At 53.2% G+C, this 57,671-nt stretch carries 48 protein-coding genes, 1 tRNA gene and 2 pseudogenes (2 of these 51 only partly in view); 29 read left to right on the top strand and 22 right to left on the bottom strand.

The window, feature by feature from the left end; genetic code table 11:
- On the top strand, positions 1 to 619 hold the 3' portion of the coding sequence (locus tag I6L54_RS20335; RefSeq protein WP_005133605.1) for a class II glutamine amidotransferase. 149 nt of this gene lie to the left of the window's left edge; only the last 619 of its 768 coding nucleotides appear in the window; its start codon lies off the left edge, out of view; it ends in the stop codon at positions 617 to 619.
- Here I6L54_RS20335 and dpaA read toward each other — a convergent pair.
- Entirely contained in the window at positions 590 to 1,330 is a 741-nt protein-coding gene (gene dpaA / locus I6L54_RS20330; protein ID WP_003843847.1) for a peptidoglycan meso-diaminopimelic acid protein amidase, read from the bottom strand. The two genes, I6L54_RS20335 and dpaA, sit on opposite strands and share 30 nt — an antisense overlap.
- A 349-nt stretch (positions 1,331 to 1,679) precedes the next feature.
- On the opposite strand from dpaA, the gene I6L54_RS20325 reads away from it, so the two are divergent.
- Entirely contained in the window at positions 1,680 to 2,441 is a 762-nt protein-coding gene (locus I6L54_RS20325; RefSeq protein WP_052463773.1) for a C40 family peptidase, read from the top strand.
- 38 nt (positions 2,442 to 2,479) lie between these two features.
- Here I6L54_RS20325 and I6L54_RS20320 read toward each other — a convergent pair.
- Positions 2,480 to 4,198, bottom strand: a pseudogene (locus I6L54_RS20320) (flagellar biosynthesis protein FlhA); the annotation flags it as partial.
- On the opposite strand from I6L54_RS20320, the gene lafU reads away from it, so the two are divergent.
- From lafU to dinB, 3 genes are all read left to right on the top strand, one after another.
- Positions 4,110 to 5,024, top strand: a complete 915-nt coding sequence (gene lafU / locus I6L54_RS20315; RefSeq protein WP_209442487.1) for a putative lateral flagellar export/assembly protein LafU — start codon at positions 4,110 to 4,112, stop codon at positions 5,022 to 5,024. The pseudogene I6L54_RS20320 and the gene lafU overlap by 89 nt on opposite strands.
- 56 nt (positions 5,025 to 5,080) lie before the next feature.
- Positions 5,081 to 5,728 (top strand): hypothetical protein, encoded by a 648-nt coding sequence (locus tag I6L54_RS20310; protein WP_040232857.1) that lies wholly within the window; start codon positions 5,081 to 5,083, stop codon positions 5,726 to 5,728.
- Between the two features lie 66 nt (positions 5,729 to 5,794).
- Entirely contained in the window at positions 5,795 to 6,850 is a 1,056-nt protein-coding gene (gene dinB / locus I6L54_RS20305; protein WP_040232856.1) for a DNA polymerase IV, read from the top strand.
- 101 nt (positions 6,851 to 6,951) lie between these two features.
- Here the strand turns inward: dinB and pepD are convergent, their stop codons facing one another.
- Complete coding sequence (gene pepD, locus I6L54_RS20300) at positions 6,952 to 8,409, bottom strand: cytosol nonspecific dipeptidase (protein ID WP_040232853.1); 1,458 nt, start codon at positions 8,407 to 8,409, stop codon at positions 6,952 to 6,954.
- Between the two features lie 261 nt (positions 8,410 to 8,670).
- Here pepD and gpt point away from each other — a divergent pair, with 261 nt between their 5' ends.
- The 3 genes from gpt (at position 8,671) to crl (ending at position 10,931) form a co-directional block, all read left to right on the top strand.
- Positions 8,671 to 9,129 carry a xanthine phosphoribosyltransferase gene (gene gpt, locus I6L54_RS20295; RefSeq protein ID WP_005133597.1) on the top strand — a complete coding sequence of 153 codons (459 nt, stop codon included), beginning with the start codon at positions 8,671 to 8,673 and terminating at the stop codon, positions 9,127 to 9,129.
- 98 nt (positions 9,130 to 9,227) lie between these two features.
- The gene (frsA, locus tag I6L54_RS20290) at positions 9,228 to 10,472 is read left to right on the top strand and encodes an esterase FrsA (protein ID WP_040232852.1); all 1,245 of its coding nucleotides are present in this window, start codon (positions 9,228 to 9,230) and stop codon (positions 10,470 to 10,472) included.
- 57 nt (positions 10,473 to 10,529) lie between these two features.
- Entirely contained in the window at positions 10,530 to 10,931 is a 402-nt protein-coding gene (gene crl, locus I6L54_RS20285) for a sigma factor-binding protein Crl (RefSeq protein ID WP_005133595.1), read from the top strand.
- Positions 10,932 to 10,987: 56 nt separating this feature from the next.
- On the opposite strand, the gene phoE is transcribed toward crl, so the two are convergent.
- A complete protein-coding gene (phoE, locus tag I6L54_RS20280; RefSeq protein WP_040232850.1) occupies positions 10,988 to 12,043 on the bottom strand; it encodes a phosphoporin PhoE in 1,056 nt (351 codons plus the stop codon).
- A gap of 290 nt (positions 12,044 to 12,333) precedes the next feature.
- On the opposite strand from phoE, the gene proB reads away from it, so the two are divergent.
- The 3 genes from proB to I6L54_RS20265 all read left to right on the top strand — a co-directional run bounded on the left by proB (position 12,334) and on the right by I6L54_RS20265 (position 14,892).
- Positions 12,334 to 13,437: a glutamate 5-kinase gene (proB, locus tag I6L54_RS20275; RefSeq protein WP_005133587.1), complete on the top strand. Its 1,104-nt coding sequence runs from the start codon at positions 12,334 to 12,336 to the stop codon at positions 13,435 to 13,437.
- 11 nt (positions 13,438 to 13,448) lie between these two features.
- Positions 13,449 to 14,702, top strand: coding sequence for a glutamate-5-semialdehyde dehydrogenase (gene proA / locus I6L54_RS20270; RefSeq protein WP_040232848.1), 1,254 nt, complete (start codon positions 13,449 to 13,451; stop codon positions 14,700 to 14,702).
- A gap of 114 nt (positions 14,703 to 14,816) precedes the next feature.
- Positions 14,817 to 14,892: transfer RNA gene (locus I6L54_RS20265), tRNA-Thr, on the top strand.
- A gap of 172 nt (positions 14,893 to 15,064) precedes the next feature.
- On the opposite strand, the gene I6L54_RS20260 is transcribed toward I6L54_RS20265, so the two are convergent.
- The 6 genes from I6L54_RS20260 to I6L54_RS20235 form a co-directional block, all read right to left on the bottom strand.
- Positions 15,065 to 16,135 carry an ABC transporter ATP-binding protein gene (locus tag I6L54_RS20260; protein WP_005133552.1) on the bottom strand — a complete coding sequence of 357 codons (1,071 nt, stop codon included), beginning with the start codon at positions 16,133 to 16,135 and terminating at the stop codon, positions 15,065 to 15,067.
- Entirely contained in the window at positions 16,128 to 17,897 is a 1,770-nt protein-coding gene (locus I6L54_RS20255) for an ABC transporter permease (protein WP_040232845.1), read from the bottom strand. The genes I6L54_RS20260 and I6L54_RS20255 overlap by 8 nt, the downstream gene beginning before the upstream one ends.
- 75 nt (positions 17,898 to 17,972) lie before the next feature.
- Positions 17,973 to 19,061: an ABC transporter substrate-binding protein gene (locus I6L54_RS20250; RefSeq protein ID WP_040232844.1), complete on the bottom strand. Its 1,089-nt coding sequence runs from the start codon at positions 19,059 to 19,061 to the stop codon at positions 17,973 to 17,975.
- A gap of 260 nt (positions 19,062 to 19,321) precedes the next feature.
- Positions 19,322 to 20,017 (bottom strand): response regulator, encoded by a 696-nt coding sequence (locus I6L54_RS20245; RefSeq protein WP_040232843.1) that lies wholly within the window; start codon positions 20,015 to 20,017, stop codon positions 19,322 to 19,324.
- Positions 20,010 to 21,662: an ATP-binding protein gene (locus I6L54_RS20240; RefSeq protein ID WP_040232904.1), complete on the bottom strand. Its 1,653-nt coding sequence runs from the start codon at positions 21,660 to 21,662 to the stop codon at positions 20,010 to 20,012. The genes I6L54_RS20245 and I6L54_RS20240 overlap by 8 nt, the downstream gene beginning before the upstream one ends.
- Positions 21,663 to 21,870: 208 nt before the next feature.
- The gene (locus I6L54_RS20235) at positions 21,871 to 22,407 is read right to left on the bottom strand and encodes a tetratricopeptide repeat protein (protein ID WP_040232840.1); all 537 of its coding nucleotides are present in this window, start codon (positions 22,405 to 22,407) and stop codon (positions 21,871 to 21,873) included.
- 708 nt (positions 22,408 to 23,115) lie between these two features.
- On the opposite strand from I6L54_RS20235, the gene I6L54_RS20230 reads away from it, so the two are divergent.
- A complete protein-coding gene (locus tag I6L54_RS20230) occupies positions 23,116 to 23,685 on the top strand; it encodes a DJ-1/PfpI family protein (protein ID WP_040232839.1) in 570 nt (189 codons plus the stop codon).
- A gap of 66 nt (positions 23,686 to 23,751) precedes the next feature.
- On the opposite strand, the pseudogene I6L54_RS24400 reads toward I6L54_RS20230, so the two are convergent.
- Positions 23,752 to 23,877 (bottom strand): annotated as a pseudogene (locus I6L54_RS24400) (YjhX family toxin); the annotation flags it as partial.
- A gap of 200 nt (positions 23,878 to 24,077) precedes the next feature.
- Positions 24,078 to 24,704, bottom strand: coding sequence for a LysE family translocator (locus I6L54_RS20220; protein ID WP_040232838.1), 627 nt, complete (start codon positions 24,702 to 24,704; stop codon positions 24,078 to 24,080).
- 109 nt (positions 24,705 to 24,813) lie between these two features.
- On the opposite strand from I6L54_RS20220, the gene I6L54_RS20215 reads away from it, so the two are divergent.
- From I6L54_RS20215 to foxA, 3 genes are all read left to right on the top strand, one after another.
- Positions 24,814 to 25,719, top strand: coding sequence for a LysR substrate-binding domain-containing protein (locus tag I6L54_RS20215; protein WP_040232836.1), 906 nt, complete (start codon positions 24,814 to 24,816; stop codon positions 25,717 to 25,719).
- A 115-nt stretch (positions 25,720 to 25,834) separates the two neighbouring features.
- Positions 25,835 to 26,818 (top strand): AraC family transcriptional regulator, encoded by a 984-nt coding sequence (locus I6L54_RS20210; RefSeq protein WP_005127915.1) that lies wholly within the window; start codon positions 25,835 to 25,837, stop codon positions 26,816 to 26,818.
- 121 nt (positions 26,819 to 26,939) lie between these two features.
- A complete protein-coding gene (foxA, locus tag I6L54_RS20205; protein WP_137378456.1) occupies positions 26,940 to 29,048 on the top strand; it encodes a ferrioxamine B receptor FoxA in 2,109 nt (702 codons plus the stop codon).
- Positions 29,049 to 29,147: 99 nt separating this feature from the next.
- Here foxA and I6L54_RS20200 read toward each other — a convergent pair whose 3' ends face one another.
- Together I6L54_RS20200 and I6L54_RS20195 are read right to left on the bottom strand one after the other, a co-directional pair.
- Positions 29,148 to 29,657, bottom strand: coding sequence for a hypothetical protein (locus tag I6L54_RS20200; protein WP_040232832.1), 510 nt, complete (start codon positions 29,655 to 29,657; stop codon positions 29,148 to 29,150).
- Positions 29,658 to 29,838: 181 nt separating this feature from the next.
- On the bottom strand, positions 29,839 to 32,001 hold the full coding sequence (locus tag I6L54_RS20195) for a TonB-dependent siderophore receptor (protein ID WP_040232831.1): 2,163 nt from the start codon (positions 31,999 to 32,001) through the stop codon (positions 29,839 to 29,841).
- A 445-nt stretch (positions 32,002 to 32,446) separates the two neighbouring features.
- On the opposite strand from I6L54_RS20195, the gene I6L54_RS20190 reads away from it, so the two are divergent.
- From I6L54_RS20190 to I6L54_RS20170, 5 genes are read left to right on the top strand one after another with little or no spacing between them, the layout of a single operon-like run.
- A complete protein-coding gene (locus tag I6L54_RS20190) occupies positions 32,447 to 33,274 on the top strand; it encodes an ABC transporter ATP-binding protein (RefSeq protein ID WP_040232828.1) in 828 nt (275 codons plus the stop codon).
- Positions 33,271 to 34,284 (top strand): FecCD family ABC transporter permease, encoded by a 1,014-nt coding sequence (locus tag I6L54_RS20185; protein WP_040232827.1) that lies wholly within the window; start codon positions 33,271 to 33,273, stop codon positions 34,282 to 34,284. The genes I6L54_RS20190 and I6L54_RS20185 overlap by 4 nt, the downstream gene beginning before the upstream one ends.
- Positions 34,281 to 35,333: a FecCD family ABC transporter permease gene (locus I6L54_RS20180; RefSeq protein WP_040232825.1), complete on the top strand. Its 1,053-nt coding sequence runs from the start codon at positions 34,281 to 34,283 to the stop codon at positions 35,331 to 35,333. Before I6L54_RS20185 ends, I6L54_RS20180 begins: the two co-directional genes overlap by 4 nt.
- A gap of 15 nt (positions 35,334 to 35,348) precedes the next feature.
- A complete protein-coding gene (locus tag I6L54_RS20175) occupies positions 35,349 to 36,296 on the top strand; it encodes an iron-siderophore ABC transporter substrate-binding protein (protein WP_005127924.1) in 948 nt (315 codons plus the stop codon).
- Positions 36,297 to 36,298: 2 nt separating this feature from the next.
- Positions 36,299 to 37,192, top strand: a complete 894-nt coding sequence (locus tag I6L54_RS20170) for a MurR/RpiR family transcriptional regulator (protein ID WP_040232823.1) — start codon at positions 36,299 to 36,301, stop codon at positions 37,190 to 37,192.
- Positions 37,193 to 37,265: 73 nt separating this feature from the next.
- On the opposite strand, the gene I6L54_RS20165 is transcribed toward I6L54_RS20170, so the two are convergent.
- The 3 genes from I6L54_RS20165 to I6L54_RS20155 all read right to left on the bottom strand — a co-directional run bounded on the left by I6L54_RS20165 (position 37,266) and on the right by I6L54_RS20155 (position 40,701).
- The gene (locus I6L54_RS20165; protein ID WP_005127927.1) at positions 37,266 to 38,372 is read right to left on the bottom strand and encodes a 4Fe-4S binding protein; all 1,107 of its coding nucleotides are present in this window, start codon (positions 38,370 to 38,372) and stop codon (positions 37,266 to 37,268) included.
- A gap of 219 nt (positions 38,373 to 38,591) precedes the next feature.
- The gene (locus tag I6L54_RS20160; protein WP_005127928.1) at positions 38,592 to 39,980 is read right to left on the bottom strand and encodes a diguanylate cyclase; all 1,389 of its coding nucleotides are present in this window, start codon (positions 39,978 to 39,980) and stop codon (positions 38,592 to 38,594) included.
- A gap of 88 nt (positions 39,981 to 40,068) precedes the next feature.
- Positions 40,069 to 40,701: a LysE family transporter gene (locus I6L54_RS20155; protein ID WP_040232821.1), complete on the bottom strand. Its 633-nt coding sequence runs from the start codon at positions 40,699 to 40,701 to the stop codon at positions 40,069 to 40,071.
- A gap of 273 nt (positions 40,702 to 40,974) precedes the next feature.
- Between I6L54_RS20155 and yahO the strand changes: the two genes are divergently transcribed.
- Complete coding sequence (gene yahO / locus I6L54_RS20150) at positions 40,975 to 41,250, top strand: DUF1471 family periplasmic protein YahO (protein WP_040232817.1); 276 nt, start codon at positions 40,975 to 40,977, stop codon at positions 41,248 to 41,250.
- Between the two features lie 48 nt (positions 41,251 to 41,298).
- Here the strand turns inward: yahO and prpR are convergent, their stop codons facing one another.
- The gene (gene prpR, locus I6L54_RS20145) at positions 41,299 to 42,894 is read right to left on the bottom strand and encodes a propionate catabolism operon regulatory protein PrpR (RefSeq protein ID WP_005127931.1); all 1,596 of its coding nucleotides are present in this window, start codon (positions 42,892 to 42,894) and stop codon (positions 41,299 to 41,301) included.
- A gap of 252 nt (positions 42,895 to 43,146) precedes the next feature.
- Here prpR and prpB point away from each other — a divergent pair, with 252 nt between their 5' ends.
- The 4 genes from prpB to prpE all read left to right on the top strand — a co-directional run bounded on the left by prpB (position 43,147) and on the right by prpE (position 48,725).
- A complete protein-coding gene (gene prpB / locus I6L54_RS20140; protein WP_005127932.1) occupies positions 43,147 to 44,028 on the top strand; it encodes a methylisocitrate lyase in 882 nt (293 codons plus the stop codon).
- 108 nt (positions 44,029 to 44,136) lie between these two features.
- Entirely contained in the window at positions 44,137 to 45,306 is a 1,170-nt protein-coding gene (gene prpC / locus I6L54_RS20135; protein ID WP_005127933.1) for a bifunctional 2-methylcitrate synthase/citrate synthase, read from the top strand.
- A gap of 40 nt (positions 45,307 to 45,346) precedes the next feature.
- Positions 45,347 to 46,798 carry a bifunctional 2-methylcitrate dehydratase/aconitate hydratase gene (locus I6L54_RS20130; RefSeq protein WP_040232814.1) on the top strand — a complete coding sequence of 484 codons (1,452 nt, stop codon included), beginning with the start codon at positions 45,347 to 45,349 and terminating at the stop codon, positions 46,796 to 46,798.
- Positions 46,799 to 46,838: 40 nt separating this feature from the next.
- On the top strand, positions 46,839 to 48,725 hold the full coding sequence (prpE, locus tag I6L54_RS20125) for a propionate--CoA ligase (protein WP_040232812.1): 1,887 nt from the start codon (positions 46,839 to 46,841) through the stop codon (positions 48,723 to 48,725).
- 100 nt (positions 48,726 to 48,825) lie between these two features.
- Here the strand turns inward: prpE and I6L54_RS20120 are convergent, their stop codons facing one another.
- Positions 48,826 to 51,903, bottom strand: coding sequence for a beta-galactosidase (locus tag I6L54_RS20120; RefSeq protein ID WP_040232810.1), 3,078 nt, complete (start codon positions 51,901 to 51,903; stop codon positions 48,826 to 48,828).
- A 106-nt stretch (positions 51,904 to 52,009) separates the two neighbouring features.
- Positions 52,010 to 53,104, bottom strand: coding sequence for a LacI family DNA-binding transcriptional regulator (locus I6L54_RS20115; RefSeq protein WP_137378459.1), 1,095 nt, complete (start codon positions 53,102 to 53,104; stop codon positions 52,010 to 52,012).
- Positions 53,105 to 53,258: 154 nt separating this feature from the next.
- On the opposite strand from I6L54_RS20115, the gene I6L54_RS20110 reads away from it, so the two are divergent.
- Complete coding sequence (locus tag I6L54_RS20110; protein ID WP_040232807.1) at positions 53,259 to 53,867, top strand: class I SAM-dependent DNA methyltransferase; 609 nt, start codon at positions 53,259 to 53,261, stop codon at positions 53,865 to 53,867.
- Here I6L54_RS20110 and I6L54_RS20105 read toward each other — a convergent pair.
- Entirely contained in the window at positions 53,864 to 54,814 is a 951-nt protein-coding gene (locus tag I6L54_RS20105) for a GlxA family transcriptional regulator (protein ID WP_005127948.1), read from the bottom strand. The two genes, I6L54_RS20110 and I6L54_RS20105, sit on opposite strands and share 4 nt — an antisense overlap.
- Positions 54,815 to 54,832: 18 nt before the next feature.
- On the bottom strand, positions 54,833 to 55,609 hold the full coding sequence (locus I6L54_RS20100) for an MBL fold metallo-hydrolase (RefSeq protein ID WP_005127953.1): 777 nt from the start codon (positions 55,607 to 55,609) through the stop codon (positions 54,833 to 54,835).
- Positions 55,610 to 56,015: 406 nt separating this feature from the next.
- Between I6L54_RS20100 and I6L54_RS20095 the strand changes: the two genes are divergently transcribed.
- The 3 genes from I6L54_RS20095 to I6L54_RS20085 all read left to right on the top strand — a co-directional run.
- Positions 56,016 to 56,261, top strand: a complete 246-nt coding sequence (locus I6L54_RS20095) for a YmjA family protein (protein ID WP_005127954.1) — start codon at positions 56,016 to 56,018, stop codon at positions 56,259 to 56,261.
- A gap of 86 nt (positions 56,262 to 56,347) precedes the next feature.
- Positions 56,348 to 56,824, top strand: a complete 477-nt coding sequence (locus I6L54_RS20090) for a cold-shock protein (RefSeq protein WP_005127955.1) — start codon at positions 56,348 to 56,350, stop codon at positions 56,822 to 56,824.
- Between the two features lie 431 nt (positions 56,825 to 57,255).
- Positions 57,256 to 57,671: the 5' portion of a YebC/PmpR family DNA-binding transcriptional regulator gene (locus I6L54_RS20085; protein WP_005127956.1), read on the top strand. 301 nt of this gene lie beyond the right edge of the window; the window shows 416 of its 717 coding nt (coding positions 1–416); its start codon is at positions 57,256 to 57,258; the stop codon falls past the right edge of the window.

Here is a 57,671-nt window from a genome sequence, read left to right as displayed (position 1 = left end):
AGATCCGCAACCCAGCTTTAATTCGCCTATCGCCAAACTGGTACAAGACTATCCCATCAAATCCTGTTCTGTGATTGCCCATATTCGTCAGGCAAACCGTGGCGAAGTGGCGCTGGAAAATACTCATCCGTTCACACGTGAACTGTGGGGACGCAACTGGACGTACGCCCATAACGGCCAGCTCAGCGGTTATAAGTCGCTGGAAACCGGTAATTTCCGCCCGGTCGGGGAAACCGACAGCGAAAAAGCGTTTTGCTGGCTGCTGCATAAGCTGACTGAGCGTTATCCACGCACGCCTGGCAATATGACGGCAGTGTTTAAATATATCGCGATGCTGGCAGGAGAACTGCGAGATAAGGGGGTCTTCAACATGCTGCTGTCTGACGGGCGTTATGTGATGGCCTTCTGTTCGACCAACCTGTTTTGGATCACGCGGCGTGCGCCATTTGGCGTAGCGACGTTGCTGGATCAGGATGTGGAAATCGATTTTAGCTCAGAGACCACACCCAATGATGTGGTCACCGTGATTGCCACGCAGCCGTTAACCGGCAATGAAACCTGGCAAAAGATTATGCCAGGCGAGTGGGCATTATTTTGTCTCGGGGAGCGCGTAGTTTGATGCCAGCTGCGGCTGAACCACTTCGTGACTCAACGGTTTGCTGATAACGTAACGGCCATCGACGACGGAAACAGTCGGTGGCTTACGCGTTTGTTCGAAGTAATCGTATCCCGGTTTTAGCTGTGACCAGAACTCTTTGTAATACGAGAATTTATGCCGCTGCATGTTGGCGTCGGTCATACGGAACGGATAAATGCTGACCTGCACACTGGACTGCCCGAACACCAGCGCGCCGGTGACAAACTGGAAAATCTCATCAATGCCGTTATCGGTCATCGCGTAGCAGCCGACGGAAACGCAGGCACCGTGAATCATCAGGTATTTACCTTCATAACCGTGTGCGCGGTCGTAGGCGTTAGGGAAACCAATGTTAATCGCTTTGTAAAAGCGGCTATCTGGTTTCAGCTGTCCGCGTTGTACGCTGTAAAATCCTTCCGGACTTTTGAAATCACCCTGACGCTGTTTCGGGCCTAAGCCCCCGGAATAATTGCAGATCTTATAGCTGTCGAGCAATTGATACTGTTCGCCCATCTTAACGTACAGATCCAACGTTCGCTCTTCTTTGAAGATCTGGATATAGACAGGGGAGCCCATTAATTGCTGCTTATATTCTTTGCTGACAGGCGTGGTCGGGCTGCTGCTGCTCAGCAAACCGGCAAATGAAACGCACGGCAATAAAAGCATCGCAAGAAAAAATGCGATTTTACGCATACTGCTTATTCCTTGATAAAACGATTACACACGCCAGGACGGCAAAAAGAGTCCCCAAATCGGATAAATCTGGATCTGGAGCGCTCACATTATCACCCAGAAAGTTTTTCGCAAGTCTCTCGTGCTGCGTTTACACTTTAGATTTTCTTTATACGGAAAATTGTGCTTAAAGTCTGTCAGACACCGGCGTATTTTGCGGGTTAGCGAACCTCATTGAGTCTTTTTAGTATAGAATTCCTAATGTATTGAATTTAAAAAATTAATAATTTAATAATCGAATATTAAAATGGAATACCCGGCAATAGCGATAGACTGCGGCGAACGTGTTTGATTAGGTATTTTTGTTTTCATGTCTTTTGTCTCTGCACCCCGACGCTTTTTTCCGGGTCTGCTGTCTTTGTGTGTTGTGTTGTCATCACCGTCTGTCGCCAAAGTTCAGCCCCTCTTATCTGACGCCCATTTAAGCTATGCGGCGCAAATGCGCATGCGTAATCGTGCCCGGCTGCTGAAGCAATACCACGCGCAGGTAAAAAAGCAGGCAAGTTATGTGGTGGTAGGTAATGCGCAAAGTAAAAGCGCGCTGCGCCAGCAGAACAGGACGCTGATTAAACAGCACCCGGAGTGGTTCCCTGGGCCGCTGAAAGCGAGCAACCATCGCTGGCAGGAGCTGGCTGAGAATGACCATTTTCTCAGCAGCGACCATCTACACAACATGACCGAAGTGGCAATCCACCGTCTTGAGCAGCAGTTAGGTAAACCTTATTTGTGGGGCGGGACCCGTCCGGATCAAGGCTTTGACTGCAGCGGGCTGATTTTTTATGCCTACAACAAAATTCTGGCGGCAAAATTGCCGCGTACGGCGAATGAAATGTATCACTACCGGCGGGCGACGATTGTCGCCAATCGTGACCTTCGTCGTGGTGATTTATTGTTCTTTCATATTCATAGCCGGGATATTGCCGATCATATGGGCGTCTACCTGGGACAGGGTCAATTTATTGAATCACCGCGTACGGGAGAAACGATTCGGGTGAGTAATTTATCCGATGACTTCTGGCAGGATCATTATCTCGGCGCCCGTCGTATTCTGACGGAAAATACCATTCTGTAATCAACAAGGCGGCGCGCATGGCACCGCCTTGCCACGGGTTAACTCAGCGCCCCCATGATTTTTAATTCCAGCTCATCCGGAACTTCGTTATAAGACAGTACCTGCAAACCAGGTGCAAACAGGCGGGCATAACGCGCGAGCAGAGGACGAAGCTGCGGTGCAACCAACAGCACCGGCTCTTTACCCGCCGCTTTCATCTGTTCTTTAATCTGCGGCATAGTGGTCTGGAACTGATTGAGCATATTCGGATCGACCGGTACGCTATCGAGCACCACTTTGCCGCTTTGTTGAGCCTGATTCACCACATTAGCCAGCAGATTCTCCAGCTCATTATTCAGCGTGTATACCGCCAGCTCATCTTTGCGCACAAACGGATGGGTTATGCTGCGACGAAGCGCCAGACGCACATCGGCCGTTAACAGAATATGATCTTTGGTGACGGCGCTACTGGCGACCAGGACAGTGGCAATGGTGACAATATCGCGCAACGGCACGCCTTCAACCAGCAGTGCCCGGTAAACCTTCAATAGCTGGCTGTAATTCAGCGCCGCGCTCAGATCTTCCGCCAGGCGAGGCGCCATTGAAGAGAGACGGTTATGTAGCTGCGTAATATCATCGTAGTTAAACAGGTCGGGAATATAGCTGCGAATGACCTTATTCACATGCGTCGCGATAACGCTGGCGCTATCAATAACCTGATATCCCATATTTAACGCTTTGGCTTTTTGCGCCGGGACAATCCACGTGACCGGCATACCGTAGGCCGGATCGTGACCTAAAACACCATCGATCTCGCCGTAAGTTTCACTGGAGGGCAGCGCCATCAGCTTATCTGAGGGAATATCGGCCTCATCAGCCTTGATCCCATTGATAAAAATGGCGTACTGGGTCGGTTTTAGACGGAAGTTTTCACGGATGCGAATTTCCGGCAGCAGTACGCCGTTGGTGTCTGAGATAACCTGCCGCACGCCGCGAATACGTTGGGTAAGCGGATTTCCTTTGGATTTGTCCACCAATGCCACCAGCTTGTAGCCGAGGCTCAGGCTGATCGGCTCAATTAAGGGGATGGTTTCCCAACTGACCTGTTGCTCGGCGGTTTCAACGATAGTTTTGGTCAGCGTCTCAAGATTTTTTTCTTCGGTCTCCGCCACCTTCGGGCGCTTGCTCATACGCCAGGCGGTAAACCCCAGCAGGGCGCTGAATACCAGGAACGGGAAATGCGGCATTCCCGGCACCACCGCCAGGACAAACATGATGCTGGTGGCGGTATAAAGTACGGAGGGGCTTGCCAGCAATTGGCTACGAACGTCGGTGGCGATATCGCCGCTGTCGCTCACGCGAGTAACGATAATCGCAGCTGCCGTCGACAGTAGCAGAGACGGGATCTGAGCGACCAGACCGTCACCGATGGTCATCAGGACGTATTGCTGGAAGGCGGCTTCAGCGCTTAAATCGTATTTAAAGATCCCGATGCAGACCCCGCCGATCAGGTTGATGGCCAGAATCATCATCCCGGCGATGGCATCACCGCGCACGAACTTCGACGCGCCATCCATTGCGCCATAGAAATCCGCTTCGCCCGCCACATCTTTACGTCGGGCCTGCGCCTGGGCCTGATTGATCAGCCCCGCGTTCAGATCGGCGTCGATCGCCATCTGCTTGCCGGGCATGGCGTCCAGCGTAAAGCGGGCCGAAACTTCGGAGATACGTTCAGCACCCTTAGTAACCACGATAAAGTTGATTGTGAACAGCGTCAGTAAGGCCGATCGTGAAAACATCGTCGCGGCGCTGCATGGACAGTCTATTTTTAACGGTGGCGGCATGGCGCCGTTAAACAGGCTCGGCAAACAGCCGATAGCGCCGGGCGCGCAGAAGAAAAACGTCACACGCAACAAGCTGGATAAAACGGTTACCCCGCAAGAGACGGCGAAGATCACAGAAGATAACGCCAAAAAAGCGCTGGATGTGAATGAAAAAGCGGTGCTGCTGAAGCAAAAATCAGCGCGTGAATTGGGTGAGCTGGCGACCGACATTAACGTCATCGCCCGCAATGCGCATATGGAAACCAACCTCGAGATGGAGATTGTTCCTCAGGGACTGCGCGTGCTGATTAAAGATGACCAGAACCGGAATATGTTTGAACGCGGCAGCGCCAAAATTATGCCGTTCTTTAAATCGCTGCTGGTTGCGCTGGCCCCCGTGTTTGACTCGCTGGATAACAAGATAATCATCACCGGGCATACGGATGCGATGAGCTATAAGAGCAACATTTACAACAACTGGAACCTCTCCGGCGACCGTGCTTTATCAGCACGACGCGTGCTGGAAGATGCCGGCATGCCGCAGGATAAAGTCATGCAGGTTAGCGCCATGGCGGACCAAATGCTGCTGGATGCGAAAAACCCGGAAAGCGCAGGCAACCGGCGTATTGAGATCATGGTGTTAACGCAAAGTGCTTCCGATACGCTGTATCAATATTTTGGTCAGCACGGCGAGAAGGTGGTTCAGCCGCTGGTTGATAAGCTGGACAAGCAAAAACAGGTGACTTCTTTACGTCAACCCTCTGCTCCCGTCACGCATTAATTCTGTTCTCCGCCCCCCACGCAACGTGGGGGCAAATTATCCCTCAGGAAGGTAATGTGATCGATGTAACCCATATTATTCCATTGGATATTCATACTGATAACGTCACCGATGTGGCTTGTCAGGGGGCGCATTTCGACCCGGTTTCAGGTATCTGGTACACCAAACCTCATGAGTTAAATGAGACGCTGCGTGAGCATGTTTACGCGACGGACAATTTTAATATTGTGGCTCCTTATTACCTGGTTATTACGTCGAAAATGCAATGCTGGAATTGCCATCAGCCCACGCATATTCATGGTGTGATGTTTACCCGGTTTATCAAACAAAATCAGGATGATAAAAGATGGGTGTCCGTGCGGCGCAATACATTTTTGTTCCATATCAACATGCTGCCGGAAGAGATAAAAAAGAACATTAAAGCCAGCAATTACTACCTGGATAAAAGTAAAACGACCGGGCTACGTTACTGGATGAACCACTGTGAAATCTGTGGGGAACGCCTGGGTGACTACGAGCTGTTCTGCGTCGAAGATGATGCATTTCGTCTGATGACGATTGAAAAACTTTTGCGGGCAAATGTGCGCAAAGTGAATAAATTGTTTGTCAGTACGGCAGGAAATCCCGCCGATCATGCGCCAAAAGACATTGTGCGTTATCTGTGTGATGCGCGCTTTGTGATGAATGGACCCGCACTAACGTAGCAGAGGTACAGGCTTCTCATATCGCAAAAACACTGTATACTTAAACAGTGTTGTGAGAGGTGAGTCATGCGCAAAATCATACATGTCGATATGGACTGTTTTTTCGCGGCGGTGGAGATGCGTGATAATCCCGCCCTGCGTGATATTCCCATTGCCATTGGCGGCAGTCGTGAACGCCGGGGGGTTATCAGCACGGCTAATTATCCGGCGCGTAAATTTGGCGTGCGCAGCGCAATGCCAACCGGAATGGCGTTAAAGCTGTGCCCGCATCTCACCCTGTTACCCGGTCGTTACGAGGCATACAAAGAAGCCTCATGCCAGATTCAGGCGATCTTCTCCCGTTATACCTCGCTGATTGAACCGCTTTCGCTGGATGAAGCCTATCTGGATGTCACCGACAGCGTTCACTGCCACGGCTCCGCGACGCTGATCGCCCAGGAGATCCGCCAGACGATCTTCAACGAACTACAGCTAACCGCCTCTGCCGGGATTGCGCCGGTTAAGTTCCTGGCAAAAATCGCCTCCGATCTCAATAAACCCAACGGGCAATATGTGATAACCCCTGCTGATGTCCCTGAATTTCTCAAAACGTTGCCGTTGGGGAAAATTCCCGGCGTCGGCAAAGTCTCTGCCGCTAAGCTGGAATCGATGGGATTGCGTACCTGTGAAGATGTTCAAAAATACGATCTGGCTACGCTGCTCAAACGTTTTGGTAAGTTTGGCCGCGTGTTGTGGGAGCGCAGTCAGGGGATTGACGATCGGGATGTCAATAACGACAGGCTGCGCAAATCCGTCGGCGTCGAGCGGACGCTGGCGGAAGATATTCATCAGTGGTCAGAGTGTGAAGCGATTATTGAGCGGCTCTATCCCGAACTGGAACGGCGTCTGGCAAAGGTAAAGCCGGATCTGCTGATCGCCCGCCAGGGGATAAAACTCAAGTTTAATGATTTTCAGCAGACCACGCAGGAGCACGTCTGGCCGCGCTTAAATAAAGACGACTTAATTGCGACGGCACACAAAACCTGGGAAGCACGTCGGGGAGGGCGAGGCGTGAGGCTGGTGGGGTTACACGTCACGCTGCTCGATCCACAAATAGAAAGGCAGCTGTTATTGGGGCTTTAACGTTGATGTATTGCCGGATGGTGGCGTTAAACGCTTTGTCCGGCCTACAAATCTGCTTGTAGGCCGGATAAGCACAGCGCCATCCGGCAGTTAGCGCAGACTTACTTCGCCGGAATAGACTTCAGCAGTTCAGTCAGAAGCCGCCAGTAGTGACCGACGCTTTCGATATGAACCTGCTCATCCGGGGAGTGCGGACCAGTGATGGTTGGCCCGATGGAAACCATGTCCATTTCCGGATACGGTTTTTTGAACAGGCCACATTCCAGACCAGCATGAATGATCTGAATGTTCGGCGTTTTATTGAACAGACGCTGATAGGTTTCACGCACCAGGTGCATAACCGGAGAGTTTGCATCCGGCTGCCAGCCTGGATACGCGCCTTTGGCTTCGGTTTTGGCGCCAGCCAGTTTACCCAGTGAATCCAGCATGCTCACCACGTAGTCTTTACCGCTGTCGATCAGCGAACGAACCAGACAGTGGATCTGAACATTATCGTCAGTCATGGTTACCACACCGACGTTCAGCGAGGTTTCTACCACGCCTTTGGCGACGTCGGAGTTGCGGATCACACCGTTAGGGGTGGCGTTCAGCAGACGCACAAAGCTGTCGCGAGACTGCGCGGTTAGCGCGGCTTTGTCGTTAGTTACGGCATCCAGCAGCAGAGCCAGGTTTTTCTCTTTGGCTTCCAGCTCGTTTTTCAGGATCTCCTGGTAGGTGCTGACCAGCGCTTTTAACGCATCAACGTTATCTGCAGCCACGGCGAGGGTGGCAAAGGCTTCACGCGGAATTGCATTGCGCAGCGTACCGCCGTTGAAATCAACCAGACGCAGATCCAGCTCTTCAGCGTGACCTGCCAGGAAGCGTACCAGCAGCTTGTTGGCGTTACCGAGACCCACGTGAATTTCGCCGCCGGAGTGACCACCTTTCAGACCTTTTAACGTCAGCTTAAAGCTCTGGAAGCCAGCCGGGATTGCTTCACGGGACAGCGGCAGGTTAGCGGTAAAGTCGATCCCGCCTGCGCAACCCATATAGATCTCACCTTCTTCTTCTGAGTCGGTGTTGATCAGAATATCCGCCTGCAGCCAGTTCGTCTGCAGACCAAATGCGCCATCCATACCTGCTTCTTCGGTCATGGTCAGCAGAACTTCCAGCGGACCGTGTACCACATTGTCATCAGCCAGAACGGCCAGCGCGGATGCCATACCGATACCGTTATCCGCACCCAGCGTGGTGCCACGGGCTTTTACCCATTCGCCATCAATATAAGGCTGGATAGGATCTTTGGTGAAGTCGTGCACGGTGTCGTTGTTTTTCTGCGGAACCATATCCAGGTGCGCTTGCAGAACGACCGGCTTGCGGTTTTCCATGCCTGCGGTAGCGGGTTTGCGAATCAGGATATTACCGACTTGATCGCGCTCGACGTGGAAACCTTTTTCCTGGGCCCAGCTCAGAATGTGTTCAGCGAGCTGCTCTTCATGGTAGGACGGATGAGGAATAGAACAGATTTTAGCAAAAATATCCCACAGCGGTTGCGGGGATAATTGAGACAGTTCAGACACGTTGAGTCTCCTTGGCGATGTCCTGCAAAACTTGCTTGCAGGCCACAGGGTTAGCAGAATTAAAAACACCACAAGTCAGGCTTGCGCGATGCGATTGAGAATACCACTTTCTCCGCCGACGGCTAGCATAAAGCATGCAAAAAGAGGCGCGGATTCCGCGAAACACTGGTTTTTAGTGCGTCAGATCTCTATAATCTCGCGCAACCTGGTTCACCCTCAATTTATTAATTAGCCGTAGATAAACAGGCTGGGACACTTCACATGAGCGAAAAATACGTCGTCACCTGGGACATGTTGCAAGTCCATGCACGTAAACTGGCAAGCCGCCTGATGCCTTCTGAACAATGGAAAGGCATTATTGCCGTTAGCCGTGGTGGTCTGGTGCCGGGCGCATTGCTGGCGCGTGAATTGGGTATTCGCCATGTCGATACCGTATGCATCTCCAGCTACGATCACGACAACCAGCGCGAACTGAAAGTGCTGAAGCGTGCCGAAGGCGACGGTGAAGGTTTTATCGTCATCGATGACCTGGTTGATACCGGTGGTACCGCCGTTGCGATCCGCGAAATGTATCCTAAAGCGCATTTCGTCACGATCTTCGCTAAACCGGCTGGTCGCCCGCTGGTGAATGATTATATTGTTGATATTCCGCAGGATACCTGGATTGAGCAGCCGTGGGATATGGGCGTGGTATTCGTTCCGCCGATCTCTGGTCGCTAATCTAAAAAGTTTTCAACGCCCGCACTGTCGGGCGTTGTTCTTTTTGTGCGGTGTCAGGTTACACTATGCCTTAGTGAGTACTCATGGAGGCCGTAATCATGTCGCAGGCTAACCTCAGCGAAGTTCTGTTTAAACCCCGCTTCAAACATCCTGAAACGTCAACGCTGGTTCGTCGTTTTAACCACGGCGCGCAGCCGTCTGTGCAGTCCGCTCTGGATGGCAAAACAATCCCGCACTGGTATCGCATGGTGAATCGCCTGATGTGGATCTGGCGTGGGGTCGATCCGCGCGAAATCCTCGAAGTGCAGGCCCGCATCGTGATGAGCGAAGCCGAGCGTACGGATAAAGAACTCTACGACACGGTCATCGGCTATCGCGGCGGGAACTGGATCTACGAGTGGGCGAAGCAGGCGATGGACTGGCAACAGAAAGCATCTATGGAAGAGGATCCACAGGTGAGCGGACGCCACTGGCTGCATGCTTCCACGTTGTACAACATTGCTGCTTACCCCCACTTAAAAGGTGATGAGCTGGCAGAGCAGGCTCAGGCTCTGGCTAATCGCGCTTATGAAGAGGCTGCACAGCGTCTGCCGGGTACGCTGCGTGAGATGGAATTTGCCATTACCGGCGGCGCGCCAATCACTGGCTTCCTGCATATGCCAAAAGGCGACGGTCCGTTCCCGACGGTGCTGATGTGCGGTGGCCTCGACTCCATGCAAACGGATTATTACAGTCTGTATGAGCGCTACTTTGCCCCGCGCGGTATCGCTATGCTGACGCTGGATATGCCGTCGGTCGGGTTCTCGTCAAAATGGAAACTGACCCAGGATTCCAGCCTGCTGCACCAGCACGTATTAAAAGCGCTGCCGAATATTCCCTGGGTGGATCACACCCGTGTGGCGGCATTCGGTTTTCGCTTTGGCGCTAACGTCGCAGTACGCCTGGCGTATCTGGAATCATCGCGTCTGAAGGCGGTGGCCTGTCTGGGACCGGTGGTTCATGCGCTGCTTAGCGACCCACAGCGACAGGCAAGCGTTCCGGAAATGTATCTTGACGTTTTGGCCAGTCGTCTGGGGATGCACGACGCCTCCGATGAAGCGCTGCGCGTCGAGCTTAATCGCTATTCATTAAAGGTACAAGGGCTGCTGGGCAGACGCTGCCCGACGCCAATGTTGTCGGGGTACTGGAAAAACGATCCGTTTAGCCCGGAAGAGGAATCACGATTAATCACATCTTCATCTTCTGACGGTAAGCTGCTGGAGATTCCATTCAACCCGGTGTATCGCAATTTTGACAAAGGGCTGCAGGAAATAACCGGTTGGATCAATCAGAGATTGTGTTAAAAGTTTGCTAAATTTTATCGATTTGGTAAAACAGGTGCTTCACCTAAGGAGATCGTAATGACGTTACCGAGTGGGCATCCGAAAAGCAGATTGATCAAAAAATTCACCGCGCTTGGCCCTTACATCCGCGAAGGGCAGTGCGAAGATAATCGATTCTTTTTCGATTGTCTGGCTGTTTGCGTCAACGTGAAACCGGCACCAGAGAAACGTGAATTTTGGGGCTGGTGGATGGAACTGGAGGCGCAGGAAAAACGCTTTACGTACAGCTACCAGTTTGGTTTGTTCGATAAAGACGGCAACTGGACTGCCGTGCCGATTAAAGAGACTGAAGTGGTAGAGCGACTGGAATACACCTTACGTGAGTTTCATGAAAAGTTGCGTGGGTTGTTAACGACGCTGAATCTGGCGCTGGAGCCTGCCGATGATTTTAAGGATGAACCGGTTAAATTAACGGCATAACGAACAGCAAAATGCCGGATGGCGGCGCAACCCCATCCGGCATTTTTTATGTTACATCAGAACTGATAAACCATACCGACGGCCACGATATCATCATCGTTGATGCCCAGTTTATTATCGCTATCCAGTTGGTTGATTTTATAATCAACAAACGCAGACATATTTTTGTTGAAATAGTACGTTGCGCCCACGTCGATATAATTCACCAGATCCTCATTACCAACGCCTTCAATATCTTTACCTTTCGACAGCACATAACCCAGTGACGGACGCAGACCAAAGTCAAATTGGTACTGAACAACCGCTTCGAAGTTCTGCGTTTTATTGGCAAAGCCGCCGGAAACAGGCGTCATATTGCGTGTTTCGGAGTACATGGTCGCAATATAGATATCGTTAGCATCATATTTTAAGCCGGTTGCCCAGGCTTCTGCTTTATCGCCAGTACCCCGGTTTTGCAGGTTCTGCTGATTGGTACGGTCGGAGTTGGTATACGCACCACTGATGGCGAAATCGCTACCGCCAAAGTCATACGTCACGGAGGTACCAAAACCGTCTCCGTTCTGCTTTTTCACATCGCGGTCCTGGTTTTTACCCTGATATTGCAGGGTAAGATCCAGACCATCGACGACGCCGAAGAAGTCGGTATTACGGTAGGTCGCCAGGCCGCTGGCGCGTTTGGTCATAAAGTTATCGGTTTGCGCTGAGGAGTCGCCGCCGAATTCCGGGAACATATCGGTCCACGCTTCCACATCGTACAGCGCACCCAGGTTACGACCATAATCAAATGAGCCAAGATTTTTTAATTTCAGACCAGCAAAAGCCAGACGCGTTTTTTGCTGGTTGGAGTCACTTTCGGCTTTATTACCGGCAAACTCCGCTTCCCAACGGCCATATCCCGTCAGTTCATCGTTAATTTGCGTTTCGCCTTTAAAACCTAAACGGATATAGCTCTGGTCGCCGTCTTTGCTGTCATAATCCGTCATGTAATGCATAGCTTTTACTTTGCCATACAGATCCAGTTTATTGCCGTTCTTGTTATACACTTCCGCTGCCTGTACGGATGCCGACGCAACAATTCCCATCACCGCTAATGCCAGAGTGCTCTTTTTCATTTTCATTCCCGATTAAAAAGTACGCGCTAATATTTACTGGGTGTGATCCCCGTTAAAAGACAGGAAGGTTTTTAACGTCTGGCAATGAACGTTTTATGACAAAGTAAGAGTAATTTTAAAAAAAGATGTTTTTTTGTTTCTGTAATAAAGGCGTCAAAATCTGCCGCTACGCTTGCTGATCCTGCGCAATAAAATTTCATGCTTTGTGCGCTGGTTGTTGGCAACCGGGGCCAGTCCTGCTAAAACGTTCGTTTGATATCATTTTCCCCAATTTTGAATGGCAGAGAATCATGAGTGACAGCCAGACGCTGGTGGTAAAACTTGGCACCAGTGTGTTAACGGGCGGATCGCGCCGCCTGAACCGCGCCCACATCGTAGAACTGGTTCGCCAGTGCGCGCAGCTCCATGCCGCAGGGCATCGTATTGTTATCGTTACTTCGGGTGCGATTGCTGCCGGACGTGAGCATCTTGGTTACCCTGAGCTCCCGGCAACGATAGCCTCGAAACAGCTGTTGGCGGCGGTAGGGCAGAGCCGATTGATTCAACTGTGGGAACAGCTGTTCTCGATATACGGTATTCATATTGGGCAGATGCTGCTCACGCGTGCGGATATGGAAGACAGAGAGCGCTTCCTCAACGCCCGCGATACGCTACGCGCGCTGCTCGATAACAACATCGTTCCGGTCATTAATGAGAATGATGCGGTGGCGACCGCCGAAATTAAAGTCGGTGATAACGACAACCTGTCGGCGCTGGCAGCGATTCTGGCCGGGGCCGATAAGCTGCTGCTGCTGACCGATCAGCAGGGACTGTTCACCGCCGATCCGCGCACCAATCCGCAGGCGGAGCTGATCAAAGATGTGCACGGTATTGATGATGCGCTGCGCGCCATTGCCGGAGACAGTGTCTCTGGCCTGGGTACTGGCGGCATGGGGACTAAACTGCAGGCCGCCGATGTCGCGTGCCGTGCCGGGATCGACACCATTATTGCCGCAGGTAGCAAGCCGGGCGTGATTGGCGACGTGATGGAAGGCGTTTCCGTTGGGACGCGTTTTCATGCTCAGGCATCTCCGCTGGAGAACCGTAAACGCTGGATCTTTGGTGCGCCGCCGGCCGGGGAAATTACCGTCGATGAGGGCGCAACAGGCGCTATTCTGGAGCGCGGCAGCTCATTGCTGCCAAAAGGTATTAAAAGCGTGACAGGCAACTTCTCTCGTGGTGAAGTGATCCGCATCTGCAATCTGGAAGGGCGCGATATTGCCCACGGTGTCACTCGCTATAACAGCGACGCGCTGCGCCGTATTGCCGGACACCACTCACAGCAGATTGATACCATCCTGGGCTATGAATATGGCCCGGTTGCTGTCCATCGCGATGACATGATTACCCGTTAAGGAACAGGCATATGCTGGAAAAAATGGGCATTGCTGCCAAAGCCGCGTCATACAAGTTGGCGCTGCTCTCCAGTCGCGAAAAAAATCGCGTACTGGAAACAATCGCTGATGAGCTGGAAGCACAAACCGAAAGCATTCTCAGCGCAAACGTACAAGATGTTGAGCAGGCGCGAGTCAATGGCCTGAGCGATGCGATGCTCGACCGCCTGGCCCTGACGCCGGCGCGTCTGAAAGCGATTGCTGACGATGTGCGCCAGGTGTGTCATCTCGCCGACCCGGTCGGGCAGGTGATTGACGGCGGGCTGCTGGACAGCGGTCTGCGTCTGGAGCGTCGTCGCGTCCCACTGGGCGTGATTGGCGTGATTTATGAAGCGCGTCCAAACGTCACCGTTGATGTGGCTTCCCTGTGCCTGAAAACCGGCAATGCGGCGATCCTGCGCGGGGGAAAAGAGACGTGCCGGACGAATGCCGCGACCGTAGCGGTGATCCAAAAGGCGCTGGAAGCCTGCGGTTTACCGGCCGCCGCCGTGCAGTCGATAGACAACCCGGATCGCGCGCTGGTCGCTGAAATGCTGCGGATGGATAAGTACATCGATATGCTGATCCCTCGCGGTGGTGCGGGTCTGCACAAGCTGTGTCGTGAGCAGTCGACCATTCCGGTTATCACCGGCGGCATTGGCGTATGTCATATTTATGTTGATGATACCGCGGAGATTGACCCGGCGCTGAGAATTATCGTCAACGCTAAAACCCAGCGTCCGAGCACCTGTAACACCGTAGAAACTCTGCTGGTGCATCAGGACATCGCCGCACGTTTTCTGCCTGCGCTGAGCCAGCAGATGGCGCAAAGCGGCGTCACGCTGCATGCCGATGAGACGGCGCTGGCCGCATTGCAGACCGGACCCGCTAACGTGGTCGCGGTGAAAGTCGAAGAGTATGACGACGAGTTTCTGTCGCTGGATTTGAACGTGAAAGTCGTTACTGACCTGGACGATGCCATCGCCCACATTCGCGAGCATGGGACCCAACATTCCGATGCGATCCTGACGCGCACGCTGCGTAACGCCGATCGTTTCGTGAATGAAGTGGACTCTTCTGCCGTGTACGTTAACGCCTCTACGCGTTTTACCGATGGCGGCCAGTTCGGATTGGGTGCGGAAGTGGCGGTAAGTACGCAAAAACTGCACGCGCGTGGCCCAATGGGGCTGGAAGCACTGACCACTTACAAGTGGATTGGCTTTGGTGACGACACGATTCGTGCGTAATTGAAACCGGGTGATGCAAAAATAGGCGTTTGATTCACAAGGCCATTGACGCATCGCCCGGTTAGTTTTAACCTTCTACCCCGTGTTCGCATTCGTGGACATGTCCTTATCAGGGCCGATATAGCTCAGTTGGTAGAGCAGCGCATTCGTAATGCGAAGGTCGTAGGTTCGACTCCTATTATCGGCACCATTTTTCTATGTCTCCGGACTGATTTTTCCCATTTCCTGTACCAGGCTCAGGTCGTTTGATGTCATCAGCACGATGAGCAGCATCATCATCCCATTGTACTCAAATATATCTTCTGTATTACCGCTATCCTCCTTCCAGAAAAAGGAGCAGCGACAGCCGCTCCCTTCTGGCATCAGGATTTTGGGAACACCCAAACATGTTTTTCGGGTAACGCCAGGTGGCAGTGCTGAGGATCGCGAACTTCGTTGCCATAGGCGCGGATGACAAAATCATCAGCCACGGTGCGGAACAGGTACTCCCAGCGGTCACCGAGATACATGCTGGTGAGCAACGGGAGAGCCAACTGGTTTTCGCCTGGCCCGTCGGCCAGCACCACTCGTTCAACGCGGATCACCGCGGTGCCCTCATAGCCAACCTGAACGCCGTCGCCCGCCTGACCCCACAGAACCCAGTCGCGTCCTTCAATACGTGCTTTGCCGTCGCGCACGTCAGTGACTTTGCCATGCAGACGGTTGTTGCTGCCCATAAACTCAGCGGTGAACAGCGTTTTTGGGGAACCATACATCTCTTGCGGCGTACCCTGCTGTTCAATTTTGCCGTTGTTGAGCAACAAAATGCGGTCAGAAATCGACATCGCTTCTCCCTGGTCATGCGTCACCATCAGCGCGGACAACCCGAGATTAATAATCAGCTCACGCAGGAATACGCGCGCTTCTTCCCGCAGTTTTGCATCAAGGTTGGATAATGGCTCATCGAGCAGGATCACGGGTGGGTTATAAACCAGCGCCCGGCCAATCGCTACACGCTGTTGCTGGCCGCCAGAAAGTTGATGCGGATGGCGCTTACCCAGATGTCCCAGGCCCAGTTGATCCAACACACCCTGTACCCGTTGGTTGATCTCTGCGGTGGAGACTTTGCGCAACTTCAGCGGGTAGGCCACATTCTCAAATACGGTTTTATGCGGCCACAAGGCATAGGACTGGAACACCAGCCCCAGATTACGCTCTTCGGCTGGGATTTCGCTGCGCGGGGTGCCGTCGTAGACCTTGTTGTTGCCGATGGTAATTGACCCTTGTGTCGGTTTTTCCAGCCCGGCCACCGCGCGCAGGAGGGTGGTTTTACCGCTACCGGACGGTCCCAGTAACGAAACCACTTCGCCCCGTTTGAGGTCCATGGTCACGCCCTTTAGCACCGGGTTATCACCGTAGGTTAAGTGCAGGTTCTCGACCGATAATTCAATCATGTAATTTCACTCCAAAACGTAGGGCAATACCCAGGCCCACCACCACCAACAAAATATTGATAAACGAGAGTGCGGCGACGATGTCGATAGCACCTGCCGCCCACAGAGATACCAGCATCGAACCGATGGTTTCCGTGCCTGGCGACAGCAGATAGACGCCCGTTGAATACTCACGCTCAAAGATCAGGAACATCAGCAGCCATGAGCCAATCAGCCCATAACGCGAAAGCGGAATGGTAACGTGGCGGGTAATCTGCCCACGCGTCGCACCGGTGCTGCGTGCCGCTTCCTCCAGCTCTGGCCCCACTTGCAGCAACGTTGAGGAGATGAGGCGCAGGCCGTAGGCCATCCATACCACCGTATACGCCAGCCAGACGCTGAAAATGGTGCTACGCAGCGAGCGCAGCCAGACAATCAGCGTGTCTCGCAACCACTGCGACCACGGCATGCCGGATAACCAGCCGGATTTCAGCGCGTTATCGAGCCACATCGGTAAGAACAGAAACACCCACAAAAACGCCAGACCCGCGAGCAGGCCCGGCACCGCACGGGGCACCAGCACGCTGTAGTCTAGAAAACGCGTGGTGTTATCCGGCTTGCGGTGCATCGCGATACCGATAAACAGATAGCAACCTACCGCCAGTGCGCCGCCTATTACGCCAATCGCCATGGAGTTGACGATGGCCCGCAACAGGTTCGGCTGTTCCCAGATGGTACGGAAGGTGCTAAGCGACAGCTCATCCCACAGCGACACACCCACACCCCAGTTGGAGATAAACGCACGCAGCACCACACCCATCAACGGTACGCCAATGGTAATGGTCAGCCAAAACGCGACCACACCACCCGCTATCCAGCGCCATTTACCCAGCGGTAACGCGCGGGCCTGCGAGGCTTTACCCTTCATGGTGACGAAGCGGTTAGCGGTACGCATCAGGCGACGCTGTAGCATGACCAGTGGGATGGTCAGGCAGATCAGCACCACGGCAACGGCCGCCATCAGGTGATACGACGGCGTACCCAGTTTATTGGTCAGCTGGTACAGGTAGGTCGCCAGCACCATGTTGCCTTCCGGATCGCCCAGCACCAGCATTAGACCAAAGACTTCCAGACCGAGGAAAAACAGCAGCACAACGGCGTACAGAATCGAGGGGCGAACCATCGGCAGGCTGACCGAGGTCATCACCTGCAGCGGGGAAGCGCCGGAGATACGCGCGGCTTCCTCCACGTCTGAGCTCACGCTGCGCAGCGCTGATGAGATATACAGATAAGCGTGCGGTACGTGTGTCAGACCTGCAATGACCACGATGCTCGACATGTCGTAGATATTCCACGGCACGAAGCCAATCAGCGACTGCGCCCACAGCGACAGGAAGCCCACCGGGCCTGCGGCCACCACATAGCCAAAACCCAGCACCATCGGTGAAACAAAAATAGGCACCAGGATCAGCGGCTCAATCAGACGTCTACCCGGTAAGTCGGTACGTACCATCAGGAAGGCCAGTATGCCGCCCAGAGGAATGGCGATAATGACCAGACCGAATGCGAGAATAAAGCCGCTTTTCAGCGCTTTATAGAAGTCAGGGTCGGTAAAAATAAAGCCAAAGGATTCAAGGCTCCAGTCCTTTGCCGGCGAGAAGAACGGCGCGGACAAAAAGCTCTGTATCACGATGAACGACAATGGCGTGTAGATAACCAGCGCGGTTAACAGCACGACGATGCCGCGCGGCAAGCTTTGCCACTTTCTGCGTAATGCATTCATAAGCGAGATCCGGTAACACGAATTCAGGAAACGAGCACCAGGCGCACCAGTGAACCGTGCACCTGGTTCTGGCTCTTATTTGGCCGCGGCTTCACGCCATTGTTTGATGTAGTCCAGACGTTTCTTCGGTTGCAGGTATTCAAGTAATGACTCATCAACCGGGATCGGCTTCAGCGCGCTACCCAGCATTTTGGTCATACCGTCGATGTCATTTTTACCTTCGATATCGTTACGGATAGAGGGAATATCGGCCTGGTTGGCGAGGATGTTTTGCCCTTTTTCAGACAGCACATAGTCCAGCCACAATTTGGCAGCATTGCCATGTTCTGCCTGCTGGCTGATGAAAGAAACTCGTGACAGCACCAGGGTGTAGTCCTTCGGATAGGAAATACCCAATGACGGGTCGTTTTTGGCACGCGCTTCGGCGTAAGAGCCGAGGATATTATAACCAATCAGGTTTTCACCCGATGAAACCCTCTCCATCATCGTACCGGTGGACGATTGCACGGCTAACCCGCCTTTCGCCACGTCGGCCAATGTTTTGAAGTAGTTCGGATCGGCCTTGTAATCCAGCACCGATAGCATGAAGCCAACCCCGGATTTTTCGATATCGTAGGTGGTGACTTTGCTTTTGAATTTATCCACCTGGCCTGCAATCAGCTTTGCCAGCGCGGCGTGAGAATCCGGAACCTCGTTCGCCGGGATGAGGCGCTTGTTGTAAATAAACACCACCGGCTCGTAGGTGGTGCCGTACGCTTTGTTGTGCCAGACAGCCCATTTCGGTAGCTGGTTCTGCTCTGCTGAAACATACTCCATGGCATAGTCGGTCGCGAGCTTCATCGCGGTATCCATAGAGGAGCTCCAGATGACGTCACCGCTGCCGCCGCCAGCAGCCTGTTCGCTGATATAACGGTTATACAGCTCGGTGCTGTTCATATCGTTATATTCAACTTTGATGCCCGGATAGGTGGCTTCAAAGCCCTGAATCAGCGGCCCCGCCGCTTTGGTATCCGTTGTGGAGTAAACCACGACTTTGCCTTCTTTGGTGGCGGCATCAACCACCTTTTGGTAGTCAGCCGGATACCCCTGCGGTAGCGCGGACAGGGCAGAAACCGACATGAAAACAGCAGCAGGGATCAGAGAGATGCGGAATGTGTTTGTCATTATTATTAACCTTCTAGTTACACTTTGGGAACTAAAAGTCAACATAGCGGATGAGAGGGGAGAGACAAGAGGGGGAAGAGAGCCGGCTGGTGGAAATGTGATTGCTGGCGTTGTTTCGGTAATTAACACCATAGAAACCGTGAGCGCAGGGATTTGAGAGAACGGAATGCTCACCGCTGTAGGCCGGATAAGCGAAGCGCCATCCGGCACTATACGGAACGCAGCCGGATGGCGCTTCGCTTATCCGGCCTACGGAGTTGTCAATCAGCCCCCTTCCGGTACAACCGCCTTGGATGCCCAATATTCCCATACTGAATCTCAATCACAACAAACCCAATCTCCACGCAATACTCCAGATAGCGGCGACCCGTAGTTTTACTGATCCCTGCGTCTTTCACCACCTGTTCGACTGACCAACTGGTGTCAGGATGTTCGCTGAAAATACGCTTCACCCGCTCAAGCGTTGCAGGTTCAATGCCCTTTGTTGATGGCTGGGTTGATGCCTCACCCGCGGGTAAATTGAACAGTTTATCCAGTGCATGTTGGTCAACAACCTTCACCTGCCGCAGAGTGTGTACCAGCAACATAAAGCGCTCCAGCGAGGCCCGCAGACGGTGGGAAAATACGGGTTTTAGCAGGTAGTCAAACGCGCCGCTGCGCATAGCATGGCTGCAGGTTTGCATATCGCTGGCGGCGGTGATGAATATCACCGAGCATTCAAACTGTTTGAGCAGTGGGCTATCAATAAGCTCAACGCCCTGACCGTCCGGCAAATAGTTGTCCAGCAGCAGCAGACGTGGCTGATGGAGGAGGAGCAGTTCGCGGGCCTGTTCCAGCGATCCCGCGATTCCCACGATGCGCAGATGGAAGTTTTGCTCAATAAACTCCCGATGCAACTGTGCGAGATGCGGCTCATCTTCAACAATAACAACCTCAAGAGGGCGGATATCAGTCATGGGAAGATCCTGTTGAAAGAGAAATCTGGAACGGGATGAAAACCGAAAATACGGTACCCTGTGGGATGTTATTGCTTATTTCGATGCTGCCACCTGCCCGACGAACGTAGCCCACGACCAGGTACAGGCCAATACCATGTTCTGAACCGGTGAGTTCACTGCTGTCAGTGGGTTTACTGGTAAAGCCTTGCTCAAAAATATGCGGCTTCATGGCCTCATCAACGCCACAGCCCCGGTCAGCCACTTCAATCACCAGTTCGTGGTTGCGATCCGATATATACACTTCCACCGGCGCGGTACGCGCTGGCGTTTTCAGCGTGGCATCGACAGCGTTGTCCACCAGATTACCAATGACTGACATCAGCTCCGTTTCGCTCAGTCCTTCCGGCAGGCGCGAGAGCTGGCAGGCGGGATCGAAAACCAGCTCAACGCCTTTCTCGCGGGCACCGACATATTTCCCCAGCAGCAGGCCGCACAGCGCCGGAGAGACAAACTGCCTGGAGAGGAAATCCAGCACCTGCTGGGCCCCCTCTGACTGTACCTGGATATAACGCAGCGCATCGTCATAGCGCTGCATTTGCAGCAGACCGACGAGCGTCGCCGTCCAGTTGAGCTGCTCGTGGCGCATGATGCGCAGGTTATCGGCATAGCGGGTCACCTGGCTGAGTTGGCTGCTGAGCATATTGATATCGTTCTTATCGCGGAAGCTGAATACCCAACCGCTTTGGGTGCCCGGCTCGACTTCAATAGCCACGCGGTTGACGATGGTTTCCCGTTGATTCAGGACGGTAATATGATCGTGATGGCGGCTGTCATAAGCGGTATTGCCTGGCGCGAAAAACGACGGTGGCAGTTGAATCACCTCATCCAGCGGCTTGCCGAGCAGCGCTTGTTCACTCTGGCGAATATTGAGCATCTCCCTGGCGGCGCGGTTGATGAGTATTAGCCGCTTATCGGCATTCACCGCAAACACACCTTCGTACATGGCCTCCAGTAACGCCTTTTGCTGTAGCACCAACTGGGCGATATCTTTGGGTTCCAGGCCGAACATCTGTTTTTTCAGCGTGCGGGTCAGTAACCAGGAAAAAATAAACAGCAGCAGCAGCAGGGCAAGGCCGTACATTCCGGTGCGCCACAGCAGTCGGGCGTTGATATTGGCGATGTAGGAGGTGAGGTAACCGACGGAGACAATGCCGATTACCTGATGATGGCTATCGAAAATAGGTGCCTTACTGCGTAACGAGACACCGATCCCGCCCTTACGCACCGTGATAATGGTTTTGCCCTTCAGTACATCAGCATTGTCGCCGCCGATCATCGGCAGGTTAAGGCGCTCCGGGGATTCTGAGTGGTAAAGATGCTGTTCACGCGCATCACCAATCACAATATAGCTGGCGTCGCTTTCGGCACGCAGCGGCTGAATCAGTTGTGCGATACCGGGAATATCCCGCTGCTGTACTTTTTCTGCCAGACCGGGAATCAGGGCAATTTCGCTGGCCTGTACGCGCGCGCGTTGGCCCAAATCGTGGTGCAACTGACGGTCGATAAAGTGAAACAGCAATACGCCAAGCAGCGCCAGCAGAAGGCAGGAAAAAGCCACCAGTGAGAGGAACAGCTTTACCTGAAAGGACAATCTGAGTTTCATGTAGTCCGCAGCGGCCAGAGCAGAAAGGGTCATCTGAAAAGCCTATCATGCGAAAATACGAACCGTAATCGAGGGACGACAGAGTTGTGAACTGCCTACATTCTCCGCAAATTTCTGAGGCAATAAACGGTATGTCGACGATGCGATCCAACGACTGTATCCATTGAAAATGCGCATCGTTGACGGTGATTTTTTTGGCGCTTCCGGTCTATGACTCTGGGTGTCCGTCGATCGCGGCCTTCAGATCGCGATACTCTTCGCATTGGGTGCCGCAGATATTCTTAATGGTTGCCAGCTCCGCTTTCGCCAGGTCGGGGCGGCTTTTAACCATCCATGCTTCCCCAAGATATTCGCGCACTCTCGCATAGTGCGGATCAAGGGCAATCGATCGTTGGTAGTAACTTATCCCTTCATCCGTACGCCCTAGCTTGCGTGTCGCGTAGCCTCGATAGTTCCAGGCTTCACGCGTATTGGGCTGCTGTAAGGTATCGAGTAAATTGATGGCATCCTGATAATGGCCGGTTTTCGCCAGGTGATACGCATACTGCGTTTTATCCTGATCGTCGATCATGCTGCTTTTTTCTGGCAAACATTTTTGGGTTTTGTTGTCGTAAACCTGACCCTTCGGGCATGTTGGTGTGGTGGTATCGTCATTTCCCATGGCGCTGGCTGCAGCGGAGTAGAGCAGCCCGCCTGAGATCAGGCAAATCAACGGCAGTATTTTCGTCCTGGCGTGCATCTTCATGGTCCTGTCCTCTCGGTATGAGTGAAGGTTCTTGCATGCTGTAAACCGCGCAGACCATGCTTTATTCATTATCGATGCCTATAAATTGACCTGCCGTTTATTTTTAATACACCGCTTTATTAGCAAAGAAGGAGGAGCCGCTAACGAGGCTGTTGCGGCGCGCCAAATTTTCCGTACCACGGGAAATGGGGGAGCTTCTCTGATCCCCGCACTGGCACTAAATGCCATCCAGGTGGCAGTAAGAGGTGTATCTTCAGGCAGCCCCTGCGTTGGCTGCGCTCACTCACCCCAGTCACCTACTGGTGTACGCTCCTGGGGATTCGTTGCATCGCCGCCTTCCTGTAACTCGAATTATTTAGGGTATAGAAGATAAATAATATGGCTTTTTTTATTTATTCAATAATAAATAAAAAAAGCCACCTGAATTCCAGGTGAAATATAACACAGAGATTATATGTTGCAATTAGCGATATTAAATATGACAGGTAAAGCTTGCCGGTATTAGAATTTCGCAACAATATATTTATAGATAATTTATATTTATCAAATGCACTTTGCGTTATCTAACTCATAAAAGACCCTTCTGACGGGTCTCTGTGTAGACTGTGATCCAGCCGATTGTTCTGCGGTATTTATTAATGTCCCGAGTCGTGTGAACTATAGTAAAGATGGCCGTTATTTCTCATTATTAATAACCGTGAGTGGGGGATGTGCATGAAGAAGATTCTGATGCTGGTCGGGGATTATGTCGAAGATTATGAAACGATGGTGCCTTTCCAGGCTCTGCAAATGCTCGGTCATCGGGTTGATGCCGTCTGTCCGGATAAACAACAAGGTGACTATGTTCAGACCGCCATTCACGATTTTGATGGGGCGCAGACCTACAGTGAGAAACCAGGGCATCGCTTCACCTTGAATGCGAATTTCTCTGATGCGCGCGAGGCGGATTATGACGCCTTGTTGATCCCTGGCGGGCGGGCGCCGGAGTATTTACGTCTGAATCCGGATGTCATTCAACTGGTACAAGACTTTAACTCTGCGGGTAAACCTATCGCCGCTGTGTGTCATGGCCCGCAACTGCTGGCGGCAGCCGGAGTGTTAGAAAACCGGACCTGCAGCGCGTATCCAGCGTGTGCGCCAGAAGTTCGGTTAAGCGGTGGGCATTATGCCGATATCGGGATTGATCAGGCGCACGTCGACGGCAATCTGATTACCGCGCCGGCATGGCCTGCTCATCCTGCCTGGTTGGCTAAATTTGTTGAAGTATTAATGAAGTAACGGGTATTGGCTTTGCAGGTCGGTATAACCCATCCGGCTATACCGACTGCAAAAAATTATCGTTGCAACGGATTTGATCAACTTTTTGGTTCTGAGCTTTTTAAACACCTCAAGCGTGCAGTCGCAGAGCAGCAATCCTTCACGGCTATAACATTCAACGGATGTGACGCGGCCAGCGCTGTCGTGGACGTGATCATCATGTGCAAAACGTGCAAACACACTGCGGTGTCCGCATTCGATTTCAGCGCATTGATAACCAGTCCGGCCTGATAAGGTCGGCAAACTGATTATCTGATGATGACATTCTCCAGCATCAAAGCCTCGGATTGAGTTGAAAGGTATTTACATGGTGAATGATAACCGGCAGTCCCTCGAGGGGAGCCCTTATGACGCTAATTTGTGATCTGTAACCGCAGTGCGGCCACATTATAGATAGTGCCAAACACCGCTACCGCCAGCAGGAACAGGGATGAGATAAAAACGCTGTATCTGACAAACCGCATGGGCATCCAGCGTTTGAAAATCACGATATAAAACGACAGAACGGCAACGTCAAAAATGATCCATACCAGCGTGAGTATCAGCATGCTGGTGGCGAAATTATGTGTAATGGTGATGAACTGTGGAAAGAATGAAACGAAGAACAGAATATCTTTCGGGTTTGACATGCCAATCAGAAAACCGTTGATAAATCCCCCATGAGACGGCTGGCGAGAGTCTTCGCTGGCGGCTTGATTTCTTGCCCACAGGCTGCAAAACGCGCTATAGCCGATATACAGCGATCCGGCGAGACCCAGCACACACAGCAGCAGTGGAGAGAGTGATACCACTCCCGCCAGCATCAGCGCAGCAAGCGCAAGTAGTAGCAATGAAGCACCGTTAGTTCCGCATAGCGTCATAAAGGCCTGGCGATAGCCGTACTGTGCCGCCGTCGCGGTAATCAGCGCCACAACAGGGCCTGGTGTTAGTAATAGTGTTAGCACCGAGAGGCTGTATACAGCCAGTAAAGCGAGATTCATATCTGATGATCCTGACGTTATTTTTCATCAGTATTCCGCTTGCGTGTCACATTGAAAAACGAATAAAACTGCGCTCTACTGTGAGTAAAACTCAACATAGAAGCCGATGATGACGCTACCCCCTCTGTATGCCCTGAGAGCTTTTGAAGCTGCTGCCCGTCTGGGATCATTTAGTAAAGCGGCTATTCAACTGAATGTCACGCCTGGTGCGGTAAGCCGTCATATCCGCACACTGGAAGCCTGGTTTGGCTGCGAACTGTTTGTTCGTAGCGGCCCCCGAATTGAGATAACGCCTTCAGGACAGGGGTTAGCGCAACAACTGACGGCCGGGTTTCAGAGTTTAGAACACGCCTGCCATGCTTTTCGTAGCCGCAGTCATGCGCTGCGGTTGAAAGCCCCCTCAACGTTGACCATGCGCTGGCTGCTGGATGTGCTACGTCATTTCCGGGAAGCCCATCCAACGCCGGTGATTGAAATCTCCAGCGTGTGGATGGACACCGATTCCGTCGCATTCAGCCGCGAACCGTATGACTGCGCAATCCTGTTGGGGAATGGTTATTTTGGCGAGGATACGGACAGCCGTTTGCTGTTTCAGGAGTGGCTTATCCCGGTATGCGCACCTGCGTTGCAGGCTCAGGCGCAAGGTGATATCGCCGTCTGTGAATTGATTCATCCTTCTGCCGATCGCCGCGACTGGCGTCGTTGGCTGCAGCGTACCGGGGCATTTCCTGCGTTGAACCTGGCACGTGGCAAAGTGTTCGATACCCTGGAACAGGGGAGTCTTGCGGCAATGAGCGGGCATGGGATCGCGGTCGCCGATCTGCTATTAAGCCTGACGGCTATTCAGACCGGGATGCTGGCGTTACCGTTTAAACAGGCCGTCGCGACAAGAGAAGGCTATTACCTCGTCTGGCCAAAAGCGTCAACCCGGCTTCGAAATATTGAGTTGCTGTATCGCTGGTTAAAAGAAGCTGCACCTGAGGCTGACATGGCAGAACTGCTCTGGCTGGAATAACCCGCCGAATACCATATTGATAACAATTCTCATTATTATTGTTGTGTTGTGCGGGTAATGGTAATGTTGCCACCCATCGTACGTTGCAAATTCCATTTCTTGTGCAGAAGACAGCATGAACAACACCACCGCCCAGAATGCATCCGGACGTTCTACCCGCACCTTCTCCGTCAGTGAGTTTAGGGACTTTGGTGAGCGCTACGGGATCGATTACCGTTTTCCATTGCTGACACAAAAACCGGGTCTTCCGTGTTCCAGTGCCGTTTTGCAAGGGGAAGTAGAGGAGATGATGCTCCCTTGCGGGATGTGCGTCACACACTCTGATGTACAGGTGTTGCAACCGTATGAAACCACCTCCCGGCACAGTAGCCCCTTGTATATGCTGGTGGTGCTGGAAGGTTGCGTGATACTGACGCTCAACGGGCAGGAACATGTGGTACGTTCCGGCATGGCGTTTAGTTCGCGTCTGAGTGAACGCCAGGCGATGAGCGCCCGTCACCCTGCAGACTGCAAGCTACGGACGCTATCACTCGGGTTGTATCCTGACGGGGCATGGCGCACAGGATTACTTGAATCCCTTATGCGTGAGTGGGAAAACTGCCAGACGCCAACGCTTATTTGGCAGGTGCCGGGTTTTTTACTCAGCGGATTACAATATGCGCAGCAGAGCTCGCTTAGCCATGTTTCCCGCCAGTTGATGCTGGAAGGACTGATTCTACAATTATTTGGTCACGGTCTCAGCGTTTGTCAGGTAGAGAGCGGTAAATGTCTCGCTGCCAGTGGTGAGCAGCAACGGCTGGAAAGGGTGCGTCGTCTGTTGGAGCAAACCCCTGAAAATGACTACACGCTTAACGAGCTGGCGCAGCGCGCAGCAATGAGCCCCAGCAGTTTGCGCAGTAAATTTCGCATGGCCTATGGTTGCTCGGTGTTTGACTACCTGCGCGACCGCCGCCTGGAACGCGCGCGTGGCTATTTACTGGAAGGGTATAGCGTACAGCAAGCCGCATGGATGTCTGGCTACCAGCACGCCACAAACTTTTCCACAGCCTTTCGTCGTCGCTATGGCTTCCCGCCTGGTGATGTTCTCAAACTTTGCTAATCCATTTTCCCGTTTTATGCGCGTGGCAGATTAATAATTTGGCGTTGCGCATACGCAACCTGGCATTCGGCATAGCGACTCCTGATACAAAAATGGCAATAATTCTCATTTACAATTAGACGTGCCTTGGGAGATGTTCATGTTCGCAAAGACTCGGTTGGCGCTGCTGGTAGGATGGGTGACCGGTAGCGTAGCTTTTCCTCTGCTGGCGCAGGAAACAACAAAAAACGATACGGTGGTTGTCACTTCGCAAATGCAGAGTGGGGCGACCAAGCTTGCCACACCGGATATCGAAACGCCGCAGTCGGTATCGATCGTTACCCGTGAACAGTTTGAAGAGCAGGGCGCAACCAGCGTGCGGCAGGCTGTTAGCTACACACCTGGGGTGTACAGCAATCAGATTGGTGCCTCCAACCGCTTTGACTACATTGTGCTGCGCGGTTTCTCCGATGGTAGTCTGGACAACGTCTATCTCGATGGTCTGAAGATGATGGGCGACACTAACTCACACAGTTCGCTGGTGGTCGATCCGTGGTTCCTTGAAGATATCGAAGTGGTGCGCGGCCCGGCTTCTGTACTGTATGGCCGTTCCTCTCCGGGCGGTATTGTGGCGCTGACATCACGTAAACCGTCGTTTGATGCGGACGGAGAAGTGAAGCTGTTTGCTGGCAACAACAATCAGCGCGGCGCCGCGTTTGATGTCACCGGGGCGCTGGACGATAACGACCGCGTGGCGGCGCGCCTGAGTGGCATGACGCGCTATGCTGATTCGCAGTTCGGCCCGTTGAAAGAAGAGCGCTACGCGTTGATGCCGAGCCTCACCTGGCGCATCACTGACCAGACGCGTCTGGATCTGATGGCCTATCTGCACCGTGACCCCGAAGGCGGTAGCCACTCCGGTCTGCCATATGACGGTACCGTGGTTCCACATTACGGGCAAAAGATCTCCAACACCTTTTATGAAGGTGAGGATGATTACGATAAGTACGATCGCCGCGAAAATATGGTGGGCTACAACATTGAGCACCTGTTTGATAACGGCTGGTCGGTGCGGCAAAAACTGCGCTACCTGCATACCGATGTGGAGTTGAACCAGGTGTATGCGTCGGGCTGGCTGAATAAAACCGAGCTTAATCGCGGCTACTCCGGCTCTGATGAAAAAATGTCGGCGATTACGCTGGATAACCAGCTCGACGGCAGCTTTGATACCTGGCAGGTTAACCACCGTCTGCTGGTGGGGATCGACTATCAGGATCGCAGTAACAATACCACCGGCTACTACGGGGCGTTCCCGCCGATTGACGCCTTTAACCCAGTGTACGGCGCAAAGCCTGACTACATCGACATGTATGCGCGTGAAAAGCACAAGCTGCGCCAGACGGGTTACTATTTGCAGGATCAGATGTCATGGGATCGCTGGCGTATTACGCTCGGTGGTCGCTACGATCAGGTCAGCGTCTCTAACATTGATAAGCAAAACGATACCCGCAGCGATCTGGATAAAAACAACTTCAGCACCCGCGCCGCGCTGCTTTATTTGTTTGATAACGGCTTTGCGCCGTACGTGAGTTATTCCACCGCCTTTACACCAACCAGCTTTGCCGATGAGAACGGTAATTTGCTGGATCCAATGAAAGGCAAGCAGTGGGAAGCCGGCCTGAAATATGAACCTGAAGGGTTGAATAGCCAGTTTAGCGCGTCGCTATTCCGTATTAATCAGACCAACATTGCCACCAAAGAAGAGCCGACCGATCCGTATCGCTCGATTGGGGAAATTGAGTCTGAAGGGGTAGAACTGGAGGCGATTAGCCAACTGACGGATAGTTTCCGTCTGCAGGCGGCGTATACCTATACCGACATTCGCTATAAGAAAAGCAGCCCGGAAGAGCAGGGCAAGCGTGCCGTTTATGCGCCGCGCAATCAGGCCAGTACCTGGTTAAGCTACGATGTAAAAAGCGGCCCGCTGGATGGCCTGACGCTGGGTTCAGGTGTGCGTTACGTCAACGGTATTACCAGCGATCGCCAGAATACTCACACCCTGCCATCGTATACGCTGGTGGATCTGGCGATTGGCTACGACTTAACGAATATTGGTATTAAAGGTTTGAGCACGCAATTGAACGTCAACAATCTGACCGATAAACGCTATGTAGCGGCCTGCAACTCGCTTTCTTATTGTTACTTTGGCGCAGAACGCAGCATTGTTGGTAGCGTGTCGTGGAAATTCTGATGCTTAAGCCGGATGCGGCGCTGGCACCTTATCCGGCATACGGCAGCGTGCAAATTGTAGGCCTGATAAGCGCAGCGCATCAGGCATAGTGGATTGCGGCTATTTAGTAAAACCGTTTTGCATACAAATCTGCGCGCTGGTTCTCAGGGTGAAGGCTAACTTGTCAGGATACTGGCGGTAATAGTTATGTTCTTCTTCCAGCCCTTTTGCCTGCGCCAGACGTACCGTTTCCAACGAACAGGTTCGGTAGATCAAATCTTTATTCATATTGCTCTGCTTCTCGCGCTGTTTATCTGCGGACAGCGCCAGCCAGCTCTCGGACAGCGAGTAATCGTAGACCACCCGATTCCCTTTCGCCTGCACGTTCTCAATGGTAATGAATTCGTCGATCTTCAGTCTTGGCTGACCACGCATTTTTTTCTTATCTTCTGCGGCGGCATATTGCGCCAGCGCATTAATATCCATCCCGGCTATTTTCTGCTTATAGATATCGACCCAGGCGGCGGGTTGCTGATAATGCTGAGCATAAGCATTTCTTAATTCTCCGTCACTCATTGAACAGCCAGCTAAAAATAAAGGTAATAGCAGCGTCAGTTTTGTTTTAGTCATGATGTTATCCCATTCATTATTGTGGTCCCCAGTCGCCCATAACAAAATAAAAGTCATCGAATTACAGGTGATCTTTAGGGTTGTATAAACGGGGCGACGACAGCACAAGTGCAATTATCTTAAAATGGCGGAATAAGCGGGAAACCCTGCCAGAATTGGCAGGGTTAATGGATGAAGAGGATCAGAATTCCATTTTCACCGTGAACTGCACTTCTCGTGGATCGCCAATCTGATTACCCAGATTATTGGTGGCAATGGATGAGGTGTAATAGGTCTTATCAAACAGGTTTTTCACATTGAGCTGCAATGTGACCGGATACTGCAGCTTCATTTTATAAGCGGCAAAGGCATCGGCGACAAAATAGCCCGGCAGATAATAGTCTGCGCCATTGGTTGCGGAACGGCGACTCACCCCATGACCCCCACCGCCAATCGTCAGAGTATTGCCCATAAAAGCATTCTGAATATCGTAGGTGAGGAATAATGAGCCGGTATGCTTCGGTACATTAGGCAGCGGCTTACCTTTGTAATCAGGATCTTCCGTCACTTTCGCGGCGGTATAACCGTAGCTGGCGATGATATTGGTGTTGGTGGTCAACGAACCGGCGACATCCACTTCCACACCTTGTGAACGCACGCGACCCGCCGTTTTCGCCACGGTTTCGCCATTGATCATTTCGTTGTACAGCACATTGCGTTTATCAATATCAAACAGGGCAATATTGGCTGTGATACCGTCAAAGATATCGAATTTTGCCCCCACTTCATAAGCCGTTGAGGTTTCAGGTGGCAATTCGCCAATATAACTGGCGATAGAATATTGCGGCATGAAGGATCGCGACACGTTACCGAACAGCGATACCGACGGCGTCAGTTTGTACACCATACCGAATTTGGGCACCCACTGTTGGTCGGTACTGTCGGTGTTGACGTTGAACGGACGGCCTTTGCCAGCGTATTCGGTGTAGTACTGATAACGCATCCCGGCGACGGCGATCCATTTATCGGTCAGGTACAGCGCGTCCTGCACATACGCAGAATAGCTCTCTTGTTGAATGGTCTGATCGCTATCAGCAGCAGAAACGTTAGTACATTTACCCAACGTACCGTAGACAGGATTATAAATATTGAACCCTTTTACGTTCTTGCAGCGGATCATGTCGGTGCGTAGCAGATCGTAGTTCTCATAAGAGACGCCGGTGAGGATCTCGTTATAAAAGCCAGCGATATCGACGTTGCCCTGTAAATCGGCACGTGTGGCGTGCATGCGCTGGGTGGAGCCTTGAGTGGCATCAACACGGCGGGTCAGATTTCCGCTTGCAGAATCATAAGCCATCACGCGAGCCTGGTTATCGCTGTATTTATCCTGGCTAAAGCTGTAGTCGAATTTCGCTGTCCATTCGCTGTTGAAACGGTATTCGGCATTCAGCTGCGCCAGATCCGATTCGCCATCGGTGATATTAAACGGCTCATCAAAACGGGTTTTGCGATCCACATTCACCGCGTGTTTGGTGTTGAGATCGAAAATGGTGCCGCGATCGAACGGGGCTTTATAGTCGCGATGTGAATAGAGCACGTTGACGGTGGCCTTGTCGCCAAACCAGGTCAGGGACGGAGAGATGAAGCTGCTCTGATTGGTGCCGAAGTTACGCCAGTAATCCTCATGCTGATATTCGCCAATCAGGCGATACGCCAACGGCGTGCCTTCAATCGGCCCGGTCACGTCAAACTGCCCTGTGCCGCCGCCAAAGCTGCTGGAGGTTGCTGAAATCGACCCGCCAAACTGCGTTTCCGGACGTTTGGTGACGACATTAATCAGGCCGCCGGGATCGAGAATCCCATACAGGGTTGAGGCCGGGCCTTTCAGCACTTCCACGCGTGAGGTGGCGGCGTTAAAGCTGCGCGGCAATACGGTTTTCAGACCATTGGTCATCACCGAGCCGTCACGGTTTGCGCCGAAGCCACGGCGGACAAACGCATCCTGTGTGCCACCTAATGTGTTGGTTTGCACGACGTTACTGACGTTATACAGCGCTTCGTCCAGCGTCGTGACATGCTGATCTTCCAGAACTTTATCGCTGACAGTGTTCACCACCTGCGGGATATCCAACAATGGCATGGATGTCAGCGTCGCGGTGGACGAGCTCAGCGGTTGATAACCCGATGTTACGGCCTGATCGGCAGACGACGCATCTGCCCGAACGGTGATGGTATCTTCCCCTTTAGGCGGAGTCGTCTCTTTCTCCGCTGCAAATACCGTAGGTGTTGTTGTCATGCCCAGAAAGAGAGCAGAGCACAATGCCCGCCCTTTCATCCCCGAAAAGTAAGTCGTTAACTCAGCCATTATTTTATTTATTCCGCAAAAGACCCTGCCAAAAATGGGCAGGGAAACAGGTTGATTCAATTCATTGCCCGGCTTGCCAGCCCTGCATTTATCCATCTGTAAGCCAGCGTTACTGGCGTCAGATGTGTAATTGAGAATCATTCAATCATGGGTGTTTGTAGTAGTAAACGTAAAAATGAAAAAGAAACTACAAGCGATTCGACGCAATTTAACCGTCGTTTTTTTAAGGGTATTTAATTTTCAATATATTGAAAAAAATGATTTTCATTGGTTTTTCAGCGTTTTTTATTTGTGCTTTAGTTGTTGGCGACAGGTGATGTAACTACAGGGTGTAATTGCTTGACTACTACAGTGCAAGCCAGCAAGATCACAAAGAGAATGAGTTTTATTTTTATTTAGAGAGTTACGCATGCAGGCTTTGCCATGCGGCGGCGCAGGAGTGAACATGCCACAGCATGTGGAAAATATCGCCCACAGAACGGGCATTGAACTACAACAGCTTTCTGCGGGTTATCGCCATAACACCATTGTCCACGATATCTGTCTCACTATTCCGCAAGGCAAAATGACGGTACTGGTGGGGGCGAACGGCTCGGGTAAATCAACGTTGTTAAGCACTATCGCCCGTATGTTGAAACCGCACGGCGGCAGCGTATTGCTGGATGGCAAAGCCATTCATCAACAGCCCACCAAAGCGGTTTCACGCCAGCTCGGCATCCTGCCGCAATCCCCATTGGTGCCCGAAGGGCTTACCGTTTTTGAACTGGTATCGCGTGGGCGTTTTCCCTGGCAGAACATGCTTTCGCAATGGACGGACGATGACGAACGCGCCGTGGAGCAGGCACTCCAGTTAACCGGAACTGCTGATTTTGCGCATTTGCCGGTAGAGAGCCTTTCCGGTGGGCAACGTCAGCGCTGCTGGATTGCGATGGCGCTGGCACAGCAAACGCCGGTCATCTTGTTGGATGAGCCGACTACGTTTCTCGATCTGCGCTATCAGGTGGAGATCCTCGAACTGTTGCATTCACTGACTCGCCATCATGGCCGTACTGTGGTTGTGGTCCTGCATGACCTGAATTTTGCCGTGAATTACGGGGACATGCTGGTGTTCCTCAAACAGGGGACGTTGCAGGGCGTCGTGCATGATGGCGAAAACTGCACGCCCGAGTTGATTAAGCACGTGTTTGACGTCGACGTGCAGATGTCGGTGAATCCTCTCACCGGCAAACCGTTCTTTATGCCGTTCCGCGCGCCGGGCGGGCAAGAGCAATGACGGTCATGGCAAGCACACTGGCTCGTCGCCGTGGCCGGATTATGCTGGCGTTCCCCGTGTTAACGTTGCTGTTGTGTGTTCTGGCAGTGGTGCATCTGGGTGTGGGCGCACGCACTATCAGCCCGCAGACCGTCGTGCAGGCGCTGTTCCACTTTGACGCGAAAAATTTTGACCACCGGATTATTGTCTCCTTACGTCTGCTGCGCATGACGGCGGCGATGCTGGTCGGCGCGGCGTTAGGTGTTGCGGGGGGGCTGTTGCAGGCGTTGATTCGTAATCCGCTGGGAGAGCCGCATATTCTGGGGCTGAATGCCGGTGCGGCGTTTGTCGTTGTGTTGTGCACCGCGCTTGGCGTGACGGGGGTAAGCCAGCCATTGCTGGCGGCAGGCGGTGCTGCGGCACTCTTTTCGTTGGTGATGGCGCTTGCATCTGCCGGGCGCGGTGGCTTAACGCCGCTGAAGGTCACGCTGTGCGGCGTGGCGCTGTCGGCCATGGTGTCATCGCTTACTGCGGCCATCCTGATTCTGGATGAACAAACCCTGTTGGCAATGCGCACCTGGCTGGTAGGTGATCTCGCGGGTCTGCGTTGGGAAAGTGTCAAAAGTGCCGTTCCCCCGTCGCTTGCCGGTATGGTGCTGGCGCTCGCTATCGCGCCGGGCCTGAATATTCTGGCTCTCGGCGACCGTATGGCCTGTGGGTTAGGGGTGAATATTCTGCGCATACGCTTGCTGGCGATGATCGCCATTGCGCTGTTGTGCGGTGCGGCGGTTTCTGTCGTGGGGCCGCTGGGATTTATCGGCCTGTTAGTGCCTAATGTTACCCGCCGTCTGGTAACAGAAGATATTCGTCAGATGCTACCTACGTCGGCATTGCTGGGTGCGGTGCTGCTGCTGCTGGCGGATATTGCCGCCCGCACGGTGCTGGCTCCGCAGGAGCTGGCTACAGGGATTATGACCGCCCTGGTGGGCGCACCGGCGTTTATTTTCATTGCGTCGAGGTTTTTGAAATGAACGATATACTGCAACGTGCAGGGCTTCGTGCATGGCGGGTGGGTGGATTTTCTCGTGTCATTCGTCCCAAAACCGTGCTGTACAGCCTCAGCCTGACGGTGCTGGCAATCGCATTACTGCTGTTTGGCGTGATGCAGGGGTCGCTCCCGGTTCCGGCTTCCGCTATCGGACGGGCGGTGTTTGACCCTCAGGCGTTGACGGCTCAGCAACAGTATGTCGTTTGGGATGTACGACTGCCGCGACTGCTGATGGCGCTTCTGTGCGGGGCGATGCTCGGATTGGCCGGGGCGGCGATGCAATCTATCACCCGCAACGGGTTGGCCGATCCCGGGCTTATCGGTGTCAAAGAAGGGAGTTGCGTGGTGGTGCTGGCCCTGGTGCTGCTTTTCCCGTCCGCAAGTCTGGTTTGGCGGCCCCTGGCGGGAATGGCCGGCGGCGCACTGGTCGCTGCACTGGTGATGCTGCTGGCCCGTGATTTCTCCCGGCCTCGCTTCGTGTTGATAGGCATTGGCGTGTCGTGGTTCTTTGCCGCGGGAATGGGCGTATTTATGACCACCGCCGATGTCCGTGACGTACAGACTGCTCTGGTCTGGCTGGCGGGGAGCCTTCATGCCGCCACCTGGCCACTGCTGCTGGTGGCACTGGTCTGGACGTTGCCTGCGGCCATCATCTTATTTGCCACGGCGCGCGCTTCGGATGTGGCGTTGCTTGGCAATGCGACGGCAACGGGGCTGGGGGTACGTTTATCCCGACTGGCGTTGTTGCGTTTTCTCGCGCCGGTTGTACTCACCGCTGCCAGTGTTGCCTGCGTGGGCAGCCTTGGTTTTGTCGGGTTGATGGCGCCACACATGGCACGATTCTGGCTGCGTGGCGGACAAACAGCGCTGCTGTGGGGAAGTGCGTTGATCGGTGCATTGCTGGTGCTGGTCACCGATACCGTGGGGCGTCTGGCGTTCGCACCACTGCAAATCCCCGCCGGGATCGTCATTGCCCTGGCCGGTGGACCGTTCTTTTTGCTGTTGCTCTGGCGTCGCCGGGATCGCTTGTAATTGTTAAGAGGGTATATGCGTTTAATCTTTTCATTGCTGCTGCTGGTCGGCTGCACCGTCCAGGCGGCGGTGCCTGTTCAGTCATTTACTGACGATCTCGGGCGAGTGGTGACCGTGCCGCGGCATCCGCAGCGCATTGTGTCATTGCACGATCTCGACATCACTATTCCACTGATCGAACTGGGCGTGCCTCCGGTGGCCAGTCACGGCCGAACGCGTCCTGACGGTAGCCATTTTTTACGCTCCGGCGTGCTGCTGACCGGCGTGGATTTTGATAATTCGAACATGACGTATATCGGTACGGCAGACATTGATATTGAAGCCATTGTGGCGGCGAAACCGGATTTAATTATCACCGAACCCAGCCGTAACACGCCGATTGAGCAACTGGAAAAAATAGCGCCGACGGTCAGCATCGATCATCTTGATGGCGGTGCGCCGGAAATCTACCGCAAGCTGGCGCAGCTTACCGGTACGCAGAACCGGCTGGCATTGCTGGAACGGCGCTACCGTGAAGAAATAGCCCAGCTCAAGCGGACGGTTGATACGCAGCACATCTCTGTGGCGGTAATACAGGCCAATCAGGGCAAAATCAATGCGTTGCACACCTATCATTCCCTGGGGCGAGTTTTACGCGATGCCGGTTTCACTTTCCCGAAGCTTATCGACAGTATTCCGCCGGGGGGACGCATTGATGTCAGTGCGGAACGTCTGCCTGAACTGGATGCCGATTTTGTCTTCGCGACCTGGCGTGGCGATACCGGCGGTAAACCGCAGGATGAAATCGCGGCGATGGACGCGGTGATGCCTGGCTGGTGTGAGTTCCTGACCGCCTGCCAGCGCGGACATTACGTTTTACTCTCCCGTGAAGAGGCGATATCTAATTCCTATGCCTCGCTCAGTCTGATGGTGGCGCAGGTGCAAACGCACATCGCCGGACGATGGCTACCGGAGGCTAAATAACCATGCTGACGGCGAAAAAAGCCAAAAACCGTATTGATGTCTATGGTGACCGTTTTCGCGCCCGGGCGCATTTGCTCTCGCCACGTATGCAGGCCGTGGCGCGTTATATCAACGAAAACCGCGAAGTGGTGCTGGAGTTTACGGCGATAGAAATCGCTGCCGCCACGCAAACTTCTGACGCGACGGTGGTCAGGGCAATTCAGGCGCTGGGGTTTGCCGGGTTGCGCGATTTAAAGCAGACCATTGAACACTGGTTTGGCCCTGGCGTGACCTCAGAAGAGAAGATGACCACCACGGTCAATACGCTCTCTTGCGATGTTAACTCCAGTATTGATTTTGTCTTGCAGGGGCATCAGCGTACCTGTGAAGCGCTTTCTACACCGCAAAACCGCTATGCAATTGCCCAGGCGGTGACATTACTGGTAGAAGCCCGTCAGGTGGGAATTTTTGGTATTGGCGCATCCGGCGTATTGGCGGATTATACCGCTCGTCTGCTCAGCCGTATTGGCCTGCCTGCGGTAGCATTTAATCGCACCGGGATTAACCTCGCGGAGCAACTGATCGCATTGCAGCGTGGAGATGTGCTGATCATGATGGCGCAGAAATCTCCGCACCGGGAAGGGCTGACGACCATTCGCGAGGCCAGGCGGTTGGGTGTCCCGGTTATTTTACTGACGAACGCGCTGGACTCCCGTTTTAGTAAAGAAGCAGATGTGGTGATTAACGTGCCGCGCGGCGGCGAGAATGGGAAAATGCCGCTCCACGGTACGGTGCTGGTGTGTCTGGAAATGATTGTGCTGTCTGTCGCTTCTACTGCGCCGCAGCGTTCAATTAAATCCGTGAAGCGGATTAACGAACTGTATCGGGGCATTGGTAAATCCGGGGCGAAGAAATAAACCGGTGATATCCGCTGTGTAGGCCGGGTAGGGTGTCGTCGCCACCCGGCATAAATGCAGACAGATCAAACCATTAATGGCCGATCATTCTGGCCTTCGGGATCAACTGGAAATACATATGATCCGGCACCGGCGTCTGCCAGACGTTGGCGTACACCGCATAACCTACGGCGGCAAACAGAATACCGAGCAGCAGTAGCGTCATTGTCCACCCTGATAACCTACCTTGTCGCCACCATGGTTTAGGCGCTGCGCTGTGCCCTGATTGTGCGCCAGGCGGTGTTTTCAGCGACATGGTCAGCGTCGAGGCTACCGGACATGATTCCACACAGGTCATACATCCTGTGCACTCAACGGTGCGTACCTGAATTAAGCGATCGACCGGAATATTCGACGGGCAGTTCTTTGCGCATTTGCCGCAATCGATGCAACTGTCGGCATTACGGCGGATCTTAAACGGCGAAAGCAAAGAGAACAGGCCAAGCAGTGCGCCATAAGGGCACAGATAACGGCACCACGCATTGCGAATAAACAGGCTCATGATGCTGATAACCGCCACCACGATGAGCGTCGTCGTGCCGATATTACGAAAGAAATCGAGCATCTTAACGTCGATAATCATGCCGTAGGCTGACATCAGAAAATACTGAATCCCCTGTGCTGGCATCGACAGGGCGATATACAGAAAGAAGCTCAGCAGCAGATATTTCAGGCTCAGCAAGGGGAGATCCAGCCAGCGCGGCAGGGTGAAGTTGCGACCCACTATTTTTTTGCCCAGATTACCTATCAGCTCAGACAGCGTACCCACCGGGCACAACCACGAGCAGAACGCTTTTTTTAACAGCAGACTCATCAGGATAAAGGCAACAAGCAGCAGCATGGAAGCAGCGTGAATGGGGGGAAGAAAGCCGGTTTCCAGTGTGTATCTGATATTCATCAGACCGGCAATGGGAAGCCATCCCTCAATACCGCCGGGCCTTGGGATATAAACGCTGGTACCGGCTGTTTCGAAATAGCGAACCCAATACCAGAACGTCACGCCAATATAGATATTGATAGCCAGCAGGAGAAACTGGGTGGCTTTTCTCCAGCTACTGGCATTGCGCCAGTCATTCCACGGCAGTTTCCCTCCGACGGTACCAGGGCGGCGTTGCCAGCGCGTTTTCTTTTTCCCGTTCATGATCTTTTATTATCCCTCATATTTCCCCCTGCATTCAGGAAGACTCATCACCGGGATATGCTACCGCTATAAAGATATAGTGTATTTGATTTGCATCTTATTAATCGGCTGCCATTTTTATCACGCTAATGGACATGTATAAAAATAACAGCACGATATTTATCACAGGTCAGATAAATACCCTGAACGGGGTATTTATTTATCTGTGAGGGACGACAGTCATTCCCGGTACGTTTCTACGCGGTTACGGCCATGGCTTTTTGCCAGATAGAGCGCGCGATCGGCTTTATCAACCAGTTGTTTGTAGTCGGGGTGATAGTCATATTCGGCAACGCCGATACTGACGGTAATAGAGAAGGATTCAGTCATGGAAGCGGCGATACGCAGCTCGGCAATTTTCTTGCGCAGTGTTTCCAGAATAATCGAGGCCTGAGATTCGTCTGATTCGACCAGCAGGATCATAAACTCTTCACCACCATAGCGGAATACGTAATCGCTACTGCGGATGTGCTCATAAATAACGGCCGCGACGTTTTTCAGCGTCATATCGCCAGTATTATGTCCGTAGCTGTCGTTGATCTGCTTAAAATAATCAATGTCCAGCATTGCCAGGGTAAAGGGTTTTCGTGAATGTAACGCCAGCGAGATTTCACGGCGCATAATAGTTGGGATAAAGCGGCGATTAAGCAGCTGGGTCAGCGAATCTTTGCCATTTTCCTGTTTGACCAGCGCTTCAAACATTGAGGCGAGGAGAAAATGGATTTTGGCCGAGAGCTGTCGGACATCCTGCAATAAGCTCATCCGTTCGGTTTCGCCAGGCTGCTGCTGATTCGAGAGTGCCTGTGTCAGACGGTTATCGATTTCAGCGATCACGGATTCCATTTCTGCCAGCAGATTACCGCTGCCAAGAATGTGTTTTCCTTTATGGGAGAACCACATACCAAAATCTGAGTCCGCCAGGAATACCAGATCGCCGGACGGTAATCCGGTCGCAATGTTGTAGATAAACTGATTTTCCCAATCGGTAAACGAACGGATTTGCCGTTCGCGCTCGACGTTGACGTCGTCGTAAATGGTCTGCAGGCGATACTGCTCCTGCGTGTGCAGCGAGTTTTGATAGCTCGGAGAGTAGGAAACGGTCATGGCCTCCAGCGCAGTGTCCATCGCCAGACTGCTGAAACAGATAGCATCGGTCAACAGGCTGACAGAGTAGTCTGCCTTACTTTTCAGCAACTGATACAGCTCTTCTTTTAGCTTACGCGCACCGCGGTTAACCAGATCGATAGGCAGGCCGATACGGGCGTGTACCACACCAATTTCACGCTGTTTTGCCAGCAAGCGCGGGAGGTCTCCATATGCGCTGCCGAGCACGCTGCGCAACCAGTCAAACATACTGCCGCTCAGTCGCGTACTGACCTGCTCCGTATTCAGAAACAACGCGCTCTCCGCATGAGAGAGCATGTAGTCATAAAAAACGGTCACTAAATGGCGGATCTCATCGTCGCTTAACCCTGTGAGGATCGTATGAACGTCAGGGGATGTCTGGCGTATTAGCGCCCGCCATTCTGTAAGGAGTAATGTGTCATTTACGGGATCAACCTGTTCCATCTCACAGCCACTCAAAATGTGATTGAAAAATTCAGGCGGTATTACGGACAATTACGTCACGATGGTCAAGTGAAACTCTCTTTACGCATTAACGATGGCAAATACCTTCATAAATCAGCCTTAAGGCGAAGACGCCGATAATGGCGCCAATTACCCGGCTGGCAATGCGCTGAATGCGACCATATGCACGACGCACCGCAGGAAGAGAAAACGCCTGACTGAGAAAAATACGCCAGATCACAGAAGAAAGCACAATGCCTGCCCATGCCATCAGCCTGGCCCAGGTCGGGGTTTCTGCGCTTAAGGTGACCGAGAAAATACTAATAAAAAACAGTACGGTTTGCGGATTGGATAAATCCGTTAACAGCCCGCGACGAAAGAATACATACCAGGGGGCGGAGATCGGCTGCTGTAACGTGGGCATTTGCGGTGTCGCCTGATGGCGTATGCTATTCCAGGCAAACCACAGTAAGTAGACACCGCCGACGATTTTTATCAGTGAGAATATCTCTTCACATTGGGTGATAAGCGTCGCCATACCAAACAGGCCAAGCCCGGAGTAGAACGCATCGCCCAGTGCCACGCCCAGACCGGTCATCACCCCCGCGCGTCGCCCTGACGCCAGGCTGGTTTGCACCACCACAAACAGGTTCGCGCCGGGGTTAAAAAAGGTTAAAACAAACAGGCTGACGGTGAGCACGACGGCGTGTAGCGGTTCCATAGGCAACCATTCCTCAAATATTCATAAAGTTAACACTATAATTTCAGCGAGCTGGTTGTTCTGAGGATCAACTCACACTGGCTATTGAAACTTTGAACCGGTTGCTGCGCTGATACTCGATGGGCGGTTTTTTCTGTGCCGCAAAATTTCTATATATTTATGCCGAGTGTGGATTTTTTATCCAGGCTGGACTAGTTATTAATCATCCTTGAATCGCGTTATCTCATGTTCAGGGATCGATGATGGCGTCATAACAAAACCTGGAGCTGGTCTATGAAAACTGGAATTAAAGTACTTATTGGTGCATTAGCTTTTGTCGTGACCAACGTATATGCAGCGGAATTTATGACAAAACTTGAGTTTGAAAAGGTTGAGTCGCAGTACACAAAAATCGGTGATATCTCAACGAGTAATGAAGTTTCTGTCGCAGATGCCAAAGAAGAGCTGCTGAAGAAAGCCGAAGAGAAAGGCGCCGATGTTGTGGTATTAACGTCCGGTCAAACGGATAATAAAATCCATGGCACCGCCAATATCTACAAGAAAAAATAATACGCTGCATTGAAAGATAAAGTACCCGCCCGCCTCTGTACTGGCGGGTTATTCTTTTAACCTGCGCCAAAACGTGGTTCGGCTGATACCGAGATATCGTGCCGCCGCTGTTTTATCACCGTTGAATTGTGCCAGTACCTGTTGTGGCGTCAGTGATAATGATATCTGGGGTATTTCGGCGACAATCGCCAGCTCTGGCAATAATTGCTGCAAGAAATGGACGTTAAGTTCTGGTTGTGGCTCGACGCTTAAAAATAATGCCAGACGCTCCATCATATTGCGCAGCTCACGAATATTCCCCGGCCAGTTGTAATTCAGCAGCATATGTTGGCTGAGCCCTAGTCCTTTACGCACAGGCTCAGAAAATGGCACATCCAATTCCGCCAGTGACTGTTTTAAAAAGCCTTCCGCCAGCGGTAAAATATCGGGTAGCCGTTCGCGTAGCGGGGGGAGTTTGAGGCGCAGAATGCTCAGGCGATAAAACAGATCGCGACGAAACTCGCCTTGTTTCATCTCTTGCTCCAGGTTGCAGTGCGTGGCGCTAATCACCCGTACCTCTACCGGAATGGGTTGATGTCCGCCTACCCGGGTGACCTCTTTTTCTTCCAGTACGCGCAGCAACCGGGTTTGTAGCGGCAACGGCATTTCACCTATCTCATCAAGAAACAGTGTCCCGCCGTGGGCGATTTCAAACAGACCCGCGCGTCCACCCCGCCGTGAGCCGGTAAAAGCACCATCCTCATAGCCGAACAACTCCGCTTCCAGTAAGGATTCGGTGATCGCCCCGCAGTTGACGGCAACAAACGGCGGTGAGGGTTTACCGCGTCGATTCTCCTGACGGGTGAAATATTCACGATGAATGGCCTGTGCCGCCAGCTCTTTCCCCGTACCCGTTTCGCCCTGAATCAGCACCGGCGCACGCGAACGGGCGTAGAGCATTATGGTGTGCCGCACCTGTTCCATCTGAGCAGAGTGACCGCGCATATCTCCCAGTGCATAGCGGGTGCGCAGCGTATCGCCAGAAGCGTATTGACCGTTTCGCCGCAGCGTCAGGCGCGTCATATCCAGCGCATCGACAAAGGCCTGGCGCACGGTAGCCGCTGAATAGATAAAGATGCCGGTCATACCCGCTTCTTCTGCCAGGTCGGTAATCAGCCCCGCGCCGACTACCGCTTGTGTACCGTTGGCCTTCAATTCGTTGATTTGCCCACGAGCATCTTCTTCAGTGATATAGCTGCGCTGTTCAAGCTGCAAATTGAAGGTCTTTTGAAAGGCGAGAAGCGCAGGGATAGTTTCCTGGTAGGTAATGACGCCAATCGACGAGGTGAGCTTTCCTGCTTTTGCCAGCGCCTGGAGCACGTCAAATCCGCTGGGTTTAATCAGGATCACCGGGATCGATAAACGGCTTTTCAGATACGCCCCGTTGGAACCCGCCGCAATGATCGCATCGCAACGCTCGGTAGCCAGTTTCTTGCGGATATAGGTGACCGCTTTTTCAAAACCCAACTGAATAGGGGTGATGGTCGCCAGATGGTCGAACTCCAGGCTGATGTCGCGAAACAGTTCGAACAGGCGGGTGACCGAAACCGTCCAGATAACCGGTTTGTCGTCGTTCACCCGCGGCGGAAGATGCGTATCAGCCATAACCAACCCAAAAAGTAAGGAACCGAGTATTAGGGTTTAGTTGTGTTTCATAAATGTTGCAATGAAACGTTAAGGCCAGTTTCATGAAACGATAGCTGACACGCTTTTGTACAATAAAGATACAGCAATTGATTTTAATGTATTGTTTTTGAAGGTGAATGTATAAATTGATTAAAAATTAAGGTCTTTGGCATACCCCTTGCTTTAAGTAAATCAACTAATGATAACAAGTTGATAACAAGAGGACGGGATATGTCTCTACACTCCCCAGGGCTGGCGTTTCGCGCCGCGCTCAGCAAAGAAAATCCATTACAAATTGTTGGCGCCATCAACGCCAATCACGCTCTGCTGGCCCAACGCGCCGGGTATCAGGCGATTTACCTCTCCGGCGGCGGCGTCGCGGCGGGGTCTCTGGGTCTGCCGGATCTTGGTATTTCTACCCTTGATGATGTGCTGACCGATATTCGTCGCATTACTGATGTTTGCCCGCTGCCGCTGCTGGTGGATGCAGATATCGGGTTTGGATCGTCAGCGTTCAACGTGGCGCGTACCGTGAAGTCGATTTCCAAAGCTGGGGCTGCCGCGCTGCATATTGAAGATCAGATCGGCGCCAAGCGCTGCGGTCATCGCCCGAACAAAGCGATCGTCTCTAAAGAAGAGATGGTCGACAGGATCCGCGCCGCGGTGGATGCACGTCCCGATCCTAATTTTGTCATCATGGCGCGAACCGACGCGTTGGCGGTGGAAGGGTTAGAGGCTGCCATCGATCGCGCCCAGGCGTATGTCGAAGCAGGCGCGGACATGCTGTTTCCGGAAGCCATCACCGAGCTTGCGATGTACCGCCAGTTTGCCGACGCGGTGCAGGTGCCGATCCTCGCCAACATTACCGAATTTGGCGCTACGCCGCTGTTCACCACCGATGAATTGCGCAGTGCGAACGTCGCGATGGCGCTGTATCCGTTGTCGGCCTTTCGCGCCATGAACCGTGCTGCGGAAAAAGTTTACAACGTGCTGCGCCAGGAAGGCACGCAAAAGAGTGTGATCGACATTATGCAGACGCGCAACGAACTGTACGAAAGCATCAATTACTACCAGTTCGAAGAGAAACTCGACGCGCTGTACACCAAAAAGTAGGCCGGATAAACGTAGTGCCATCCAGCATTGCCTGATGGCGGCTGCGCCTTATCAGGCCTACTCGCACACCCTCAGCACCCTACACATTACAATAATGACGAGGACAACATGAGCGACACAACGATCCTGCAAAATAGTACCCATGTCATTAAACCTAAAAAATCGGTTGCGCTGTCCGGCGTTGCCGCCGGAAATACCGCGCTGTGTACCGTCGGTAAAAGCGGTAACGATTTACACTATCGTGGCTACGATATTCTCGACCTGGCGCAGCAGTGCGAATTTGAAGAAGTCGCGCATCTGCTGATCCACGGGAAATTACCTACCCGCGATGAACTCACCGCCTATAAAAGCAAACTCAAAGCGCTGCGCGGACTGCCCGCTAACGTGCGCACTGTGCTGGAAGCGCTGCCTGCCGCCTCGCATCCGATGGACGTGATGCGCACCGGCGTCTCCGCGCTGGGCTGTACGCTGCCGGAAAAAGAAGGTCATACCGTCTCTGGCGCGCGCGATATTGCCGACAAGCTACTGGCGTCGCTCAGTTCGATCCTTCTGTACTGGTATCACTACAGCCATAACGGCGAGCGTATTCAGCCGGAAACTGACGATGATTCCATTGGCGGTCACTTCCTGCATCTGCTGCATGGCGACAAGCCGTCGCGAAGCTGGGAAAAAGCGATGCATATTTCGCTGGTGTTGTACGCCGAACACGAATTTAACGCCTCCACCTTTACCAGCCGCGTGATTGCCGGGACCGGCTCCGATATGTATTCCGCGATTATCGGCGCGATTGGCGCACTGCGTGGACCGAAACACGGCGGGGCGAATGAAGTGTCGCTGGAGATCCAACAGCGCTACGAAACGCCGGACGAAGCCGAAGCGGATATTCGTAAACGCGTGGAAAACAAAGAAGTGGTGATTGGTTTTGGTCATCCGGTTTACACCATCGCCGACCCGCGCCATCAGGTGATCAAGCGCGTGGCGAAACAGCTTTCTCAGGAAGGTGGTTCGCTGAAAATGTACAACATCGCCGACCGTCTGGAAGACGTAATGTGGGAAACGAAAAAGATGTTCCCCAACCTCGACTGGTTCTCGGCGGTCTCTTACAACATGATGGGCGTTCCCACCGAAATGTTCACCCCGCTGTTTGTTATCGCCCGCGTCACCGGCTGGGCGGCGCACATCATCGAACAGCGCCAGGACAATAAAATTATCCGTCCTTCCGCCAATTACACCGGCCCGGAAGATCGCGAATTTGTCCCGATTGAAAAACGTTGCTAATTCAAAAACCTCTAAAGATAAAAAACAGGAAATGTACCCTATGTCCGCACATATTTCGAACGTCCGCCCGGAATTTGACCGTGAAATCGTTGATATTGTTGATTACGTCATGAACTACGAGATCACCTCGAAGGTGGCGTATGACACCGCGCATTATTGCCTGCTTGATACCTTAGGCTGCGGCCTGGAAGCGCTGGAATATCCGGCCTGTAAAAAACTGCTGGGGCCGGTCGTCCCAGGTACAGTGGTACCGAACGGCGTGCGCGTACCTGGCACCCAGTTCCAGCTTGACCCGGTGCAGGCGGCGTTTAACATCGGTGCGATGATCCGCTGGCTGGACTTTAACGATACCTGGCTTGCCGCTGAGTGGGGTCATCCTTCCGATAACCTCGGCGGTATTCTGGCGACAGCTGACTGGTTGTCACGCAATGCGGTGGCGGCGGGAAAAGCACCGTTAACCATGAAAAAAGTGCTGACCGGCATGATTAAAGCCCACGAAATTCAGGGCTGTATCGCGCTGGAAAACTCCTTTAACCGCGTTGGACTCGATCACGTCCTGCTGGTGAAAGTCGCCTCGACCGCCGTTGTTGCCGAAATGCTCGGATTGACCCGCGATGAGATCCTCAATGCGGTGTCGCTGGCGTGGGTCGACGGACAGTCGCTGCGCACCTATCGCCATGCCCCGAATACCGGCACGCGTAAATCCTGGGCAGCAGGCGATGCGACCTCGCGCGCAGTACGTCTGGCATTGATGGCGAAAACCGGTGAGATGGGGTATCCATCCGCGTTGACGGCGAAAACCTGGGGCTTTTACGACGTCTACTTCAAAGGCGAATCGTTCCGCTTCCAGCGCCCGTACGGCTCATACGTGATGGAAAACGTGCTGTTTAAAATCTCCTTCCCGGCAGAGTTCCACTCACAAACAGCGGTTGAAGCGGCGATGACGCTGTATGAACAACTGCAGGCGGCGGGTAAAACGGCGGCGGATATCGAAAAAGTCACCATTCGTACGCACGAAGCCTGTATCCGCATCATCGATAAAAAAGGCCCGCTGAATAACCCAGCGGACAGGGATCACTGCATTCAGTACATGGTGGCTATCCCACTGCTGTTCGGACGCTTAACCGCGGCTGATTACGAAGACGGCGTGGCGCAGGACAAGCGCATCGATGCCCTGCGCGAGAAGATCAACTGCTTCGAAGATCCGGCCTTTACCGCCGATTACCACGATCCGGAAAAACGCGCCATCGCCAACGCCATCACCCTGGAGTTCACCGACGGTTCACGCTTTGAAGAAGTGGTGGTGGAATATCCTATCGGCCACGCGCGTCGTCGTACTGACGGCATGCCGAAACTGGTCGAAAAATTCAAAATCAACCTGGCGCGTCAGTTCCCGACCCGTCAGCAGCAGCGCATCCTGGATGTCTCCCTGGACAGAACTCGCCTGGAGCAGATGCCGGTCAATGAGTATATGGATCTCTTCATTATTTAAACCAGCGTGCAGCAAGGCGTAAGTTCAACAGGAGAGCATTATGTCTTATAGCGATTTTTATCAGCGTTCGATTACGCAACCGGAGTCGTTCTGGGCCGAGCAGGCCCAGCGTATTGACTGGCAGCAGCCGTTTGCTCAGGTACTGGATCATCGTCATCCGCCGTTTGCTCGTTGGTTTTGTGGCGGGACGACTAATCTGTGCCATAACGCCATCGACCGTTGGCTGGAGAAACAGCCCGAGGCGCTGGCGCTGATTGCGGTGTCATCCGAAACCGAAGAAGAACGCACGTTTACCTTTCGTCAGTTGTATGACGAGGTAAACGTCGCGGCGGCAATGCTGTTGTCGCTGGGCGTACAGCGCGGCGATCGGGTGCTGGTGTATATGCCGATGATCGCCGAGGCGCACATTACGCTGCTGGCCTGTGCGCGCATTGGGGCGATCCATTCGGTGGTGTTCGGCGGCTTCGCATCGCACAGCGTGGCGGCGCGCATCGACGACGCCAGACCGGTGGTTATCGTCTCGGCGGATGCCGGGGCGCGCGGGGGCAAGATCGTGGCGTATAAAAAGCTGCTCGATGATGCGATCGAGCAGGCGCAGCACCAGCCGCGTCATGTGGTGCTGGTCGATCGTGGTCTGGCGAAAATGGCGCGGGTCGAGGGGCGTGACCTCGACTTTGCCGCCCTGCGCCAACAGCATCTCGGCGCGCGGGTGCCGGTGGTCTGGCTGGAATCGAATGAAACCTCCTGCATTCTCTATACCTCCGGAACAACCGGTAAACCGAAAGGCGTGCAGCGTGATGTGGGCGGCTATGCGGTAGCGCTGGCAACCTCAATGGACACCATTTTTGGTGGTAAAGCGGGCGGCGTGTTCTTCTGCGCGTCAGATATTGGCTGGGTGGTGGGACATTCCTATATCGTGTATGCCCCGCTGCTGGCGGGGATGGCGACGGTGGTGTACGAAGGGTTGCCAACGTATCCGGACTGCGGCGTATGGTGGAAAATTGTTGAGAAGTATCAGGTCAGCCGGATGTTCTCGGCCCCGACCGCCATCCGCGTGCTGAAGAAATTTCCGACCGCGCAAATCCGCAATCACGATCTCTCCTCGCTGGAGGTGCTGTATCTGGCCGGCGAGCCGCTGGATGAACCGACCGCCAGTTGGGTAACCCAAACGCTGGGTGTTCCGGTTATCGACAACTACTGGCAGACCGAATCTGGCTGGCCGATTATGGCGATTGCCCGCGGGCTGGACGACCGACCGTCGCGCCTGGGCAGTCCTGGCGTGCCGATGTACGGCTACAACGTGCAACTCCTCAATGAAGTGACTGGCGCACCTTGTGCGGCAAATGAGAAGGGCATGCTGGTGATTGAAGGGCCGCTGCCGCCGGGCTGTATTCAGACCATCTGGGGCGATGACGAACGCTTTGTGAATACCTACTGGTCGCTGTTCTCCCGTCAGGTGTACGCCACTTTTGACTGGGGCATTCGTGACGACGACGGTTACTACTTCATTCTGGGGCGTACAGATGACGTGATCAATGTCGCCGGACACCGGCTGGGCACGCGCGAGATAGAAGAGAGTATCTCCAGCTATCCGAACGTTGCTGAGGTAGCGGTAGTGGGGGTGAAAGATGCGCTAAAAGGGCAGGTGGCCGTCGCGTTTGTCATTCCAAAGCAGAGTGACAGTCTGGAAGACCGCGACATTGCGCATTCTGAAGAGAAGGCGATTATGGCGCTGGTGGACAGCCAGATTGGTAACTTTGGCCGTCCGGCACATGTCTGGTTTGTGTCACAACTGCCGAAAACACGCTCCGGAAAAATGCTCAGGCGTACGATCCAGGCGATCTGCGAAGGCCGCGATCCTGGCGATCTGACCACCATTGACGATCCGACATCGTTACAGCAAATCCGTCAGGCGATCGAGGAGTAGGGCGTTGCCGGATGGCGGCTTCGCCTTATCCGGCCTACGAAACCGCGCACCGTAGGCTGGATAAGCCGCGAAGCGGCGCTATCCGGCAAAAGCAACGTGGTTAGCGCCAACTCAACTGATAATGATAGCGCCCTGCGCTCAACTGAAATTCCGGCGACACTGAAGGGCTCCACGAATCATCCCCGCCGACGCCCATATGGAAACCGTCAATGTTGAGCCATGTTCCGGCTTCAGGCTGCAGCAGATGGCGATGGCTGGTTTCCATCAGTTGCTTCTGGCTGTAACGGCTGATGTTGAACTGGAAGTCACCACGCCACAGATGCTCCCCGTAGCGTAATTCGCGTGTCCCGCAGCGCAGGCCGTTTTCACTCGGGAAGACGTACGGCGTATACATCTCATCCAGCGTCAGATCCCAACGATCAAAACAGGCAGCGCTCAGGCGATCCGGGTAGTTCTCATGCGGCCCAAGGCCTAACCAGTTCACCCGTTCAGCCACCTGTGCCAACTGGCAGCTCAGACCGATACGCGCCGGGTGCGGCGTTCCACTGGCCACATCGATATCCACTGTAATCTGCATCTCGCCGTGACCGTCGAGATGGTACGACTTACGGCTGACAAACAGCGTTTTGCCCTGATACTGCCAGGCATGCGCGGTGGTGATAAGGATGCTGTCTGACAGCGCTTCGGCCTCGCATTGCAATAGCCATGGCTCAGCATGGTAATGGCCTGCGGCCTTCCAGCGTTCGACCCAGGCATTAGGATCGATGCGGGTTACTTCGCTGATGCCGATGTCGTTATCCAGCGGCGCGCGGGTAAACTGATCGATTAACGGTGCTAACAGCTGTGCTTTTTCGGCCAGCCAGTATTGCGTCAGTAAGCCCGTACGGCGGCAGAATTCCCAGCGTTTATCACTGACGATTACCGTAAACGTGTCATCGCGGGTCGTCAGCTGTGGCGCTGTGCTGGCGCGAGGTTTAAGCGCCAGACTGAGTTTCTCTTCCAGCTTCCACTGCTGCCAGGCACTGATATGCCCGGCGTCTGACCACGCAGTAGCCTGGGGTTGTTCCACGCGAACCGTCAGCCACAGCTGACCTGCGGTTTCTGGCATCGGGACATCTGGCAGGGTAATCACCTGGCGACCCTGTGGAGCGATATCCAGAACGATTTCTCCGGCGGCCAGCGGGTTGCCGTCCTGGGCAATAGACCAGTGCAAAACTTCGTTATCGCTGCGGCGGAACAGATATTCGCTGGTCACTTCAATCTGGCGTTCAGCGCCCGGCAGTAACGTGAACTGGAAAAACTGCTGTTCATGTTTGGCCTCGTATAACGCCGGGTGTGGGGTACGATCGGCGAACACCAGTCCGTTCATGCAAAACTGACGATCGTTAGGCGTGTCGCCAAAATCCCCGCCGTAGGCGGACCACGGATTACCGTTGTCGTCATATTTAATGAGCGACTGATCGACCCAGTCCCAGACGAATCCTCCTTGCAGACGCGGATACTGGCGGAATGCCTGCCAGTATTTGGCATAGCCGCCGAGGCTGTTACCCATCGCGTGAGCATATTCGCAGAGGATCAACGGGCGCTGCTCGCCGGGCATCGACAGCCACTTTTTAATCGACCATTTGGGGACGGCGGGGAAGGGCTGATCCTGATCGACGCGGGCGTACATCGGGCAAATAATGTCGGTGGCTACGGTATCCGCACCGCCGCCTTCGTACTGCACCGGGCGAGAGGGATCTTCCGATTTCAGCCAACGATACAGCGCGTCGTGGTTCGCGCCGTGACCGGACTCATTGCCCAACGACCAGATGATGATACTTGGGTGATTGCGGTCACGCTGTACCATGCGCGTGACGCGCTGGCTCATGGCGGGAAGCCATGTTGGGTCATCGCTCAGGCGATTCATGGGCACCATACCGTGGGTTTCGATATTGGCCTCATCCACCACATACAGGCCGTAACGATCGCACAGGGTGTACCATTGCGGGTGGTTTGGGTAATGCGAACAACGTACGGCGTTGAAGTTATTCTGCTTCATCAGGATGATGTCTTGCACCATCGTCGCCTCATCCATCACCTGACCGTTGATCGGATGGTGCTCATGGCGGTTGGTACCGCGAATCAACAGCGGCTTACCATTGAGTAACAGCAGTCCGTTTTCAATGCAAACCTGACGAAAGCCGACGTCACAGGCCTCGGCTTCAATCAGCGTACCGTCAGCGGTATGTAGCTGCACAACGGCGCGGTACAGATTAGGCGTTTCGGCACTCCACAACGCCGGGTGTTCAACGTTGAGGCGCAGCGTAGTGCGTTCGTGATAAGCGCCGCGTTCATCAACAATCTCGCTGCCGAGTGGGGAAGTCGTTTCGGCTGTGAGCGTTTCTCCCTCCCACAATTGCAGGGCTACGCGTAAATCTTCGCTCGCGTTGCCCCCCACTCTGACTTCCACTGCCAGCGTGGCGCGGCTGAAGTCGCTGTTAAAACGGGTATTAATGCGCAGGTCGCGAATTTGCGTTGTGGGTTTATGCAGCAAAGAAACGTCGCGAAAGATGCCGCTCATGCGCCACATATCCTGATCTTCCAGATAGCTGCCATCGCTCCAGCGCAGCACCATGACGGCCAGGCGGTTTACGCCGTGCAGCAGATAATCGCTAAGATCGAATTCAGACGGCAGGCGGCTGTCCTGACCGTAGCCGACCCAACGACCGTTGCACCACAGATGAAACGCGGAGTTCACGCCGTCAAAAATAATGCGCGTCTGACCCTCATCTAACCATGCATCTTCGACACTAAATGTGAGCGAGTAACATCCTGTGGGGTTCTGCGTCGGAACAGAGGGCGGATTGACCGGGAACGGATAGGTGATATTGGAGTAGATTGGCGCATCATAACCGCTCATCTGCCAGTTAGACGGCACGCAGAGGGCAACGGCCTGCGGTAAATCATGCTCAAGCCAGCTTTCTGGCACTGCCTCTGGTGCGACAAACCAGGCGAACTGCCACTCGCCGTTTAACGAAATTCGTTGGGGTGAGGGTCGGTTGTTACGGGCATCATCCACGCAGCGCCAGCTACAAAACGGCGGATGTGCCTCCAGACGGTTTATCTGTGTGACGCCGGGGTTTTCCCAGTCACGGCGCGTCAGTACGGCGGCGAGTGAGTCCGAGCTCAGAGTCATAGCGGTATCTCATGTTTGTTATTCGCTCACAATTTAATAAACATAAGGCGTGCGGTGAGACGCTGTAAAGCCGGGCGGGTTTAATGGGTGAACTGACTCACAGTAATTAGCGTTTACCGGATGGCAGCAGAGATACCTGACGCGCCAGTTGCATCAACGACTCCGCCAGCACCTGAGGCGTGACAGTTTGTGTGGCAGGCGGCAGTACGGTTTTCCGTTCGACCAGCGTGACCGGCAGCAGCAGATTGCCGGGGGCGGACATACCCTGCGTAAGCTGCAACAGCCTGTCAACGCTGGTCTGTCCGAGAGCGGGGAAATCCTGCCTGATGGTGGTCAGCGGCGGGATGTAGCAGGCGCTGTCTTCGGTGTCGTCGTAGCCGATCACGGAGATGTCCGCTGCAACTCGCAGCCCAGACTCGCTGATTGCCCGCATTGCGCCCAGCGCCATTTGATCGTTGGCGACCAGCATAGCGCTTGGAATGATTCCGTCGTTAAGCATGTGCATGGTTTGATGAAAGCCGGACATGGCGCTCCAGTCACCTTCACGTTCTGCAATGGGACGTAGCTGGTAGTGAGCCAGATATTTATGCCACCCCGCATGGCGAAGCCTTGCCGAAACCGAAGTGTGCGACCCGCTCAGCAGGGCGATCCGCTGATGTCCATGCTGTACAAGATGTTCAACGCCGAGGCGTGCGCCGTCATCATGGGAGAAAACGACGCTATTAATTGGCGCCTGGTCAGAGACATCGAGAAAAATTACCGGCACCGTACCGCAGGCGGCGGCCACGGCAATGGCATCTTCTTCATCCAGCGGATAGTTGATGATAAGCCCGGTTACGCGTTGAGAAAGCAGGTTGTGTACCGCGGCTTTACACGCCTCAACGCCACTGCGCTCAACCATGGCGATCACCACGCTGGCGCCTGACTGGTCGGCGCGGGATTTTATGGCGGCAACGATTTGCGAGGGGGCGTGCAGGGCAAGGTTTGCCGTCACGACGCCAATCAGCGGCGTCTGTTTGCCTGCCAGTTGCTGCGCGACGCGGTTAGGAATGTAATTGAGCTCCGCCATCGCGGCCTCAACTTTTTGTCGGGTTTTTGTGGAAACGTGGCAGGCCTGATTTACGACGCGTGAGACGGTCTGGTAAGAGACGCCTGCATGGTCTGCGACATCGTATAGCGTTACCGGTTTCACGTTTATCACCCCTGTCATGACGTTATCTGCGCGCTATGATGCCACAGCGGGACGGTTTTGGGGGATTTACGCATAGGTTCTGCGAGGCGCATTCCAGGGTTGCGGATCGTGTGCTGGAGGATTTATCGTCGTTAAGCTTAACGGAATAAAAAGTGAGGACATCGTGAGCGACTCTGCGGCAAATAATATTCTGTCCATCTACCGACGCCATGCTGAGGCTTTTGCCTGCCAGCGTTCGCGCGCGCTGTTTGAAAAAAACTGGCTGGATAAGTTCATCGCGGTGATGGGCGGGCAGGGCCATATTGTGGATATTGGCTGCGGAAACGGTCAGCCGATTGCGGGTTATTTTATCCAGCAAGGTTTTCAACTGACGGGGGTTGATGGTTCCCCGGAAATGCTGGCGCGGGCGCGGCACTCTTTTCCCGCACAGCGCTGGCTGGAGCAGGATATGCGCGAGCTGGCCCTTAACGAGACATTCGACGGTCTGATCGCCTGGGACAGTTTTTTCCATTTAACCCAGTTGGACCAGCAAAAGATGTTCCCCATTTTTGACCGCCTCAGCCACCCCGGCAGCGCGCTGATGTTTACCAGCGGCACGGACAACGGCATCGCTATGGGACAATTTGAGGGCGAGCCGCTGTTTCATGCCAGCCTCGCGCCTGATGAGTACCACGCATTGCTGTCGGCGCACGACTTTACGGTGATTGAGAGGGTGATGGAAGATCCGCACTGTACCGGGCACACCATCTGGCTGGCGCAAAAAAGAGGTTAATCGCCGCGAAAAGTTTTACGCCATTCAGCCGGGCTGACGCCGAAGCGGGATTTAAAATGCTGCCGCCAGGTGACGGGCGACTGAAAACCAACTTGTTCGGCGATGCGTTCAACGGGTAACTGACTGGACTCCAGCATGATCTGGCTGCGGCGCAGGCGCTCGGTAATCAGCCATTCGGCCACGCTCGACCCGGTGGCCTTCATAAAATGACGGGTGAGAGTGCGACGACTCATCATCACCCGCTGCGCCAGAACGTCGAGATTATGCGGTTCGTGGAGATGTTGGCGCAAATAGTCGAGCAGGGCGTTGATGCGTTGATCCTGGGTATTTTTCGCTACAGGTTGTTCGATAAACTGCGCCTGACCGCCCTCACGATGCGGTGGCACAATCATCCGTCGGGCAATCTGATTCGCCACCGTGCTGCCAAAACGCTGACGGATGACATACAGACAGCAATCCAGCGCGGCGGCGGTACCTGCTGAGGTAATAATGCCGTCGTCATCCACGTACAGTGCGTTGATATCCAACTGGGCCGCCGGAAAGCGCGCCTGAAAATCCTGCTCGAACTCCCAGTGCGTAGCCGCCCGTTTACCATCCAGTAACCCCGCATAGCCGAGGACAAACGCGCCCAGACACAGCCCGACAATCTGCGCGCCGTTTTGTCGCGCGCGGTTGAGCGCATCAAGCAGGCTTTGTGGCGGACGATGCGCGGTGGTGCCCCAGTAAGGGATCACCACGATGTCGGCAGCCTCCAGAGCGTCATAGCCGTGGGTTGCGGTAACGGAGAAACCATCCTGCGAAGAGATGATGCCCGGTTTTTCCCCGCACATCTGCACCTCAAAGCGCTTTTTCGCCGCCATTTTGTCACTGAAAATGATGCACGGCACCGAGAAGTGAAACGGGCTGAAATCTTCCACGGCAACAATGGCGACGTTAAGCGGCTGCATACGATTCCTTTGTAGAAATTAAAATGTCAGGGTTTCACCATCTTCCGGCACGTTGACATATTGCACAATCTGGTTGTCGCGGGCGTACTCTTTCAGTGTCGCGCGGGTCAACAGACAATGGTTAATCGCCTCCATATGGGTCGCCACAATTTGTGCTTCGGGTAAGGTGAAGTGGGTTTTCAGCACATCTTCCGCGCCCATGATAATTGGGCCAAAACCGATGACGTGGGCAAAACCCGCGTTCAGAACCACCACGCCTGGCTGGAAGGTATGCATGTTGGCTTCCACCTCGTCGCGCCAGACGGTGTCCCCGACCAGATACAGCGTTTTTTCCGCCGGATGCATAAAGATAACGCCACAGGCATCACCCAGGCGCTCTGCCATTTGTGGAATGGCATAGGCGCGATCTGAGCCGTGCTGGCCGCCGGTTTTACGTAGAGTGATAGCGCCGACCACGGTATTTTGCGTCAGCACGGTGAGTTGTGTGAAACCCTGCTCCCGCAGTACGTGTGCATCATGGTCATTTTGCACATAGATTGGTTTATCTTTCGGCACGATGCGCGCCGCAGCTTCATCCCAGTGGTCTTCATGCAGATGGGTGACGATCAGCGCATCGACATTAAGCAGGGTATCAATGTCGATGGGCAGATCGACGGTTGGGTTGCGAATTTCGGCACGTGCTGTTCCGGCAAAACCCGGATATGCGCCTTTCGCGGCCAGCATAGGATCGACCAGAAAAGTCATTCCACCAAAGGTGATGTGCTGCGTAGCGTTACGGATTTGCGTGATGTTCATGGTGTGCGCTCTGCGTGTTGGGTCAGTGGTGTCATCGTAGAGTGTTATCCAGAAGATGAATGTGGGCAAATGGGCGACTAACGATGGGATTGGGCCAATCGCATCCAGCCTGCAGAGAACGTTATTTATTGCGTTTAATCACTGTCTCATTATCTAAATTAATAAACGTCTACTTTCCTTTTTTCTGCATTATTTAATCTGCAGCTATTATACCGAACTGAATAAAGAAACAGTCATTTTAATTCAGGAGGATTAATTAAATGCGAAGTGGCTCCAGACAATATTGTTGATATATGCAACACATTACAGCCAGGAAACAGATCGCGAACCATGAAATAACAATGCTATCATTCGCCCCAGACGCGGCAGGCAACTGCTGGCACAGGCATTTACCCCGGAGCACCTGATGAACAACGACATTCCGCTAAAATATTATGATATCGCTGATGAGTACGCGACCGAGGCTGCAAAGCCGGTGAGCGATGCCGAACGCGATGCGCTGGCGCACTACTTCCAGCAGTTGATCACCCGTTTGATGAACAACGAAGAGATCAGCGAAGACGCGCAGCAGGAGATGGCAACTGTGGCCGGCGTCGACGCACAGCGTATTGATGATATCGCGGAGTTCCTCAATCGCTGGGGTAACGAGTAGCCAAAGACGGGGCCTGTGTTTTACACTGCGCGCAAATTGAGTAGGTATACTCTACGAGTATTCGGTTTAATCAGGCGGAAACAGCAATGAACGGAACAATCACAACGTGGTTTAAAGATAAAGGCTTTGGATTTATCAAAGATGAAAACGGCGACAACCGCTATTTTCATGTGATTAAGGTTGCTAATCCTGAGCTGATCAAGAAAGACGCAGCGGTGACTTTTGAACCCACCACCAACAACAAAGGCCTGTCTGCCTATGCGGTGAAAGTCATACCCGACAGCAAGTACATCTATATCGCAGGCGAGCGCCTGAAGCTCACGGCAATCAAGTCTTACCTGGTGTACAGCGAAGACGTGCCGGTTGAAACCCGTATCGACAAAGAGAACGCGGTGCTGTCTGTCGGCGTGCTGATGAACAGCATCCGACCGAAATCAGACGTGAAGCCTGGCGAAATGCGCACACTGAAAAAGCTGGCGATCACTACCTTCCAGGGCACGACGCTGATCTTCTCGGAAGATGAAATCGACATCGACGAGACGGTGAAGCTGCTGAAAGTCTGACGTCCTTCAGAGTGAATGAATGCCGAAACGCTGCTCTTTTCAAAAGCAGGGTTTCGGTTTTTTTTGCATTCAGTCAGATCGGGTAGGTATGTGGGCACATAAGCTGCTTTGTGTCAGAAGCAGATGTGAACGTTTTATATAAAAAGTGAAAGTAGTACTTTGCCGGGATTATTACTTTTGATTCTCTTGTCTTATCTATTATTGCTGCAGCGCCAGTGTTAAAAATAAAAATAGAAAAATCAGCAGAAAGTTATGTAGTAACTTATCCATAATGTTAATTATTGATGAAATTAAAGTAACACTCCGTAAAGTTTGGATTTTTTTATTTTTCATAGACGAGAATTTACATATGGTGATATAATATGGCGGGGAAAACAGGCAACTTATTAACCTGCCCGTTATGTAAATAAATTTTCGAGGAGACTATTCCAGTGGGACGTAAATGGGCCAATATTGTTGGTAAAAAAACGGCTAAAGACGGTGCAACGTCTAAAGTATATTCCAAATTCGGCGTGGAAATCTATGCTGCGGCTAAACAAGGTGAACCAGACCCGGAATTAAACACAGCTTTAAAATTCGTTATTGAACGTGCGAAACAAGCCCAGGTTCCAAAGCACGTTATTGATAAAGCTATTGATAAAGCCAAAGGTGGCAGCGACGAAACGTTCATGCAAGGGCGTTATGAAGGCTTTGGTCCAAGTGGTTCCATGATTATCGCTGAAACCCTGACTTCAAACGTTAACCGCACGATTGCTAATATTCGCTCAATCTTCAATAAAAAAGGCGGGAATATCGGGGCGGCAGGTTCTGTCAGCTACATGTTTGACAATACTGGTGTGATCGTATT

The sequence above is a fragment of the Citrobacter pasteurii genome (assembly GCF_019047765.1).
Lineage (GTDB): Bacteria > Pseudomonadota > Gammaproteobacteria > Enterobacterales > Enterobacteriaceae > Citrobacter > Citrobacter pasteurii.
This window is presented reverse-complemented; position numbering and strand designations above follow the sequence as displayed.

What these genes read in the sequence shown, in the direction of transcription:
- prpB (WP_005127932.1), top strand. Translation starts at nt 43,147, where the DNA reads ATGTCTCTACACTCCCCAGGGCTGGCGTTTCGCGCCGCGCTCAGCAAA.
- I6L54_RS20095 (WP_005127954.1), top strand. Translation starts at nt 56,016, where the DNA reads ATGAACAACGACATTCCGCTAAAATATTATGATATCGCTGATGAGTAC.
- I6L54_RS20170 (WP_040232823.1), top strand. Translation starts at nt 36,299, where the DNA reads ATGCTGACGGCGAAAAAAGCCAAAAACCGTATTGATGTCTATGGTGAC.
- yahO (WP_040232817.1), top strand. Translation starts at nt 40,975, where the DNA reads ATGAAAACTGGAATTAAAGTACTTATTGGTGCATTAGCTTTTGTCGTG.
- I6L54_RS20190 (WP_040232828.1), top strand. Translation starts at nt 32,447, where the DNA reads ATGCCACAGCATGTGGAAAATATCGCCCACAGAACGGGCATTGAACTA.
- dinB (WP_040232856.1), top strand. Translation starts at nt 5,795, where the DNA reads ATGCGCAAAATCATACATGTCGATATGGACTGTTTTTTCGCGGCGGTG.
- I6L54_RS20165 (WP_005127927.1), bottom strand. Translation starts at nt 38,372, where the DNA reads ATGAACGGGAAAAAGAAAACGCGCTGGCAACGCCGCCCTGGTACCGTC.
- I6L54_RS20200 (WP_040232832.1), bottom strand. Translation starts at nt 29,657, where the DNA reads ATGACTAAAACAAAACTGACGCTGCTATTACCTTTATTTTTAGCTGGC.
- I6L54_RS20255 (WP_040232845.1), bottom strand. Translation starts at nt 17,897, where the DNA reads ATGAATGCATTACGCAGAAAGTGGCAAAGCTTGCCGCGCGGCATCGTC.
- I6L54_RS20100 (WP_005127953.1), bottom strand. Translation starts at nt 55,609, where the DNA reads ATGAACATCACGCAAATCCGTAACGCTACGCAGCACATCACCTTTGGT.
- I6L54_RS20235 (WP_040232840.1), bottom strand. Translation starts at nt 22,407, where the DNA reads ATGAAGATGCACGCCAGGACGAAAATACTGCCGTTGATTTGCCTGATC.
- I6L54_RS20120 (WP_040232810.1), bottom strand. Translation starts at nt 51,903, where the DNA reads ATGACTCTGAGCTCGGACTCACTCGCCGCCGTACTGACGCGCCGTGAC.
- I6L54_RS20260 (WP_005133552.1), bottom strand. Translation starts at nt 16,135, where the DNA reads ATGATTGAATTATCGGTCGAGAACCTGCACTTAACCTACGGTGATAAC.
- I6L54_RS20155 (WP_040232821.1), bottom strand. Translation starts at nt 40,701, where the DNA reads ATGGAACCGCTACACGCCGTCGTGCTCACCGTCAGCCTGTTTGTTTTA.
- proB (WP_005133587.1), top strand. Translation starts at nt 12,334, where the DNA reads ATGAGTGACAGCCAGACGCTGGTGGTAAAACTTGGCACCAGTGTGTTA.
- frsA (WP_040232852.1), top strand. Translation starts at nt 9,228, where the DNA reads ATGTCGCAGGCTAACCTCAGCGAAGTTCTGTTTAAACCCCGCTTCAAA.
- I6L54_RS20105 (WP_005127948.1), bottom strand. Translation starts at nt 54,814, where the DNA reads ATGCAGCCGCTTAACGTCGCCATTGTTGCCGTGGAAGATTTCAGCCCG.
- I6L54_RS20220 (WP_040232838.1), bottom strand. Translation starts at nt 24,704, where the DNA reads ATGAATCTCGCTTTACTGGCTGTATACAGCCTCTCGGTGCTAACACTA.
- prpC (WP_005127933.1), top strand. Translation starts at nt 44,137, where the DNA reads ATGAGCGACACAACGATCCTGCAAAATAGTACCCATGTCATTAAACCT.
- dpaA (WP_003843847.1), bottom strand. Translation starts at nt 1,330, where the DNA reads ATGCGTAAAATCGCATTTTTTCTTGCGATGCTTTTATTGCCGTGCGTT.
- crl (WP_005133595.1), top strand. Translation starts at nt 10,530, where the DNA reads ATGACGTTACCGAGTGGGCATCCGAAAAGCAGATTGATCAAAAAATTC.
- prpE (WP_040232812.1), top strand. Translation starts at nt 46,839, where the DNA reads ATGTCTTATAGCGATTTTTATCAGCGTTCGATTACGCAACCGGAGTCG.
- I6L54_RS20325 (WP_052463773.1), top strand. Translation starts at nt 1,680, where the DNA reads ATGTCTTTTGTCTCTGCACCCCGACGCTTTTTTCCGGGTCTGCTGTCT.
- I6L54_RS20215 (WP_040232836.1), top strand. Translation starts at nt 24,814, where the DNA reads ATGACGCTACCCCCTCTGTATGCCCTGAGAGCTTTTGAAGCTGCTGCC.
- prpR (WP_005127931.1), bottom strand. Translation starts at nt 42,894, where the DNA reads ATGGCTGATACGCATCTTCCGCCGCGGGTGAACGACGACAAACCGGTT.
- I6L54_RS20185 (WP_040232827.1), top strand. Translation starts at nt 33,271, where the DNA reads ATGACGGTCATGGCAAGCACACTGGCTCGTCGCCGTGGCCGGATTATG.
- I6L54_RS20245 (WP_040232843.1), bottom strand. Translation starts at nt 20,017, where the DNA reads ATGACTGATATCCGCCCTCTTGAGGTTGTTATTGTTGAAGATGAGCCG.
- I6L54_RS20090 (WP_005127955.1), top strand. Translation starts at nt 56,348, where the DNA reads ATGAACGGAACAATCACAACGTGGTTTAAAGATAAAGGCTTTGGATTT.
- proA (WP_040232848.1), top strand. Translation starts at nt 13,449, where the DNA reads ATGCTGGAAAAAATGGGCATTGCTGCCAAAGCCGCGTCATACAAGTTG.
- I6L54_RS20130 (WP_040232814.1), top strand. Translation starts at nt 45,347, where the DNA reads ATGTCCGCACATATTTCGAACGTCCGCCCGGAATTTGACCGTGAAATC.
- I6L54_RS20230 (WP_040232839.1), top strand. Translation starts at nt 23,116, where the DNA reads ATGTGCATGAAGAAGATTCTGATGCTGGTCGGGGATTATGTCGAAGAT.
- phoE (WP_040232850.1), bottom strand. Translation starts at nt 12,043, where the DNA reads ATGAAAAAGAGCACTCTGGCATTAGCGGTGATGGGAATTGTTGCGTCG.
- I6L54_RS20160 (WP_005127928.1), bottom strand. Translation starts at nt 39,980, where the DNA reads ATGGAACAGGTTGATCCCGTAAATGACACATTACTCCTTACAGAATGG.
- I6L54_RS20175 (WP_005127924.1), top strand. Translation starts at nt 35,349, where the DNA reads ATGCGTTTAATCTTTTCATTGCTGCTGCTGGTCGGCTGCACCGTCCAG.
- I6L54_RS20195 (WP_040232831.1), bottom strand. Translation starts at nt 32,001, where the DNA reads ATGGCTGAGTTAACGACTTACTTTTCGGGGATGAAAGGGCGGGCATTG.
- I6L54_RS20250 (WP_040232844.1), bottom strand. Translation starts at nt 19,061, where the DNA reads ATGACAAACACATTCCGCATCTCTCTGATCCCTGCTGCTGTTTTCATG.
- lafU (WP_209442487.1), top strand. Translation starts at nt 4,110, where the DNA reads ATGGCGTCCAGCGTAAAGCGGGCCGAAACTTCGGAGATACGTTCAGCA.
- I6L54_RS20240 (WP_040232904.1), bottom strand. Translation starts at nt 21,662, where the DNA reads ATGAAACTCAGATTGTCCTTTCAGGTAAAGCTGTTCCTCTCACTGGTG.
- gpt (WP_005133597.1), top strand. Translation starts at nt 8,671, where the DNA reads ATGAGCGAAAAATACGTCGTCACCTGGGACATGTTGCAAGTCCATGCA.
- I6L54_RS20210 (WP_005127915.1), top strand. Translation starts at nt 25,835, where the DNA reads ATGAACAACACCACCGCCCAGAATGCATCCGGACGTTCTACCCGCACC.
- I6L54_RS20180 (WP_040232825.1), top strand. Translation starts at nt 34,281, where the DNA reads ATGAACGATATACTGCAACGTGCAGGGCTTCGTGCATGGCGGGTGGGT.